The sequence below is a fragment of the Lentzea alba genome, assembly GCF_011067745.1.
GTDB classification, from domain to species: Bacteria; Actinomycetota; Actinomycetes; order Mycobacteriales; family Pseudonocardiaceae; genus Lentzea; species Lentzea alba.
The window spans coordinates 1-57,671 of sequence record NZ_JAAMPJ010000014.1 but is presented as its reverse complement, the minus strand read 5'-3'; the positions used below and the strand labels follow the sequence as shown (position 1 = coordinate 57,671).

Here is a 57,671-nt window from a genome sequence, read left to right as displayed (position 1 = left end):
TCACGGCGAAGGACGGTCGCGGCAGGGCGTTGATGACCGCCATTTGCTCCTGCCAGTAGTCCAGTGCCTGGCGCTCGGCACGAAGGCCGGCCTCGGAGATCTCCCAGTCGACCTGGTCGAGCTGTTGGAAGGGCCGTCCCCGCCCCTCCGCGGCGCCACGCGTGATCGCCGAGAGCTCCGACCTGAACGACGTGACCACGTTCTCGCAACCGGCGGCGTCCGCGATCATGCGGGCGACGCAGAACGCCACGTGCGTCACTTTTCCGTCCGCGGCCGCGAAGCCCGCGCGGAAGGGAAGGCCGTTCTGGATGTCGAGCGGCGTTTCGCCGGTCCGGTTCCGGAGAAGCTCGTCAGTCAGCGCGCGACCGGGTGGCACGTGGTATCGGACGACCTCCACCTCGCCACTGCCGACGACCTCTTGGCCGACGACGCGGTTGCCCACGACGTGAAACCGCGTGCGCAGAGACTCGTGCCGGCTCACCATCCGGGCGATCGCCGCCAGGAAGTCGTTGATCCCGGTGCCTGCCGGGACGGTCGTGCTGAAGCACAGGTCGTCGCTGAAGCCCCTGATCCCGGCCAGCCGGTGGTCCTTCCACCGCACCTGTTGGGCCCAGCCGATGGCTCCCTTGCGGTGCGAGCAATCCCGGAACGGAACCAGGCAAGGTCGTGGCACCAGTACAACGTCGTCAGCGTTCGCCGTGGTCATCAACGCCCCTCGATCGGTAGGTCCGGGTTCACGACGCCGAGCGCGTCGGCGGCGACTCTCAGCGCCGCCGGTCCGTCCAGAAGTCCTCTTCTCCCGAACGGCGACACCGCCAACGTCGAGACGCCGGCCGCGGCGAAGTCCCGCATCCTCCTGGCGATGCGCCGCTGCGGCCCGAGCAGGGAGGTCGCGTCCAGGAAGTCGAACGGCACCGCGGCCGCCGCGCCGGAAAAATCCTTTGCCAGGTACCGTTCCTGCACCTCCGCGGCCTCCTCGGCGAAGCCCATCCGGCAGGCCAGCTGGTTGTAGTAGTTGTGTTCCTGGCTGCCCATGCCGCCGAGGTACAGCGCCGCGTACCAGCGAACCGCGTCGGCGCACGTTCTGACGTCGTCACCGACGGCGATGGGCGTCATGGCGACGACGTCGAAGTCCTGGAGGGCCGCGCCTGCTCGTCGCCTTCCCGTTTCGACGTGCGTCAACAGCTCTCGCGCGAAGTCCGGGGAGAAGAACGACGCCAGCCAGCCGTCGGCGATCTCGCCGACCAGCTCCAGGCTCGCCGGTCCGATGGCCGCCAGGTAGAGGGGAATGCGTTCCTGGACCGGGCGCAGGCTCAGCATCAGCGGCTTGCCGGGGCCGCCCGGCAGCGGCAGTGTCCAATGTGCACCGTCATGGGTGAGCGGCTCACGTCGCAGCGCCTTGCGGGTGATCTCGGCGTACTCGCGGAGCCGGCCCAGCGGTTTCGCCCAGCGCACGCCGTGCCACCCCTCCGACACCTGCGGGCCGGACACGCCGAGTCCGAGACGGAAACGCCCTTGGGACAACGTGTCCAGGGTGACCGCGGTCATCGCCGTCATCGCCGGTGACCGGGCGGGAACCTGGAACACCGACGAGCCGACGCCGATCCGGGCGGTGTGGGCGGCGACCCACGCCAGCATCGTCGCCGCGTCGGACCCGTGGGACTCGGCGACCCAGCAGACGTCGTACCCGAGACGGTCGGCCTCGACCGCCAGGTCGAGGCCGTTGGACGAGTATCCGGCTCCCAGGTAGCCGATGTTCAGTCCGAGTTTCATCGAAGCGCCACCGGCAGGGTCTCCACGCCGAAGGTCAGCGAGCCGTCCCGGAAGGTGACGCCGTCCTGCGCGTCGAGGCGGATCTCCGGAAACGTGGCGAACAACGCCGGCAGCACGATCTGCATTTCCAGGCGCGCGAGCGGTGCGCCGAGGCAGTAGTGGATGCCGTGACCGAACGCGAGATGCGGTGCCGGCGCGCGGGAGGGCAGGAACTCCACCGGCTGGTACCGGTGCGGGTCACGATTCGCCACCGGGAAGGAACAGAGGACGCGGTCGCCGGAGCTGACCGCGGTCCCCGCGATGACAACGTCGCGCCGCACCGTGCGTGGCAAGGAGAAGTGGAACACGGTGAGGAACCGCAGGAGATCCTCGACGCCCTTCGCCGTGGACGCCTGGTCGCGCAACATGACCTGCCGGTCGGACGGCCGCTCCAGCAGCAGGAGGACGCTCTGCCCGATGAGGCTGGAGGTCGTCTCGTGGCCTGCCAGGAGCAACAGGTTTCCCATCGCGACGAGCTCGGCGTCGGTCAGCTCCTCACCGTGCCGGCGCACCAGGTCGCCGAGCAGCCCTGTGCCGGGCTCCCGGCGCAGCCTGCTCACCAGATCGCCCATGTAGGACTGCATTTCGGCGCGGTTGTGCGCCCGTGCCAGCGGGGCGAGCCGGGTGTCGATGGCGATGCCGCTGCGGCGGCAGAACTCGTCGCGGTCCGTGCTCGGCACGCCCAGCAGTTCGGCGATCACGATGGCCGGGACGGGCTGGGCGAACTGGGCGACGAGATCGGCGCGGTCGTCGTGGCGGAATCGACTCAACACCGACTGGGCGATCTGCTCGACGGCGGGACGCAGACCGGCGACGCGGCGGGCGCTGAACTCGGAGGTGAGGAGCCCCCGCAGCCGGGTGTGCTCTGGCGGATCGAGCCCCAGCAGCGACCCGGGCCCGGTGGGTGACGCGTCTCCCCCCGGCCCGCCGGACGGCAGCCTCAGCACGTTGCTGAAGGTGTCGGGATCGCCGAGCACCCGACGGATCTCTTCGGCGTTCGTGACCAGCCAGGTTCGACCGCCACCCGGTGTCGTCATCGGCATGGAGATCTCCGTGATGCCACCCGCCGCATCAGCGGACAGGAGCTCAGGCGCCGGGTTCAGCGGCTGAGTCACGTCGCGGCGCATCGCCAGTGGCGCGGACGTCATTCTTCTCCTCGTGAACAGGTCGGGCGATCAGAGATGGGAAGGCGCGGCGAGTCCGAAACCCCGTCCAGAACGCAGGCGGGACATGGCCTCTTCCACGAGAAAGCCGGTCAGGTCCGGGGGAAGACTCCGCGGCCGGACCTCGGCGGCGGCGCGCAACCGGTGCAGGACCGCCGCGGGCCAGCGCGCGTCCGCCGTGAACGACGCGCTGTTCGCGTTCCGCGAGCGACGCCACGTCTCGAAGCACGCGCTCGCCACCAGCACGCGGGCATAACGCTCGACGAACTCGTAGACCGCGGGGTCGGCGGCAATGCCGAGACCCGCGATGTCGAGGCCCTCACACCGCCTGGTGAGCGCAGCGAGTTCGGCGACGAAGTACTCCGCGTTCTCGACCAGTCCGCTCACGACGCCGTCGCTGCGGACCTCCGCAAGTCCCAGGGCGAGCGAGGTCGCCAGGCTCTCCTGTCCGGTCAGGCCGACGCCGAGGGCGGCGAAGTCGAACGGCGGCAGCTCGGCATCCGGCGCGAAGACGTTGTCGGGCAACGTCCGCGGCTGGGACCAGCTCCGGCGGGCCAGCAGTGGTAGCCGCGGGAACAACGAGACCTGGCAGGCGGCACGGGCGGCGTGCCCGAACCCCGCGGGCTGGATGTCCCGCAGCAGCTTCTGGAAGATCGCCGCTTCTCCGTCGCGCAGGTAGAAGTGCGCGCCGAGCACTCCGGCGAGGTCGTTCATCGCGTCGATGAGGATCTTCGGCACGAAGAACTTCACGGCCTGGGCGTAGATCGCGGCTTCTTCGGGGACGACGTGCAGCGCCCGTGCCGCCACCGCGGCGAAGCAGTCGGCCGCGAGCAGGTCCGCGCGGGCTCCCGCGATCACCGCGCGGACGTGGGGCAGGTCGATCGCGGAACCGCCGTAGAGGCGGCGGCGCGTCGTGTGCCGCAGTGCCGTGCGGATGCCGGTGTCGAGCACACCGTTGAACATGGCCACCAGGGTCGTGCGGGTCACCTGAAACGACCGCAGGGCGTTTTCCAGACCTGTTCCCGGTGTGCCCATCAGCGTCGAGGCCGGCACCCGGCAGTCGTCGAACTCGATGCCGCCGAGTTCGACTCCGCGCATTCCGGCGGTGTGGAACCGCGGCAGGTACCTCGAGCCAGCGGGGTGCAGTTCTGCCTTGTCGACGAAGAGCTGGGAGTGGCTTCTGGCTCCCGCCTTGGCACTGGTGCGTGCGAACAGCACGAACGCTTCGCTGCGTTCGAGGTTCGTCACCACTTCTTTCCGGCCGTTGAGGCGAAGTTCGCCGCCGTCGACGTCGGCGCGGCATTCGGTTTCCGCCATGTCGTTGCCGTGAGCCAACTCGTGGTACGCCACGGAGATGCGCCGGCCCGCGGCGAGCAGGTCCGCCGCGCGCCGGCGTTGTTCGGCGCTGCCGGCCGCCCAGATGTTGACACCGGCGATGAAGGAGCTCGCGCCGTAGCCGAGACCCAGGCACGGGTCGCGGCGGTAGACCGATCGCATGATCTCGACCAGGTCGTCCAGCCGGCTGAGCCGTCCACCGAGTTCGGTCGGGACGAACTCCAGGTTCAGCCCCCACCGGGTCAGTGCCTGCTCCCCGGCGGCGAACATGGACCCCGCCTCGTCGGCGGCCAGGATGTTCGTGAACCCCAACGGGTTTGTGGCGTCGAAGGGATCGCCGAGCAGCTGTTCGAGCTCGTGCTGCCGATCGGCCCGTGGTGGCGGCGTCATCGCACCTCTCCGCGAGGGAAGATCGACAGTGCCTCGTGGCCACCGTCCTGGAGCGCGAGCCGGCCGAGCACGCCGAAAACATCGCGCCGCTCGCCCGTGTCCCGCGACGGGAGCCGTTCGACGATCAACGTGAGCGCCGCGGTCAGCCACAGGCCGTCCTGCCACAGCCTCAGGTCCTTGCTCGTCGCTGCCCCTTCTGTCCACAGGCGACAGACGGCCGCCGCGGCCGTGCACAGCTCGAAGTCTCGTGCGATGTCGAAGGCTTCCTGAGGAACCTGTCGTGGTCCTCGATCGATGTCGGCCATCTCCCCCAGCACTCGTCGCAGGCTGCGCAGAGCCGCGGCCGCGAGCTTCGCGGCAGCCGCCGGCACTTCCCCCGCGGCTGCCTGTGCGGCGAGGACGTCGCAGTCCGCCGCCATCGCCGGCACCAGCCAGCAGGAGCGTGCGAGCAGCCGCAGCCGGCTCGGATCCCACGGCTGGGACGGTGTGCCGAACAGGCCCGAGCGGCCGTCCGGCGTCAGCCTCGCCCTGGTCAGGACGGGGAAGTGCTCGACTGTCAGGTTCCGGCACACCGCTGTGCTTCCGTCGAAGATGCTGACGATGCGGTGATCGCGGTCGAGCTTCTGAAAGGCCCGGTACGGCTCGTTCGCGGTCAGAAAGCCCCTGAGCCCGAGCAGTTCCCCGATCCTGGAGATCGCTTCCTGGCACATCTCCGGCACCAGTGCCTTGGCCACCGCGGAGATCAGCGACAGCTCGTCCGGGGCGTTGCCCGCGGTGCTGGCCGCGGCGAGGCTGACAGCCTCCGCCGTGTGCAGTGCCGCGATGCTTCGCCCGAGTTCCCGCTGAAGATTCGGCAGGTCCGCGAGCGTCCTGCCGTACAGCCGCCGCTCGCGCAGGAACCGCCGGCCGAGCGCCAACGCGTGGTCGAGCGCGCCCAACGACAAGCCGCAGCACATCGTGCGGGTCAGCTGCAGCGCCTTCAGCGTGGTTTCGACGCCAGAACCGAGCGGTCCGATCACGGCCTCGGCGTCGACAGCGGTCTCGTGGAACGCGATGCCGCTGATGTCCGCGCCCCGGATGCCGTGCGTCGGCAGCTTCGGCGTCGAGGTCCAGCTGTGCGGATCAGCGCGCTCCTTGTCGAACAGAATCACGCTGAAGCCCCGAGGTCCGCCCTCCGGGCGCGTCCGCGCGAGCACACTGACCAGATCTCCGCGGGTCGCGTTGTTGATCAACCACTTCTCGCCGGTGAGCGCCCAGCCCTGATCGGTCGGTGTCGCCGTGAGCTCGCCGGAAAGCAGGTCGGCGCCGTGCGCGCGTTCGGTCAGGCCCCACGAGACGATCGCGCGACGGTTGATCCGTTCGGCCAACCGGCGCCGCTGCCCGCTGTCGCCACCGAGCCAGACCGAGGCGGCCCCGAGAAACGTCTTCGGATGGCCGACGGCCAGGGTGAGGTCCCGCCGGGCGAGCAACCGCACGAGGCTCGTGAGGTCGAAGAGGTGGTCGAGCTCGCCTCCGTTGCGGCGGTCGACGTAGAGGCGATGGATCTCCAGCTCGTCGAGGAACGCCGCGGCGGCGGAGGGAAACACCTCCTTTTCGTCCAGTGACAGCAGCGTGTCCGGGCACAACGCTCCGCCCGGACGGGACGCCTCCTCGATCGCCGCCTCGATCCGCCCGAGCCGGGCGCTCGGCGTCCAGGTCATGATCCGCGCCTGTCTTCGTCGGTCAGCGCGACCTCGGGATCGACGGCGGACCACAGCGCCTTGTGCTGACCGCGCAGAAAGGCGTCGCGGATGGCCAGCCGCTGGACCTTTCCACTGGTGGTGCGCTCCACCGAGCCTCGGCGAACGAGTTGGACGGCCGCGGCGAGGACGCCGATCTCGCGGGCGACCGTCAGTTTGACGGCACCGCCGATCTGGGCGAGCTGCTCCTCCTTCAGCCCCGGCCTGACCTCGTGCACCACCGCGATCATCTCGTCGCCCGCGTGGCTGCTCACCCCGAACGCCGCGCCGAAAAGCCCGCGGAAATCGGGTATTTCCTCGCGGATGGTGTGCTCGATGTCCTGCGGGTAGATGTTGCGTCCGCGGACGATGATCAGTTCCTTGATGCGGCCGGTGACGTAGAGCTCGTCGTCGTGGTCGATCACCGCGAGGTCGCCCGTGCGCAGGTATCCGGAGCGGCCGTCGGCCGTGGTCCCGTTGAAGACCCGCTCCGTCTCCTCGGGGTTGCGCCAGTAGCCGGCACCGACGCTCGACCCGCGCAGCCACAGTTCACCGACTCGTCCCCGCGGCAGCACGGTGCCGTCCTCGGGATCGACGACCAGGGCGTCGAGGTCCCGGACGATCCCGCAGCTGACCAGGTCACGGGTGGCCGGGGTCGGGACGGGGACGTTCGCCGGGGTCATGGTCCCGGCGCCCAGAGCCGCTTCGTCGACCCGGCGGATCACCGGCGGGCGGCATCCCGTTCCTGAGACGAAGACCGTGGCCTCGGCCAGGCCGTAGCAGGGATTGAGCGCCTCCCGGCGGAAACCGGCCGGGGCGAACCGCTCGGCGAACGCGTCGAGGGTGCCGGCCTGAACCCGCTCCGAGCCGTTCGCCGCGTAACGCCATCGCGAGAGGTCCAGCCCGTCGAGTTGGTCGTCGGTGACCATGCGGGCGCAGAGGTCGTAGGCGAAGTTGGGCGCCGCGGACCAGTCGAGGTCGTGTTCGTCCACGACCTCCAGCCAGCGGACGGGGCGCCTCAGGAACGCGGTCGGACTCATGATCGTCGCGGAGCTCCCGACGTACCACGCCGGGAGGATCAGGCCCATCAGCCCCATGTCGTGGTAGTGGGGTATCCAGGCGCCGAACTTGGTGGTGGCGCTCATCCGGAAGTTGGACACGAGCATCGCCGCGTTCTCGGCGATGTTGGCCTGGGTCAGCATCACCCCCTTGGGCGTGCCGGTGGAGCCCGACGTGTACTGCAGCAGGGCCAGGGAATCCGGCCCGGTGGGGATCGGGTCGTCCACCGGCGGAGCGTCGAGTGCCGAGGTGACGACGAACGCGGTCTGTTGGAGTCCGGCCGCGTCCATGAAGGTCGACACCTCGGCCCGAGTCGCCTCGGCGGTCAGCACCGCGGCGGGCTCGGCGTCGGCGGCGATCGCCGCGACCCGCCGTTGCTGGTGCCGGTAACTGCCGGGCAACGGTGACGGCACCGCGACGACGCCCGCGTAGAGACATCCGAGGAACGCCGCGGCGAAGTCGGCACCGTCGGGGTACAGCAACAGGGCCCGGTCGCCGGGCCGGCACGCGAGCGCCAGCACGCCGGCGACCCTGCGTGCCGCCAGATCCAGTTCCTGGTAGGTGAGTTCGTGCACCGAGCCGTCCGCGGTCGCGTCGGTCACGTGCGCGATGGCAAGGCCCGTCGGCGTGGTCGCCGCGTGCTCGTGGACCACGTCGGCGAGGTGTCGGACCGAGCCGACCCGTGGGTTCATCGGTGAGGCGCCCTTCGGCTGAAGCACGGCGTGGCCGTCGGCGGATCAGTGGGCGGTGAGCTGGTCGGCGAGCGCTGACGCCAGTGCTGCCACGGACGGGTAGTCCCACATCATCGTGGCCTCGACGGCGACACCGAGGTGGTTCTCGATGTCGTCCACGATGGCCAGCGCGTAGAGCGAGTCGACGCCGTAGTCGACCAGCGGGGTGTCCGCGTCGATGGCGGACGGATCTCGTTTCAGGACCGTCGCGATGCGGTCGATGAGCCAGGTGCGGAACTCAGCCTCGTCGAATGCGGCCGACGTCATGTGCATCTCCCAAGTTGGTTCGTGTGCAGGGGGACAGACCGGTGATCAGTGACCCATTCCGAGTCCGCCGTCGACAGGGATCACGGCGCCGGTGAGGTAGGCCGCGTCCGGCCCGGCGAGGAAGGCCACCACCGCGGCGACCTCGTCCGCGTCCGCTTTCCTGCCGAGCGGCACCGTCCCGAGGATCGCGGCCTCGCGCTCTTGCGAGAGCACCGCGGCCATGTCGGTGTCGACCAGTCCGGGGGCCACCACGTTGGCGGTGATCCCCAGCGGGCCGAGCTCACGCGCGAGTGACCTGGCGAGCCCGACGAGCCCCGCCTTCGAGGCCGCGTAGTTCGCCTGCCCGGGCCACCCGTACAGCCCCACGACGGAGGAGATGAAGATCATCCGACCCTGGCGGGCCCGCATCATGCCGCGCACGGCCCGCTTCGCGACCCGGTAGGCGCCGGTCAGGTTCGTGTCCACCACGTCCGTGAACACCTCGTCCTTCAGCGCGGCGAACATCCGGTCCGACGTGATCCCGGCGTTGGCGACCAGCACCTCGACCGGTCCCTGGTCCTTTTCCACGGACGCGAAGGCGGCCTCGACGGAGGCCACGTCCCGCACGTCGCACGGCACCACGGACACACCCTCGACCGGTTCGCCCGACCGCGAGGTGACCGTGACGCTGTCGCCCCCGGCGGCGAGCCGCCGCGCGATCGCCAGGCCGATCCCTCGATTGCCTCCCGTGACCAGTGCGGAGCGCCCCACGTTTCGTTCTCCTGTCGTCAGCGTCATCAGCAGGCGGCCGGCCGGTGCGGCACGCGTGGCTCGGCGGTGATCGGCAGCGATGCCCAGCCGGAGATCGTGTGGGAGTGCAGCCGCACCCCGGGCCCGACCTGTTCCAGGTCGGTGAACCGGCTGAACAACTCTGCGAAGAACAGCTTCAGGACGTCCCGGACGACCGCGTTCCCCACGCAGTAGTGCGGTCCGAGGCCGAAGGCCAGGTGCCTGTTCGGCCGGCGCCGGACGTCGAAGGTGAACGGGTCGGGAAAGGCGTCCTCGTCCCGGTTGGCGGAAGCCAGCCAGACCACCACGGCATCGCCGGCGGTGATCCGCTGTCCCCGCAACTCCGTGTCCTGCACGGCATAGCGCAGGAAGTGCGTGTTGGGGGTGGCCCAGCGCAGTGCCTCCTCGACCCCGCTGCCCAGCAAGGCCGGGTCAGCCGACCACCTGTCCAGTGTGGACGTTCCCATGAGGTCGGCCAGGGTGGTCGTCGGCACCTGGGAGATCGTCACGTTCCCGCCGAGCAGCAGGCTGTAGCAGTTCGAGACCACCTCGCGCTGGTTCAGCCGACGACCGTCCCATTCGGTCTCGACGAGCAGGCTGACGAGATCGTCACCGAGGTGCGCTCGCCGGTGGCGCACGACGTCGTGGAAGAAGACCAGGAGCTCGCGGTGGGTGTCCCCCAGCGAGGATTCGCCCGCGCCCTGCCGTCCGAACAACGGGTCCTCCGGCGCGATCGAAGCCACGCTGAGTTCGGTGAGGCGTGCCCAGTCCCCGGCCGGCAGGTCCATGAGGGTGCCCATGACCCCCATCGCCAGTCGTCGCATGTGTGCGGCCAGGTCATAACCCCCGCCATCGGCCAGCGGCGCGAGCGCGTCAATGACGACCTCGCGGAATCGTTCGCGCATTCCGGTCACCGGTTTTGCCGCGAGCGCCTGCTGCAACGGCATTCGCAGGCTGGTGTGCCGGGGCGGATCGGTGACCACGAGTTGAATTCCACCGGCCGGATCGCCGCGGCCGAGCTGATCCAGCAGCGTTCCTCGCTGCGAGGAAAAGACCGTGGCATTCTGAAGAACTTCGGAGGCGTCCCGAAACGACGTGACCGACCAGAATTCGCGGCCGTCCGGAAGTGTGTGCCGAGTTACCGGCGAACTGCGGCGCATCTCCGCCCAGAGGGCGTGTGGTGCACCTCGGCCGTAGAGGCCGGGATCGACGAGTGACGTGACGTCAGCAGTGAACGGGCACTGCGGCGCGACAGCGTCCACATGGCTCCCCCCATGAGTTTTCGCAGTTCAGGACCATTCAAGCGGCGCTGCACTGCGCACTTGGTCCACGACGCGTCGTGTCTGAACGTAACCACACGATGTCCGACCGTAACCAGGTGCTTTGAACGCTGTCAAGATCGATCGCCCCTCATCGCTCACCTTCTCCGAATTTCTCGCGTTACCGCGAGGTGAATTCAGATCACTTGGACGACATGACGCCGCGCCACATTCCCGCGCTGACCAGGCGAAACGCTTCGACGAAGCATCCCTCGCGAATACAACGGATAACAAAGTGCCCTGTTCAACTGATCCGGTCAGACTCGCCGACTAACTGGAAAGCGCTTGCCTGGCCGATTGTCGATCGTGATACTGAGGGTGATCGTGATGTGGAGCCAATGACGCGCCCCGTCCGCGGGGTCATGAAGGGGTGCCGGTGGACACCGCCACTCGGGCAGAAACTGCCGTCGCGAACGAACACACGGCGGCGATGCGCGGCCCGGCAGATCCGCGCTTCGCACTGGGTGCGTTTCGCCTTTCCGTGTTGCGCGAGACGGCCGCCGAACGGGTCGAGTTGCTCCGGTTGTTCCGGTATGCCGGGCGCGCGCCGGTCGCGGTGCTGGTCGGCGCGCAGGTGATCGGCGTCGCCACGGTCACGCTGAGCGCGCTGTCGATCGGCTGGCTGGTCGGAGCGGTCGCGTCCGCCCACCGGTTCGCCGACGTGCTCTGGCCGCTCGCGGTCGTGCTGGGCATCGTTCTGGCCGACCGTCTGGCTCAGGTCGTGCAGGTGCTGCCGGCCGCGGTCGCGGCGCGGCGCGTGGACGGCGCCGTGCGCTCGCTGGTGCGCCGGATCGCGTTGGCACCGAAGGGAATCGGGCATCTCGACGACCCGGAGTTCCGGGACGACGTCGAGCGCGCCTGCGATCTCGGGATCGGCTGGCGCACGCGGACTCCCGGCAACGCGGCGGTCGGCCAGCTGACGCTGGTGTTCCGAGTGGTCTCCGCCCTGGCCGCGGCCGCGGTCGTCGCCGTGCACTTCCCGTTGCTGGCACTCGGTTTGCTCGTGCTCTCACTGTTGGCACGGATGCTCACTCGCCGGCAGTGGACGTGGTTGGTGGCCTTGGACGATGCCCGGATGGGCGAGCACCGCAAGGCGCAGTACTTCGCGGGCCTGCTCACCGAGGCGGGTCCGGCCAAGGAGGTTCGGCTGTTCGGGCTGGCGGACTGGCTGCTCGACCGGTTCCGGAGCGCGCACGTCGCGGCCCGCCGGCCGGGTTGGAACGCCCGTTCCTCGGTGCTGAAGCGCCAGGGTCTGACGTTCGCCATCGCGGCCGGCAGCGCCGCCGTGACGCTGGTCGTGCTCGGCGCGTCCGGCGAGAGCCCCGCGACGGTGGCGCGCTGCCTCGTCGCGGCCTTCGCGGTGATGAGCCTCGCCACCCTGGGCCAGGAGGCGTTCGACATCGAATACGGTGTGACGACCGTGCGCGCTCTTGACCGGGTCCTCTCCCGGCACGAGCCGCCGGCACCTGGTGCCGCGCGTCGTTCGGCGACCGGCCGGCCGCCGCACGTGCGGTTCGAGAACGTCAGCTTCACCTATCGGGGAACCGATCGCCCGGTGCTCGACGGGCTCACGCTGGAGATCCTGCCCGGCGAAACGCTGGCCGTCGTCGGCGTCAACGGCGCGGGCAAGACCACGCTGATGAAGCTGCTGGCAGGGCTCTACCACCCGGACTCGGGGCGCGTCCTCGTCGACGGTGTCGATCTGCGCGAGATCGACCTGCCTTGGTGGCGGACGCGGATGACCGCGCTGTTCCAGGACTTCATCCGGTACGGGACGACCGTCGCCGACAACGTCGCCTTCTCCGCGCCGGAGCACGTCGGCGACGTCACCGGTGTCGACGCCGCGATCGAGGCGGCCGGCGCCCGCCAGGTCGTCGCCGGGTTGCCGGACGGGACCGGGACCAGGCTGTGGCGCGGCGGCGAGCACGGCGTCGACCTGTCCGGCGGGCAGTGGCAGAAGCTCGCGATCGCGCGCACGTTGTTCGCGGCGGCGCACGGACGTGAGCTGCTGGTGCTCGACGAACCGACCGCTCACCTGGACGTCGAGGCCGAGCAGGAGTTCAACGAACGGGTGGCCGCCGGCGCCCGCGGGGCGTCGATCGTGCTGATCTCCCACCGGCTCTCCAACGTCCGCGGCGCGGACCGGATCGTCGTGCTCGACGGCGGCCGGATCGCCGAGTCCGGTACCCACGAACAGCTGATGGCCGCGGACGGCGGCTATGCCGCGCTGTTCCGCTTGCAGGCAGCGCGATTCGCGGAGGCGGAGGCATGATTCGCCGGGGATTGACGCACCTCGCGGTGCTGCGGCATCTGGCCGGGTTGTCGTGGCGGGTCAGTCGTGCGGGTTCGCTGGTCACCGCCGCCGTGTTCCTCGTGGTGGCGTTCGGCAGTGTGGGTGTGGCGCAGAGCCAGCGGTGGCTGATCGACGGGTTGCAGGAACACGCCCACGATCAGAGCCTCACCTGGCTGATCCTTCCGGTGGTCGTGGTCGCGTTCGCCCATGTGGCCTCGACCATCGCGACCAGGGTCGCGGCGCATCTGCGCGTGAACCTCGTGCAGAAGGTGGAGGTCGACCTGTCCGAGGAGGTCTTCGGTCACGTCGCGCGCGTCCCCACGATCAAGCATCTGGAACGTTCATCCTATTTGGACCGGGTCTACCTCGTTGCCAAGGGCAGCGGGGCGTTGGCCTCCTACGGCTGGTCGATCGCGGAGACCGGTGCCGCCGCGCTGATGGTCGGTCTGAGCGTCTGGCTGCTCGTGCTCGTGCACCCGGCACTGCTGGTGCTCGGGCTGACCACACTGCCGTTGCTCGTGCTCGCCGGCCGCGGGCAGTCGGCGCTGCGGCGGGTCAACGACGAGTGCGCGGAGGCGACCCGGCTCGAAGCGAACCTCCACGGTCTGTGTCTCGACGTGGACGCCGCCAAGGAGATCTGGATCAGCGGTTCCGGGCCCGAACTGTCCACTCGGGCCGACCGGCTGTGGGCTGAGATCACCGGCGCCCAACGCGTGCCGCTGATCCGCGGCACGCTCCTGGACGCGGCGGGCTGGCTCTGCTACCTGGTCGGCCTGGGCGGCGGGCTGGCGCTGGTCGCCGCCGAGGTGATCGCCGGACAGATCGGGATGGGCGCGCTGGTGCTCGTCGCCTCCCTGGCCGCCCAGCTGCGCATGCAGCTGTGGGCGTTGCGCGACAACTACAACAGGGCCGCGGAGGCCGGTCACGTCGTGGGCCACTACCACTGGCTCCGCGACTACGCGGCCGCGTTCGACGACAGCCCGACGCCCGCGCCCGAGCGGCTCACCGACGGCATCACCCTGGACGGAGTCGGCTTTCGCTACAGCGAGGACGGCGCATCGGTGTTGCGTTCGATCAGCGCGCACCTGCCCGCCGGTTCGGTCGTGGGCCTGGTCGGCATCAACGGCGCGGGCAAGTCGACCCTCGTCAAACTGCTGACCGGCCTGTACCAGCCCACCTCCGGGCGGATCCTGGTCGACGGCAAGCCGTTGAGCGAACTCGGTGCACGATCGTGGGCCTCGTCGTCGTGCGGTGTGTTCCAGGACTTCGCCCGCCTGCAACTGCCCGTACGCGAGTCCGTCGGCGTCGGCGACCTGGCAGCGCTCGACAACACGCACGCCATCGTCCGCGCGGTGGACTCCGCGGGCGCGTCGAAACTGGTCGGCGCACTGCCCGACGGCCTCGACACCCAGCTCGGCACGATCTTCGGCGGCGTCGACCTGTCGGGCGGGCAATGGCAGCGAATCGCTCTCGCGCGCGGAATGATGCGCACCTCACCGCTCCTGCTGGTGCTCGACGAACCGACGGCGGCACTCGACCCTCAGGCCGAACACGATCTGTTCGAGAACTTCGCGCGGCACGCCCGCGAGGCGGCCGCTCGCACCGGCGCGGTCACAGTTCTGGTGTCGCACCGGTTCTCGACGGTCAGCATGGCCGACCACGTGATCGTCATCGCGGACGGCGCGATCGTCGAGTCGGGCAGTCACACGGACCTGCTCGAGTCCGGTGGCCGTTATGCGGAGCTCTACGCGACCCAGGCCGCGGCCTACGCGGTGCCGACGGGGAAAGGCAACCCACTCACATGACCGCGGACACCGGATTCGACCTCCAAGGCGCGCGCGTGATCGTCACCGGCGGCGGTGGCGGCATCGGGGCGGCGATGGCGCGCCGGTTCGCCGCCGCCGGAGCGGTGGTCGTGGTCACCGACGTCGACGGCGCCGCGGCGGCCGAGGTGGCCTGGCAGATCGGCGGCCTCGCGATCACCGCGGACGCGGCGAGCGAAGCCGGTGTGCAGCGGACTATCGCGGCGACCATCGAGGAGTTCGGTGCCGTCGACCTGTACTGCGCCAACGCCGGCATCGCACCGGAGGGAGGCCCGGAAGCCGCCGCGGCCTCGTGGACGCGGGCCTGGGACGTCAACGTGATGGCGCACGTCCGGGCGGCCGAAGCGCTCCTGCCGTCCTGGCTGGAGCGGGGCCGCGGCCGGTTCCTCACGACGGCGTCCGCGGCGGGAATGCTGACGATGCTCGGCTCCGCCCCCTACGCCGTCACCAAACACGGCGCGCTCGCCTTCGCCGAATGGTTGTCGATCACCTACCGGCACCGCGGCATCACCGTGCAGGCGCTGTGCCCGCAAGGAGTGCGGACCAGCATGCTCGCCGAGGCCGGGCCCGGCGTGCGTTCCCTGGTGGAACCGACCGCCATCAGCCCGGAGGAGGCCGCCGACGTGGTCGTCGAAGCCCTTGCCGACGACCGGTTCCTCGTCCTGCCGCACCCGGAGATCGCCGATGCCTACCGGGCCAGAGCCGCGGACACCGGCCGCTGGATCGCCGGGATGAACGCGCTGCAACGCAAGATCGAGAAAAAGCGATAGGACGGAGACCCGCGAAACATGCTCATTCTTGGTCTGAGCGGACATTTCTCGGACGAGGACGCGGACCTGACACCGAACGTGGAGGGTGTGCTCACCCAGGGCGCCTTCCACGACGCGGCCGCCTGTCTGATCAAGGACGGCGAACTGCTGGCGGCGGTGGAAGAGGAAAGACTCAACCGGATCAAGCAGACGACGAAGTTCCCCGTCAACGCGATACGCGCGTGTCTCGACACCGCGGGAGTCTCTCCGGCCGAGATCACCGCCGTCGGACACTTCTTCGGCGAGAGCATGCTGGACGAATGGCTCGACGAGACCTACGTGAGCCGTCCCCACCTCCCGCTGCGCAGTGCTCGCGAACTCGTCCTGGCCCGCCTGTCCGAGGCCCTGGGCCGGGAGATGCCGGCCGACCGGCTGTTCTTCGTCCAGCACCACCTCGCGCACGGCATGTCCGCCTACCTCCGTTCGGGGATGCGGGAAGCGCTGGTGGTGGTCATGGACGGGCGCGGCGAGAAGCACTCGACCACCGTCTACCACGGCAAGGACGGACACCTGGAAAGGCTCGCCACCTACGGTCTCGGGAAGTCGCTCGGCGCGCTCTACCTCGCCAACACCCGGCTCCTCGGGTACGGGCTCGGCGACGAGTACAAGGTCATGGGACTCGCACCTTACGGAAACCCGGAGACCTACCGCGAGAAGTTCAGCTCCATGTACGAACTGAGGGACAACGGCGACTTCTTCCTGCGGGAGTTCGCCGTGCCCGGCTTCCGCCCTCGTCGCAAGGGGCAGGAGTTCACACAGGCGCACATGGACTTCGCCGCGGCGCTGCAGGAGACCCTGGAGAAGATCGCCCTGCACGTCCTCGGTCACTGGGCCGACCGGACCGGGCTGCGGGACCTCTGCTTCGTGGGCGGCGTGGCGCACAACAGCACGCTCAACGGACGCGTGCTCGACTCGGGGAAGTTCCGCGAGGTGTTCATCCACCCCGTCTCGCACGACGCCGGAGCCGCCGAGGGTGCCGCCCTGGCGACCGCTCTCCAACTCGGCGAATCCCCTTTCGGACAGCCGCGCCTGCGCAGTGCGAGCGTGGGTCCCGCCCTCGGCACCACGGCGGAGATCGAAAAGGAGCTCTCCTCCTGGAGTGACCTCGTCGAGTTCGAACGACCGGCGGACGTCGTCGACGCGGCCGCCCGACTGCTGGCCGAAGGCGCCGCTCTCGGGTGGGCCCAGGGCCGGTCCGAATACGGGCCACGGGCGCTCGGCAACCGCAGCATCCTCGCCGACGCGCGGCCCGGTGAGAACAAACGGCGGATCAACGCGATGATCAAGAAGCGCGAGGCCTACCGGCCGTTCGCGCCAGTCGTCACGCCGGAAGCCGCCGGCACCTATTTCGACCTGCCGGTCACCCGCGCGAACTACGACTTCATGTCGTTCGTGGTCAAGGTGCGCGAGGACCGGCGAGACGAGCTGGGGGCCGTCACCCACGTGGACGGCAGTGCGCGCCTGCAGATCGTGGCTCCGGATTCCAACCAGCGATTCCACGACCTCGTGCGCAGGTTCGGCGAGTTGACCGGCACACCGGTGCTGCTCAACACCTCGTTCAACAACAACGTCGAGCCGATCGTGCAGACCACACAGGACGCTCTCACCTGCTTCCTCACCACCGGCCTCGACTTCCTCGTCATCGACGACTTCGTGGTGCGCCGACGCGAGGGTGCCTCCCTCGCTCTCGACGGTCTGGCCCCTCGGCTGCGCCCGGCCACCCGGCTCGTCAAGCGGATCAGGCACACGTCCACCGGCAGCCGTCAGCTCTGCCACGAGCTGGTGCTGGATCACCCGAAAGGCGCGACGACGGAGATCTCCGCCGAGCTCTTCGAACTTCTCGAGGGTGCGGACGGAGAACGGTCCGTGAAATCTCTCGCCGGCTCAGCCGGCCTCGGCGACGAGGTCCGGCGCGAACTGCACGACCTGTGGCAGCAGCGATTCTTCACGCTGCGTCCGGTTTGAGTTCTGGAGGTGTTCGTTGAAGCTGGAGACACACACGCTCGTGTCCGAGGAGCACGTCGGCCGATGCAACGTCATGCTTCGCTCGCTTTCCCTGCACTGCGCGGTGCGACCGGTGCTTCACGACGACGGTTCACTGACAGCACGTTCAGTCGACCAGCTGCGTGACGAGTGGCCCGACGCGCTGATCATCTCGCGGACCGAGGCCGACCAGCGCACCGCCGAGCAACTGACCGGACATCCCAAGGTCCGCTGGTGGCGTTCCCACAACATCCGCGCAACCCAACTGGTCGACTACTTCCTGCTCGCAGAACAAGATCGGGTGCTTGCGCTCGACACGGACGTGGTCTTCCTGCGGAAACCAACGGACATCCTGGACTGGGTGTCCGCCGCCGAGGGTGCAAGCCCTCACTTCTTCTACTCTCCGGAGTTCGATCCCGACCCTTCCGGAATCCACTGGCTCCCCGAAGCGGTGCCGGACGCGCCGTTCATCCCTGCCATGTGCTGCGGTTTCGCCGCGGTTCAGGTGGACGAGTTCCTGGACCTCGACTACCTCGAGAACCTCATCGACCGCACCGATCCGGGCATCGTCGGCCGGCAGCGTTTCGTCACGCAGATGTACTACTCGCTGATGGCGGGCCGGCTCCCGGCCCAGCGGGTCGCGTCCCTGGGCGAGCGGTACCGGTCAGGTCCCGTGGAAAATCTGCCGCCCTGCGGGGACAGGGTCATCTGCCACTACTTCGGCTCCGCGGAATCGGGCAGTGGCATCGAGGGGGTGTGGCACAGCTATCCCCACCTTCAACCGATGTTGACGCTCTGAGCGACCCCGGACCGGTGCGGGGTCCAGCGCAGGTGCACGTTCCGGTCCGGAGTGTCCGCCCGCAGCAACGAAAGCCGCGGCCGAACGGCATCGGTGCGCGCGCTCGGCGGTTTCCGGCTGCCCGCCCGGTACTGCACCGGCCAGTCGGCACCGCGGTAGTTCTGTTCGGCCGCCGCGTGCAGGGTCCAGTGCGGGTCGTACAGGTGCGTGCGGCCGAGGGCGCACAGGTCGGCGCGGCCTGCCAGCAGGATGGAGTTCACGTCGTCGTAGGAGGCGATGGCGCCGACCGCGATCACGGCCGCACCGGGCACCTCGTGGCGGATCCGGTCGGCGAACGGGGTTTGGTACGAGCGACCGTACGCCGGGCGTTCGTCCGCCGTGACCTGACCGGTGGAGACGTCGATCGCGTCCGCGCCGTGAGCGGTGAAGGCACGGGCGATCTCCACGGCGTCGTGCTCGGTGTTGCCGTCGGGAACCCAGTCGGTCGCGGAGATGCGCACGATCATCGGGCGCTCGGCCGGCCACACGGCACGCACGGCGTCGAACACCTCCAACGGGAACCGCAGCCGGTTCTCCACTGAGCCGCCGTAGGAGTCGGTGCGCTGGTTCGCGATCGGCGAGAGGAAGGAGGACAGCAGGTAGCCGTGCGCGCAGTGCAGTTCGAGCAGGTCGAAGCCGGCGGTGGCGCCGCGTCGGGCGGCGGCGACGAACTCCGCCTTGATCCGGTCCATGTCGTCGCGGTCGAGGGCGCGCGGGACGGGTGAGCCGGGTCCGTACGGCAGCGCGGACGGGCCGACGGTCTCCCAGTTGCCGTCGGGCAGCGGTTCGTCCATGCCCTCCCACATCAGGCGGGTCGAGCCCTTGCGGCCGGAGTGGCCCAGCTGGAGACCGATGCGCGCGGTGCTCCGCGAGTGCACGAACGACACGATCCGCGCCCAGGAGTCGCGTTGCTCGTCGGTCCACAGACCGGTGCAGCCCGGGGTGATGCGGCCCTCGGGCGAGACGCAGACCATCTCGGTCATCACCAGGCCCGCGCCGCCCATGGCCTTGGAGCCGAGGTGCACGAGGTGGAAGTCGCCCGGCACGCCGTCGACGGCGGAGTACATGTCCATCGGCGAGACGATCACCCGGTTCTTCAGTTCCAAGCTGCCCAGCCGGAACGGCTGGAACATCGCCGGGGCCACTTCCGCAAGCCCTTGGGAGGCAGCGAAAGCGGCGTCGACGCGGTCGGCGAAGTCCGAGTCGCGGGTGCGCAGGTTGTCGTAGGTGATCCGGCGGGACCGGGTCAGCAGGTTGAAGCAGAACCGGGTCGGCTCCTGTCCCGCGTACATGCCGATGTTCTCGAACCATTCCAGCGACGCCTGGGCGGCGCGTTGAGTCGACTCCACGACCGGGCGCCGCTCGGCTTCGTAGGCCGTCAGGGCGGTCTCGACGTCGCGGTGTTCGTGCAGGCAGGCGGCCAGGGCGAGGGAGTCCTCCATCGCCAGCTTGGTGCCCGACCCGATGGAGAAGTGGGCGGTGTGCGCGGCGTCGCCGACGAGGACGAGGTTGCCGTGGTGCCAACGCTCGTTGCGCACGGTGGTGAAGCTGAGCCACTTCGAGTTGTTGGCGAACACCTGGTGCCCGGCCAGTTCCTCGGCGAACAGCTCACGGATCCGTTCGACGGCCCGGTCGTCGGAGGCACCCGGCGGGAACTCCTCGCCGGTGTCGAAACCGGCCCGCCGCCAGACGTCCTCGTGCATCTCGACGATGAACGTGGAACCGCTGTCGGAGTACGGATACCCGTGGACCTGCATGGTCCCCCACTCGGTGTCCTTGATGAAGAACTGGAACGCCTCGAACACCAGGTCCGTGCCGAGCCACATGTACTTGTTGTGCCGCCGGTCCAGGGCGGGCCGGAAGACGTCCGAAAAGGACTGTCGCACCAGCGAGTTGACGCCGTCCGCGCCGACCACCAGGTCGTAGGACGCGCACAGCAGCCCGGCGTCCGGGGCGGGCGTCGAGAAGTGCACCACCACGCCGAGATCGCGGCAGCGCTGTTGCAGCAGGCCGAGCAGCTCCTTGCGGCTCATCGCGGCGAACCCCTGCCCGCCGACGGTGTGGCTCTCGCCGCGGTGGTGGATGTCGATGTCCGTCCAGCGGGCGAACCGGCGCGCCATGGTGTCGGCGAACTCCGGATCGGCGTTCTCGATCCCGCCGAGGGTCTCGTCCGAGAACACGACGCCGAACCCGAAGGTGACGTCCGGGGCGTCGCGTTCCCAGACGGTGACGTCGTGCGCCGGGTCGAGCTGCTTCATCAACGCGGCGAAGTACAGGCCGCCGGGGCCGCCGCCGACTACCGCGATTCTTTTGGCTGCGATCTTCACGTCAGCACCTCGTCCTCGACGATCTTGCGGAGGGTGAACCGCTGCAGCTTGCCGCTGGCGTTGCGCGGCAACGAGGTGCGGAACCGCACGTCGCGCGGGTACTTGTAGGGAGCGATGGTCCGCTTGACGTGGTCCTGGATCTCCTTGGCCTTCGCGGCGTCGCCCTCCACGCCTTCGCGCAACACCACGAAGGCGCACACCACCGAGCCGCGTTCGTCGTCCGGCTTGGCGACGACGGCCGACTCCAGCACGTCGGGGTGCGTGTCGATGGCCTCCTCGACCTCCGGCCCGCCGATGTTGTACCCGGAGGAGACGATCATGTGGTCACTGCGCGCGTGGTAGTGGAAGTAGCCGTCCTCGTCGCGGTGGAAGACGTCGCCGGTGACGTTCCAGCCGTTCACCACGTAGTCCTTCTGGCGCGCGTCGTCGAGGTAGCGGCAGCCGACCGGGCCGATCACGCCCAGCCGCCCCGGCTCGCCTGGGCCGAGTTCCTCACCGTCGGGACCGAGGACGGTCGCGCGGTAGCCCGGCACCGGTTTTCCGGTGGAACCCGGCCGGATGTCGTCGCCGGCGGCGGAGATGAAGATGTGCAACAACTCCGTGGCACCGATGCCGTCGATCACCTTGAGTCCCAACCGGTCCCGCAGCCGTTGCCAGGTCTCCCGCGGGATGTGCTCGCCGGCCGACACCGCGGTCCGCAGGCCGGCGAGTTTCGCCTCGACGCCGTCGCGCAGGATCGCCTTGTACGCCGTCGGCGCGGTCGCGAGCACCGTGACACCGTGCTGCTGCACCAGGTCCGCGAGCTGTGCGGGGGTGGCGGCCTCGACGAGAAGCGCGCACGCGCCCGCCCGCAACGGGAACACGACGAGCATGCCCAGGCCGAAGGTGAACGCGAACGGTGCTGTGCAGGCGACGAGATCGTCCTCGTTCAGCCGCAACACGTGCCGGCCGAAGGTGTTGTCGATGGACAGCACGTCGCGGTGGAAGTGCACGGTGATCTTGGGTGTGCCGGTGCTCCCGGACGTGGGTGCCAGCAGTGCCACGTCGTCGGCCGCGGTGTCCACGGCGGTGAACTCCCCCGGCTTCGTCGCGGCGCGCGCCGCGAGGTCGTCGTACGTCACCACCGTCAGTCCAGGCAGGGACTGAACGTCCTCGGCGAACCGGTCGTCCACCAACGCGATCGACGGACGGGTCCGCTCCACGATCGGCACGAGCTCGCGGGTGCGCAACGCGGCCATGGTGGTCACCACGACTCCCCCGGCCTTCAGCACGCCGAGCCACGCGGCCACCGTCCACGGGTTGTTGGGCGAACGCAGCAGAACCCGTTGTCCCGGCACGAGACCGAGGTCGCCGGTCAGCACCTCGGCCACCTGGTCGGCGCGGGTCCGCAGCTCGCCGTAGGACCAGACCTCCCCGGCGGGCGTGCGCAGCGCCGGGCGGTCCGGCCCGAACCTCGCCACCGGGACGTCGATCAGTTCGGTGGCGGCGTTGAGCCGGTCCGGGTAGGCCAGCTCGGGCGTGGTGAACTCGATCGTCGGCCACAGGGCCGGTGGTGGGAGGTGGTCGCGGGCGAAGGTGTCCATGGGTGAGTCCTTCCGCGGGCGGCGGTCAGGAAGTGACGTCAAGCGGGGCGGATCATGCCCTCCTGGGCAACGGTGGCGAGGTGACGCTGGTCGCGGGTGAAGAACCGGCCGGAACCCAGGCCACGGCCCGAATCGGCGGCGACCGCCTCCTGCACGTACAGCAGCCAGTCGTCGAGCGGTCCCTGGCGGTGGAACCACATGGCGTGGTCGAGGCTCGCGGTGACCAGCCCCGGTTGAGCCCACGGCAGGTCCAGCACGCGCAGAACGGGTTCGAGGATCGTGTAGTCGCACACGTAGGCCAGCGCGGCGAGGTCGCGCTGGGCGTCGGTCAGCCCCTCGACCGGGCGCAGCGGGTCGAACGGCTTGATCCACACCGCCTGGTGCGGGACCCGTTCGCCGTCGACCGCGAGGTAGACGGGACCGGGCACGTGCCGCATGTCGAAACTGCGGCCGCCGGACCAGTAGGCCTTCGACTCCTCGGTCATCGTGCCGCCACTGCGCTCGGCGAGGTAGTCCGCCGAGCTGGGCAGCGCTTCCGGAGCGGGCAGCTCCGCGACGAACTCGGCCGCGAAGCTGCCACCGGGCTCGCCGGCGGCGAAGTTCGCCAGGCAGACGTAGAGCGGCTTGCCGTTCTGGTAGCCGCGGACCTGCCGGGTGCTGTAGCCCCGGCCGTCGCGCAACAGCTCCACCTCGTACCGCACCTGTGCGCCGATGTCGGCCGGACGCAGGAAGTAGCTGTGCATGGAGTGCATCGTCTTGCCGTCGGTCACCGAACGCATGGCCGCGGCGGCCGCGGCGGCGACCAGGTCCCCGCCGTAGGCCTTGGGCCACGGGCAGGGCTGGGTGACGGCGGTGAAGGCCAGGTCGAAGTGCTCCGGCTCGGCCTTCTCCAGAGTGATGGCCTCGGTGAAGATCGCGGACGTCCCCAGCGGTTCGCTCATCGGGTCAGCCAGTCGCGGAGGTCCTCGTCCGGGACGTCGTCCAGGTTGACGACGATGTTCTCCGGCGTCCGGGTCGTCATCCACGTGAGCGACTTGTTGCGGTCGAGGTTGCACTCGATGTGCGGCATGAACGGCGGCACGAACACCCAGTCGCCCTCCTCCATGTCGACGTAGTCCTCGAACTTCTCGCCGAAGTAGATCCGCGCGCGGCCGGACAGCACGTATCCCCCGGTCTCGGCCTCACCGTGGTGGTGGGTGACCGAGCGGTAGCCGGGTTCGTTGGTGACCTTGCCGAACCACAGCTTCGTGGCCGGGGTGTGCTGGATGCTCACGCCGGAGATCCGGATCGCGCCACCGGAGTTCGCGGTGTCGGGGTTCTCGCTGCCACCGCGCGTCACCACCGGGGCGACCAGGCCGCTGGGCAGCCGGTACATCGAGTTGTCGCCTTCGAGCTGGTACCTGCTCAGGTCGGGCTCCATATCTCGTATTCTTCACGACCGTCAGCTAGTGTCAATACGCATGAGGCCCGTAGCAGTGAACCCTGCCAGCCTTGCGGCCCCGAGCGGCTACTCGCACGGAACGCTCGCCGGCACCACGCTGTACCTGGGTGGGCAGACCGCCCTCGACGCCGACATGAAGATCGTGCCCGGCGGCATCGTCGAGCAGTTCCGCCAGGCGTTCGGCAACGTCCTGACCACGCTGCGCGCAGCGGGCGGCGAGCCTGAAGACCTGGTCAGCATCACGATCTACCTCACCGACATCCCGGACTACCAGGCGCACGGCAAGGAGATCGGCAAGGTGTGGCGCGAGCTCGCCGGGCCCGTCTACCCGGCCATGGCGGGCATCGGCTGCACCGCGCTGTGGCAGCCGGAGGCGCTGATCGAGATCCTCGGGGTCGCCGTGATCCCGGAGCACCGCCTGATCAAGCAATAGCGTTTTCATGATCAGCGAAATGGAGACGCAATAGTGAAGCTCGCTTCTGTGACCGTCGACGGGGTGCGGCGTGCGGGTCTGGTGGACGGGCAGTCGATCACGCTGCTGTCCACCACGGTCGACGACATCGTGCGGGGCGGTCCTTTGGGCGTTCGTGGTGAGGTCCTGCCGCTGGCCGAGGCCCGCCTGGAGGCGCCGGTGCACCGCTTCAACCGCGACGTCCTGTGCACCGGCTGGAACTACCTCGACCACTTCGAGGAGCTGAAGGGCAAGCGCGGCGGAGGGGAACCGTCCTCCCTGCCCGAGCACCCGACGTTCTTCACCAAGGGCCCGGACACGGTCATCGGCCCGTACGACGACATCGCCTACGACCCGGACATCTCCGCGAGCTGGGACTACGAGGCCGAGATCGCGATGGTCATCGGCCGCGACGGCCGGTCCATCCCGGAGGAGAAGGCCCTGGACCACGTCTTCGGCTTCCTCGTGGCCAACGACGTCTCCCAGCGCGATCTCCAGCGCGCGCACGGCGGGCAGTGGCTCAAGGGCAAGAGCCTCGACGCCACCATGCCGCTCGGCCCGTGGCTGACCACGACCGACGAGGTCGACCTCACCGGCATGCGGGTGCAGTGCGAGGTCAACGGCGTGCTGCTGCAGAACGCCTCCAGCGCGCAGATGGCGTTCTCCTTCGCCCGGATCATCGCCGAGCTCAGCCACGGCATGACCCTGCGCGCCGGCGACGTGATCCTCACCGGTACGCCGAGCGGCGTCGGGAACGCCCGTGAGCCGCAGCTCTTCCTGCGCGACGGCGATCTCGTGGTGACTCGTGTCAGCGGTCTGGGCGAGCTGCGCAACACTGTCACCCTCACGGATCTCCACCAAGAGGGATGAGACACCGGGAAGGAGAACGCCCTGAACGTCGCGGTGAAAAGTGACGCCGACGTGGCTCTCGCCGGGCGCGACCGGCTCGGCCCGCTGATCGTCACGATCTTCGGCCTGTACGCGCGTGGCGAGGACAACTGGTTGTCCGTGGCGTCCGTCGTGCAGCTCATGGCGGAGCTCGGCGTGGAGGGCCAGGCGGTGCGCTCGTCGATCTCCCGGTTGAAACGCCGTGGCGTGGTCCGCAGCGACCGCCGCGACGGCGCCGCCGGTTACGCCCTCGCCGAGCCGACCCTGGAGATGCTCGCCGAGGGCGACGCGCGGATCTTCGAACGCCGGCGCGCCACCGCCGAGGACGGGTGGCTCGTGGTCGTGTTCTCCGTGCCCGAGTCCGAACGCGACAAGCGCCACGCCCTGCGCACCAGCCTGACCCAGCTGGGTTTCGGCACCGCCGCGCCCGGCGTGTGGGTGGCACCCGGCAACCTGGCCACCGAGACCCGGCGCACCCTGGCCCGCCGCGGGCTGTCCGAGTACGTCGACATCTTCACCGGCCACCACTTCGCGTTCGGGGACCTGCGGTCGAAGGTGCGCGCGTGGTGGGACCTGGACGAGCTGGCCGACCTGTACGCCGACTTCCTGCGCCGCCACCGTCCCGAGCTCGACGTCGGCGTCACGACGCCGGACCAGGCGTTCCGGCTGTACGTGCCGATGCTGACCCAGTGGCGGCGGCTGCCCTACAGCGACCCCGGACTCCCCCTGTCACTGCTTCCGCCCGGGTGGAACGGCGTGACGGCGGAAGCGTTGTTCGAGGAGCTGAACACCACGCTCAGCGCGCCGGCGCGGGAACACGCGCTGGCCGTGATCCACCGCGGCTAGCGTCAGAAACCACAGCCCTCCGGCGACCACGTCTGGTCGTTCGCGTTGCTGCCGTCCGCCCGCACGACCCGCACCTCGACGCACAGCGTGCCCGACGCGCTCAGCTCGATCGACGCCACGTCGACGGTGCCGGTCTTCAGCTCGTCGTTGGTGCGCCACACGAACTTGTCACCGGACCGCGCCCCCTCGTAGGTCCACGTGAACCGGAGCGTCTGCGGGTTCACGCGGGTCGCGGTGACGAAGGGCTTGTCGGAGGTTCCGCTCTGCGTGGTCGACACGTTCGGCGGTTGCGCGCCGACCTGGGCGGGCAGCGAACCGTTGTCGCGCATGAGAAGCGCGCTGGTGACGACCACACCGGCGGCGACGCCCGCCGCACCGGCGTACAGCGGCCAGCGAGGCTTCCGGCGCGCGGGCGGGTCCGCCGGGACGACGACGGCCTCCAGCCCGGTGGTGGGAGCCGACTCGTCGTGGATCTCCCGCAGCCGCCGCGCGAACTCGCCGGCCGACGCCGGACGCGCGGCCGGATCAGCCGCCATCGCCTGGCGCAGCAGGCCTTCCAGCGGCTGCGGCACCCGGCCGGACGGCCTGCCGAGCAGGATCCGCTGTTCGATCGCCGTGCGGGTGTTGTCGCCGCGGGGCACCACGAACGGCGAGTGGCCGGCCAGGAGGTGCCACACCGTCGCGCCGAGCGAGAAGACGTCCGCGCGGACTCCGTGGCTGCCGCTGCTGATCACCTCGGGAGCCGTCCACGGCAGCCGGTCGCGGCCGATGGTGCCGAAGTCGGTGAGGTAGACCTGTCCGCGGTCGCCGAGCAGGACGTTGGCCGGCTTCACGTCGCGGTGGATCACGCCGGCCTGGTGCGCGGCGTGCAACGCGTCCGCGACGTCGGCGCCGATCTCCACCACTCGCCCGAACGGCAACGGTGCCGCAGCGGCCAGATCGCCGTTCGGGAAGTACCTCATCACCAGGTACGGCAGTCCGGCGCGGGTTCGTCCGGCGCGGTGCACCGGCACGATGCCGGGATGCCTGAGCTCCGCCACGGTGCGGATCTCGTTCACGCGCGGTGAGTCGACGAGCAGCTTCACCGCGGCGTCGCCGTCCGCGCCGCGGTAGAGATGAACGTTCTTGCCCAACGGTCTGACGTACCGGAAGCCGGGGACCTCCGGTAACTCCTCTGTCATTCGCCACCTCGTCGTCGGCGACGCGGTCGGGTGGCCCCGCCCACCCGACCGCATCGGACACTCTGCCCGGGGTTGAATTAATCCACCGATCGGGTGACTGTCAACCGTCAAACCACCAGTTGAGACGCGGCGAGGCACGCCGCTGCATCAGCCCGTCACCCCGGTGACCAGGGACTACGAGGCGAGTGGGACGTCACCTCCGACGCCCCACTGAGCAGTGAACTGACTGCGGACGTACCAGTTGCCTTCCCACGGACGCCACACGGCGAGGTCGGTCACGCCGTCGCCGTTGAAGTCGCCGGGAACCGGGATGTCCCCGCCGACACCCCACTGGGTCGTGCTGATCCCACGCACGTACCAGTTGCCCTCCGACGGACGCCACACCGCAAGATCCGCGACGGCGTCGCCGTTGTAGTCGCCCACAACAGGAACGTCACCGCCCACGCCCCACTGAGTCGTGCTGATCCCACGCACGTACCAGTTGCCTTCGGACGGACGCCACACCGCGAGATCCGTGATGCCGTCACCGTTGTAGTCGGCGGCAACGGGAACGTCCCCGCCGACACCCCACTGGGTCGTGCTGATGCCACGCACGTACCAGTTGCCCTCCGACGGACGCCACACGGCGAAGTCCGTTACACCGTCACCGTTGTAGTCACCGGGAACCGGGATGTCGCCACCGACGCCCCACTGGACCGTGCCGATGCCACGCACGTACCAGTTGCCCTCCGACGGACGCCACACCGCGAAGTCCGTCACGCCATCACCGTTGTAGTCGCCCGGAACCGGGATGTCCGCACCGATGCCCCACTGAGTGGTGCTGATCCCGCGCACGTACCAGTTGCCCTCCCACGGCCGCCAGACCGTCAGATCCGTTGTGCCGTCCCCGTTGTAGTCGCCTTCCGGACCCCACAAGGTGAACAGCGAGTACAGCAGCCGGTTCGGCGAACCCGCGCCGGGACCGCCGACCACGCCGGCCGTCGCGTTGCGGACGATCGCGTCGTGCACTCGGTCGGCGGGGGCCGCCGGGTGCCGTTGCAGGTACAGCGCCGCCACACCGGCCACGTGCGGCGTGGCCATCGAGGTGCCGCTGATCGAGTTGGTCGCCGTGTCACTGGTGTTCCAGGACGACGTGATGCCGACACCAGGTGCGAACAGGTCGGTGCAGCCACCGAAGTTCGAGAAGGACGCCCTGGCGTCGTTGGTGCCCGTGGCGTTCACGGTCAAAGCTTGCGCGACCCTGGCAGGCGAGGTCTGACAGGCGTCGGCGTTGGAGTTGCCCGACGCCACCGCGTAGGTGATGCCGGACGCGATCGAGTTGCGGATCGCCGTGTCCAGCGGGTCGAACGCGCCACCGCCCAGGCTCATGTTCGCCACCGCCGGCCTGACCGCGTTGGCGGTCACCCAGTCCACTCCGCTGATCACCCCGGCGAAGCTGCCGCTGCCGCCGCAGTTGAGCACCTTGACAGCGACCAGCCGCACCGCCTTGGCCACGCCGTACTCCGCGCCACCGATCGTGCCCGCCACGTGCGTGCCGTGGCCGTTGCAGTCGGTGTTGTTGCCGTCTCCCGTGGTGTTGGTGCCCCAGCTCGCGCGTCCGCCGAACGTCGAGTGGGACACGCGGATGCCCGTGTCGATCACGTAGGCGCGTACGCCTCCCGCAGTCGGGCCGTAGTGGTAGCGCTGGTCCAGCGGCAGGTTCCGCTGGTCGATCCGGTCCAGGCCCCACGACGGCGGGTTCACCTGAACGCTGTCCGCCTTGACCTCCGCGTCCTGGTACACCGCCGCGACACGAGGATCACGGGCCAACGCCTTGGCGTCCGCCGCGTTGGCGTTGACCGCGAAACCCTGCAGCGCGTGCTGCCAGCTCGCGGTCACCTTTCCGTTGTACTGCTTGGCGAGCGAACCCGCGCTCGTCGCCGCCACACCGTTGCGGAGCACGACCACGTACTGGTCCGCGATCGCCTTTCCCACCGGTGCGGCGATGACGACCCCTGGTGCCGCCGACGCTGTGGCCACGCACGTCGACAACCCGGTCGCGGCCACCACGATCCCTACAAGCGCACGCCGTATGGCGCGTCTGCCCGAGGTTTTCACCAACGCCCCTCTCATCCGAGACAAGCCTTGTGCAGGCGCACGGACCGCGATCGGCCGATCGCGCAACGGAACCGTGACGCCCGTGAGAGACGTCGTCGCAGCAGAGGTTTCGTAACCGGAAAATGTGGGTAAGGGTCCAAATGACTCCGTCGAGACCACCCGGCTACGCGAGGTGCCCGTCGCGTCCCGGCGCAAACAGCAGCCGCCGTTCTGGTCCTTTCGCGGCGCGGTCTGTGCTTTTGGGCCGCGAGGGGGAGGATTTGAGGCGTGGGCGACGACTGGGTGTTCGGCTTCGGGTCCAACTCGTGGGAGGACCTCGTCGGAAAGCTGTTCGGCGGACTGGGCAGGCCGCCGTCCGCGACGCGGCGCACGGACCACTTCGGCCGCGATCTCACCGCGGCCGCGCGGGACGGGCTGCTCGATCCGGTGGTCGGCCGCGAGGACGTGATCGACGAGGTGCTCGAGGTGTTGTCCCGGCGCACCAAGAACAACCCCGTGCTGATCGGGGATCCGGGCGTGGGCAAGACCGCCGTCGCCGAGGGCATCGCGGCCCGGATCGCGAGCGGCGAGGTCCCGGCCACGCTGCGGGACCGGCGGCTGATCTCACTGGACCTCGCGGGCATGGTCGCCGGAGCGAAGTACCGGGGCGAGTTCGAGGAACGGCTGCAGAGCGTCATCGAGGAGGTGGCCGCGACCGACCGGATGGTGGTCCTGTTCATCGACGAGCTGCACACCGTGGTGGGCGCGGGCAGCGCGGAAGGCGCGCCGCTCGACGCCGCGAACATGCTCAAACCCGTGCTCACCACCGGGAGACTGCAGGTCATCGGAGCCACCACGGCCGACGACTACCGGCGGCACATCGCGAAGGACGCCGCGCTGGAGCGGCGGTTCCAGCCGATCCTGGTCGCCGAGCCGTCGGTCGACGAGACGATCGCGATCCTGCGCGGCCTGCGCGCCCGGTACGAGATGCACCACGGGGTGCGGATCTCGGACGAGGCGATCGTGTCCGCCGTGGAGCTGTCGGCCCGCTACGTCACCGATCGGTTCCTGCCGGACAAGGCGGTCGACCTCGTGGACCGCGCGGGCGCGCGCGTCCGGATGCGGGAGAAGTCCCCGATGCCACCGGACCCGGTGCGGCTCGAACAGCGGGTGCGCCGGCTGGAGCAGGACAGGTCCACCGCGCAGGGCGAGGACGCGCTGCGCCTCGACGACGAGCTCGACCGGGCCGTGGCCGATCTGGAGGCCGCTCGCGCCGCGCTGGCCGACGCACCCGAGGTCGGGGCGAACGACGTCGCCGAGGTCGTCTCCCGCAGCACGGGCATCCCGGTCGCCCGGCTCACCGAGGCCGAGCGGCATCGCCTGCTGCACCTGGAGGACCACCTGCACCAGCGGATCATCGGGCAGGACGAGGCGGTGGAGGCGGTCGCCGACGCGGTCCGCCAGGGCCGGGCCGGCCTCAAGCACCCGCGCCGGCCGGTCGGCTCCTTCCTGTTCCTCGGCCCGACCGGGGTGGGCAAGACCGAGGTCGCGCGGGCGTTGGCCGAGGCGCTCTTCGGGGCGCCGGACCGGCTGATCCGGTTCGACATGAGCGAGTTCTCGCAGCAGCACGCGGTCACGCGGCTGATCGGCGCGCCACCGGGGTATGCGGGCTACGACGACGCCGGTCAGCTCACCGGCGCGGTCCGGCGCGCACCGCACTCGGTGCTGCTGCTGGACGAGATCGAGAAGGCGCACACCGACGTCTTCAACACGCTGCTGCAGGTGCTCGACGCGGGCAGGCTCACCGACGCCCAGGGGCGCACCGCCGACTTCGCCAACACCGTGATCATCATGACCAGCAACATCGGCGCCGACCAACTGCTCGCCGCGGCCACCTCGGGTGTCCCGGTGGAGCAGCTGCGGGAGCCGTTGACGGCCGCGGTCCGCCGGTACTTCCGCCCGGAGTTCCTCAACCGGCTCGACGAGATCATCCTGTTCCGCGGCCTGGACTCCGGGCAGCTGCGGCAGATCACCGGGCTGCTGCTCGAACGCACCCGCCAACGGCTGCGCGAGCAGGACATCACGCTGGAGGTGGACGAACGCGCCGTCGACTGGCTCGCGTCGCGCGGCTACGTCCCCGAGTACGGCGCCCGGCCGTTGCGCCGCACCATCGCCAAGGAACTCGACCGGCGGCTGTCCCGGGCACTGCTCGCGGGCGAGTTGCGCGCCGGGCAGCACGCCGTCGTCACGGTCACCGACGAGGGACTGTCCCTGACCGTCACCGATCCCCGTTGACCCTCTCACGGTGAGAGGGTCCAGGCTGTGCAGGTGATCATCGAGAACGTCGCGTTCCCCTCCGGTCAGCACTGCGAGACCACCGCGCTCGGCGCTCTGCTGCGCCACGAGGGCCTCGAGTTGTCCGAGCCGATGCTGTTCGGTCTCGGCGAAGGCCTGGGCTTCGTCTACTGGGACGCCAAGAACATGGACTTCCCGTTCCTCGGCGGGCGCGTCAAACCGGCCGCGCTCACCCGGACCGCCTGCGACCGGCTGGGTCTCACCCTGCACGTCCAGGAGACCGCCTCACCTCGCAAGGCCTGGCAGAACGTCGCCGACGCCCTCGCCGCGGGACGCCCGGTCGGTCTGCAGCTGGACTCCTACCACCTGGACTACTTCACGACGAAAGTCCACTTCGGCGGCCACTTCGTCGCGATGTACGGCTACGACGACACCCACGCCCACCTGATCGACACCGCTCAGCAGGGCGGTGCCGTCACGACCACGCTGACGAGCCTGGCGCGGGCCCGCGGCGAACGCGGGCCGATGACCGCCCGCAACCTCTCGTACACCATCACCTCCACCGGCCGGCCCGATCTGGGCGCCGCTGTCCGAAAAGCGATCTCCAGCAACGCGCAGGCGTTCCTCAACCCGCCCATCGCGAACCTCGGCCACCGCGGCATCGCCAAGGCGGCCCAGCAGGTGACGCGGTGGCTCGACCGCTCGGGCGACCCGTCCCGCGATCTTCCCCTCGCCGCGATGCTGATGGAACGCGGCGGCACCGGCGGCGCGCTGTTCCGCGTGATGTACCGCGACTTCCTCGCCGAAGCCACCACGATCGTCGATGACGACGACCTCCGCCTCGGTCACCAGCTGTACGCCGAGATCGCGCCACTGTGGACAGAGGTTTCGCGGCACATCGCGGCCGCCGGGGAGACCGGCGACCCGGACCACCTCGCCCGCGCTTCGGCGATCCTCACCGACCTCGCGGCCAAGGAACACCGCGCCATGCAGGTCCTCGCCGGCTGAACTTCACTGCTGGCGCCACCAGTGCACTTCCAGCGCGACACCGACGTGCACCAGGTTGTGCCCCAACGGCCGTGGCAGCAACTTCGACGCACGCGCCAGCCGTCGCAGCAACGTGTTGCGGTGTGTGTAAAGCCGCGCCGCCGCCATCGTCGCGTTGCAGTTCGCGGCGATGAACGCCCGCACGGCTTCGATCACATCGGGATCTGCTGTCGCCAGTGGACCGAGGGTGCGCTTCACGAACCGGTCGGCACGTTCGGCGTCCGTCGTCAGCAGCGCGACCAGTTCGACCTCCTCGTGGGTCGCGACCTGCCGCGGTGACGCCAGCCTGGCGAGCATCCGCTGGACCGTCAGCGCGTCGAGGTGACTGCGCCGGAACCCGTCCGCGCCATGGCCACCTGCCCCCAACGCCACGCGCACCGCCGGGAACCGCGCGACGCCGGTGCGGAGCACGACGTCGTCCGGTGTGCCGTGCACCCACACCCACCGGGTCGCGGCGCTGGCGAGCACGGTGAGAGGGCGCGGATCCGAGGCCGCCGCCGCGAGCACGTCCGCCACGCGGTCGAGATCCCCCAGCACGTCGTCACTCCACACGATCGCCGCCGTGTGTTCCCCGGACAGCCGGTAGCCGAGGCGTTGTTCCGCGCGGGACGTGGTGATCGGCGCGCCGTCGAGCAGCAGCGTCACCGTCTCCAGGCGTTCGGCGTGCGTGCCGCGGGTGAGCTGTTCACGTTCGCGGGTCATCTGCACCGAGATCGCCGCCACGGTGTCGTCGACGAACGCGGCGATCGACCGGCAGGACACGTCGATCAGCTCGCGCAGCTCGGCCGGGTCGGACGTCAGCGAGAACGCGATCTGCATCCACAACCGCAGCGCGACGCCCTGACCGGAGCGGTAGGCGTCGAGCGCCGACTCGTCGAGCCCGCGGCGGATCAGGTCGCGCGCGAACGCCAGTGGCGCCTCGCCCAGGTCGGCGGGCACGCGCTCGCCCGGCGCCCGGACGTTCGCCGACGCCCAGCCGAGCAGGTTCGACCGGTTCGTGCGCTTCAACGCGGCCGCGAGCACGGGATCCTCGGCGACCTGCCGGCGGTTCGGACCGGACAGCGTGGCCTCGTCCAGCTCGGCCAGCCATTCGGCGGGTGGATCCAGTGCGATCTCCGCGCCGCGCCGGATGAGCTCACGCACACGTGGCGACGGACGCTCCCACGACATGGTGCACATTGCACCACAGCACCGGCGAACAGGTGCACTCCGTGCTTTCGTGACCGGCGTCACCCCGGCCACCATGAAGACATGGCTGACCTGGACGTCCTCATCGTCGGCGCCGGGATCTCCGGCCTCGGCGCCGCGTACTACCTGCAGCGCGAGCACCCGCGGAAGAAGTACGCGATCCTCGAGGCGCGCGGGGCGCTCGGCGGCACCTGGGACCTGTTCCGCTACCCCGGCATCCGGTCGGACTCGGACCTGCACACGTTCGGCTACGAGTTCCGGCCGTGGCGCGACGAGCACTCGATCGCCGGGGCGGACAAGATCCTCGGCTACCTGCGCGAGACGGCGGAGGAACACGGCATCGACCGGGCGATCCGCTTCCACACCAAGGTGATCGCCGCCGAGTGGTCGTCGTCGGACGCGCACTGGACCGTGGAGGTCGAGAAGGACGGCGAGCGCGAGACGCTGACGTGCTCGTGGTTGTTCAGCGCGGGCGGCTACTACCGCTACGACCAGGGGTTCACGCCGCAGTTCGAAGGCAGGGAACGCTTCCGCGGGCAGATCGTGCATCCGCAGCACTGGCCGGAGGACCTCGACTACGCGGGCAAGCGGGTGCTCGTGATCGGCAGCGGCGCGACCGCGGTGACGATCGTGCCCGCCATGGCACCGGCCGCGGGCCACGTGACCATGCTGCAACGCACCCCGACGTACGTCCTGCCGGTGCCCTCGAAGGACCCGATCCGCAACGCGCTGCGCAAGGTGCTGAGCGAGGAGCGCGCGTTCGCGATCACGCGGCGCAAGAACATCCTGCAGCAGCAACTGACCTGGCGGTTCGCCCAGCGGTTCCCTCACGCGGCGCGCCGGCTGATCCGGTGGTTCAACGCCAAGCTGCTGCCCGCCGGCTATCCGGTCGACGAGCACTTCAACCCGCCGTACAACCCTTGGGACCAAAGGCTGTGCGTGGTCCCGGACGGTGACCTGTTCACCGCGATCCGCCGCGGGCAGGCGTCCGTGGTGACGGACCGGATCGCGACCTTCACCGAGACCGGGGTGCTGCTGGAGTCCGGCCGCACGCTGGAAGCCGACATCATCGTCACCGCGACCGGGCTCAACGTGCAGGCGTTCGGCGGGATGACCCTGACCGTGGACGGCTCGCCGGTGAACCTGCCGGACACGTTGGCGTACAAGGGGATGATGCTGTCCGGAGTGCCGAACTTCGCCTACGCCATCGGGTACACGAACTCGTCGTGGACGCTCAAGGTCGGCCTGCTGTGCGAGCACTTCTGCCGGCTGCTCGCACACATGGACGCGCACGGCTACGACACCGCCCGGCCCGTGGTCGCCGACCCCGACGCGCCGACCCGTCCGTTCCTGGACTTCGGCGCGGGCTACATCCGGCGCTCCCTGGCCGACCTGCCGCGCCAGGGTGGACGAGCCCCGTGGCTCACCTCAATGAGCTACTTCAACGACGTGAAGCTTCTACGCCGCCTACCCGTAGAAGACGACGAACTGCACTTCTCCCACAGCCGCACCCACCTCGTCCCCCAGCCATCCACCCACCCCAACCGCTAGCTCCGTCCGTCAGCCGTACGTCGACGCAGCATCCGTTCACCCACACAAACCCCACCAGCCCCATTTTTCGGCACGCGGGGCCCTTTCGTACTACTGGACAGTACGAAAGGGCCCCGCGTGCCCGGCAGCAGGCGGGGGTGGTTGCGGAGCGTTAGTACAGATTTGAGGCGATGGCAAGGGGTGGCATTCGGCGGATCGGTCGTTCAGGATGCCGCGGGTGCAGAGTGCGGCTGGGTTCGGTGACAGCGGTGAGATCTCCGGTGTCGCGTGGACGCCGCGACGATCGACGGCCGCCGGTGCTGAGCCGGACGACGTCCTGACCGCGGCGAAGCAGGGGGACGAGGACGCTTTTCGGGCCCTCTACCGGGACCTCCAGCCGAGGCTGCTGCGGTACCTGCGGGTGCTGGTCGGCGCCGACGCCGAGGACGTGGCGTCCGACACGTGGCTGCAGATCGCGCGGGACCTCGGCAAGTTCCGCGGGGACGTCGACGGGTTCCGCGGCTGGGCGACCACGATCGCCCGCAACCGCGCGCTGGACCACCTGCGCCACCAGCAGCGGCGGCCGGTCGTGCACGGGACCGTCGAGGACGCCGCCGAACCCGCCGGGCCGGACGACACCGCGCAGGCCGCGGTGGACGCCGTGGCCACCGACGCCGCGCTGGCCCTGATCGCCGGGCTGCCGCGGGACCAGGCCGAAGCCGTGCTGCTGCGGGTCGTCGTCGGCCTGGACGCGAAGTCCGCCGCCAAGGTGCTCGGCAAGCGTGCCGGTGCCGTCCGCACGGCGGCGCACCGCGGTCTGCGCACCCTCGCCGCACACCTCGACGCAACTCCCCCACCAGGGCGAACACCGCTGGAGTGACAAAAAATCGAGCCCTGACGCTGAAGGACATGAGATGAGCGACCACCGATCCCGCCGCATCGGCCGGCGCACCGCGGAGCGACTGCTGCGCGGCACGCCCGGCCAGGAGCGAGCCACCGGGCACGACCGCCTGAGCGACCTGCTCACGGCGGCGTCCGCCCCGGCCCGCGACCGCGAGCTCGCCGGTGAGCAGGCCGCCATGGCGGCGTTCCGCGACGCTCGTCTCGCCACCGCCCCTCAGCGACGGAGACCCTGGATGCTCAAAATCGCACTGGCGAACCTGCTGACGGTGAAGATCGCCGCGGTCAGCGCGGCGGCCGCCGGCGGCATCGCACTCGCCGCCGCGGCGGGCACGTTGCCCGGTCAGCACCGCGAGGAACCCGCCCCCACCGCCGACACGAACGTCGTCGCCACGACGTCCGCCACGACGACGGGCAAGCCGGACCAGAAGCCGGACCACAGCGCCTCCCCCTCGCCGTCGCTCAAGGGCCTCTGCCAGGCCTACACCGCGGGCGCGGGATCCGAACACGGCAAGGCGCACGACAACCCGGCGTTCAGCGCGTTGATCACGGCCGCGGGCGGCGCCGACCGCGTGCCCGCCTTCTGCGCCGACCTGCTCGGCGACAAGCCCGGCAAGTCCGACAACACGCCGGGCAAGCCCGCCACGCCGCCCGGCAAGCCCGACGACGCACCCGGCAAGCCCACCCGCTCGGAACGCTGACGCGCCAGGGAACTTCCGGCGATCCGAGCTCTCCCACCCCTCACCGGATCGCCCACTCCAGGACGGGCGGCGGTTTGCCCCCAACGCCGCCGCTCGTCCATCCCTTCCGCACCGCCACGACGTGAAGGAGCGCCTTGACCGACGACTGTCCACACGCTGTCTCAGCCGGCAGCTACCTGCTCGAGATCCTCACGCCCGAAGAGACCGCCGACTTCCGGCACCACAGCCGCCACTGCCTGCCTTGCCAGCGGGAGATCGTGGCCCTGATGCCCGGTGCCCTCTTCCTGCAGGAGCTCAGGGCCGACATCCTCGCGGCGAACCAGCGCCTGTGCACGGATCGGCCCGTGCTGACCACCGTCGCCGCGCGGGAGCCGCGCTGGATCGCCGGCTGCGGCACCGTCTGATCAGGACTTGACCGCGCCGGAAGTCGCGTCCGGGGTGACACTGGTCGTCCGCCGTGCTGGGGGGATTCCTTCCAGTGAAAGGCAGACCGCCATGCGAGCAGTTCGTTTCCACGAGTTCGGCGACCCGCACGTCCTCACGGTCGAGGACGCGCCCGATCCGCACGCCGGCCCAGGACAGATCCGGATCAGAGTCCAGGCCGCCAGCGTGAACCCGGTCGATCTGAAGATCCGGGCCGGCTATCTGGAACAGTTCATGCCGACGACGTTCCCCGCGATCACCGGCACGGACGCGACCGGTGTCGTCGACGAGGTCGGCGAGGGCGTCACCGGCGTCGACCCCGGCGACCGCGTGTTCGGCCTCGGTCAGGGCACCGCCGCCGAGTACGCCGTCCTCACCGCGTGGGCGCCCGTGCCCAGCGCCTGGAGCGTGGAACAGGCCGCCGCGGCGGGCCTGGTCTCCGCGACGGCCATGGCGAGTTGGGACACCGTGGGTGACGTCTCCGGCAAGACCGTGCTCGTCGAGGGCGCCGCCGGTGGCGTCGGTTCCGCCGCCGTGCAGATCGCCGTCGCCCGCGGCGCCACGGTGATCGGCACCGCGAGCGAGGTGAACCACGACTTCCTCCGCGACCTCGGTGCCACCCCGATCACCTACGGCGACGGCCTGGCCGAGCGGGTGGCCGCCGTCGCACCGGACGGGGTCGACGCCGCTCTGGACACCGCCGGCTCCGGCTCGCTGGCCGACATCGTGGCCATCGTCGGTGACGCCTCGCACGTCGCGACGATCGCCGACTTCGGTGCCGAGGCCCTCGGCGTCCCCCTCGTCGCGGGCAACGTCAACGCCGCCGCGAACCTCGCCGACGCGTCCCGGCTCGGGGAGAACGGCTCCTACACCCCGCACGTGCAGGCCACCTATCCGCTGGAGAAGATGACCGACGCGCACGCGCACGTCCAGGGCGGCCACACCAGGGGCAAGGTCGTGATCGCCCTCTGACACCTCAGGTGTCCGCTCAGCGGAGGAAGGCGCGGCGATCGCCACCATTTTCGCAGCGGTCTTGCCATCATTGGCTCGGTGCTGGGCTGCGACCTCCGGCGTCGAGAGGGTGGGGACCATGGCGGCGACCGAACGGCAGAAGCAGGCGTTGCACGAGCTGACGGCGCGAGGAACGCTGACGGCTGAACAAGAAAGCGCGGTGATCGCGGCCCTCGACGACACCGGTCCACCTCAACGGATCGGGGACCGCCTCGCCGAGGTCGCCGCCTATCTCGGCGGAGGGTTGCTGCTCGGCGGCGCCGCACTGGTGCTCGGGGTGTCGTGGCAGGACATGGCCAGGCTCGCCAGGATCGGGGTGCTCGGCGCCGCCACCGCGGCGCTCCTGGTCGCCGCTTTCGTGGTGGCGGGCGGAATGTCCGCCGTGCGGTCGGTCTCATCCCGGCGGCGGCGGGTGGTCAGCACGTTGTTCTCGCTCGCCGCGGTGACTGCGGCGTTCACCGCCGGCACGTCCGTGAGCGAACACGAGTTCGTGGTGGGTGCGACGGCAGGTCTGGTCGTGGCGGTCGGCGCCTACGTCCTGGTGACCACGGCGCTCGGCTACCTGACTCTGGCGGCAGCGGCGATCGCCACGGTCGTCGCGTGGGTTGGCGAGTCGATGCCCAGCAGCGCGCTCCCCGGCGGTGTCGCGTTGTTCGCGCTCGGCGTGATCGGCATGTTCCTGTCCCTTGTGGACGTTCTGCGACCCACCCAGCTCGCGCTCGCCGTCGGTGCCGCGACAGCTCTGTTCGGTGCGCAGCAACTGCTCAGCGGAGACGCACCGGTTGCTTACGCGCTCACCGCCGGCCTCGCTTTCCTTTGCTTCGTCACCTATTTCCGGGTGCACTCAACGGTTCTGCTGGTCGCGGGTGTGGTCGCGACGACGATCGTCGTGCCGGAGATCGTGTGGGACCTGACCGACGGCGCCGTCGGAGGTGGCCTGCTGCTCCTCGTGGCCGGTGCGGTGTTGCTCGCCACCAGTCTCGGCAGCACCTGGTTGCGCCGCACTCGGTGATATTTGGCCACTTGGGCCGCCACCCCGCACAGCAAGAGACTGCTGGCATGAACGAATTGCGAAGATCAGCAGCGACCGCCCTTCTCCTGACGGCCGGATTGGCCCTCTGGCCCACCGCGATCGCGTCCGCGCAGCCACCTCCGACGTGCAACGGCCTGGCCGCGACGCAGGTCGGGACGAACGGCAACGACGTGCTGTTCGGCACGAACGGGCCGGACGTGTTCGTGACGCTCGGCGGCGACGACGTCGTGTTCGGGCTCAACGGAAACGACACGGCCTGCCTGGGAGCCGGCGCCGACGAGTTCTTCGGCGGCAACGGAAACGACTGGGCCGCAGGCGAAGCAGGCGCTGACACGCTCAACGGCGAGGCGGGCAACGACACCCTTCTCGGCGGTGAGGGCCCAGACCGTCTCGACGGCGGCAACGGCAACGACACCCTCAACGGCGGTGCGGCCGCCGACATCGTTGAAGCCGGCGCGGGCAACGACACCGTGAACGCAGGAGCGGGTGCCGACTCCGTCAGCGGTGGCGACGGCGCCGACACGCTCAACGGTCAGAACGGTGCCGACCGCATGAACGGCGGCAACGGCAACGACCGCCTCAACGGTGGCGCGGGCGTCGACGACCTCGACGGTGGCGCCGGCAACGACGTCGTCAACGGCGACGCGGGCAACGACACCCTCACCGACCCGGCCGGCCTGGACGTCGGCGACGGCGGCGCGGGCCCCGCAGACCGCTGCGACTCGCGCTTCGAGTCGTTGTCCAACTGCGAGATCATCTTCTGACGGTCACTCGCCCACGGCGAGCCACTCCAGCTCGGCGGCGAGCACGCCGAGCTGGAACCGCGACTGCACGCCGAGCAACGACTGCAGGCGCGCGATCCGCCGGTTCAGGGTGCGCAGGCTGACGTCCAGCTCGCGGGCGATCGCCCGGTCGGTCGCGCCGGTGCGCATGAGCCGCAGCAGGTGCTGGGTCTCCACCGTGGGCTCCTTGCCCACGGCCACGGCGTGATCAGTTCTGGGGCGCGGCAGCGTGACCGCAGTCAGCCGCCCCACGGGGTGTGCGACCACCCCCGGTTTTACGCGGGTCACAGCCATACGACGACGGTAGGCGTGACTATTGACGACTGTCAATCAAAAGTCCGCACTTCGTTGTCGGAACACACGTGTCTTAGGGATAAACATCGCCATTACTCGGCGCTGACCAGCACCTCACCCGCGGAAGCACCGGCGGCGACCTCTCCCAGCCGCGCGTCCAGCACCTCCGGCGACAACACGTGCCGCACCACCATCGCCGCCGCGCCCAGTGCCCCGGCGGTCTCCCCGGCGCCCGACGCGACGATCCGCAGGTTCTCGGTGGCCAGCGGCAACGAGCGGCGGTAGATCGACTCGCGGACGCCCGCCAGCAGCATCTCCCCCGCCTCCGCCAGCAGTCCGCCGATGACCACGAGCGACGGGTTGAACATGCTCACGCACCCGGCGAGCACCTCGCCGATGTCCCTGCCCGCCTGCCGCACGACCCGACCGGCTTCGAGGTTGCCGGCCCGGACGAGGTTCACCACGTCGGCCGTCGACGAGGCGGGATGTCCCAGCTCCCGCAGCTTCGCCGCCAGCGCGGGGCCGGCCGCGACGGCTTCCAGGCAGTCGATGTTGCCGCACCGGCACAGCGCCCCGCCGCCCTCGGGCACCCTGATGTGCCCCAGGTCCCCCGCCGCGCCCGCCGCGCCGCGGTGCAGCACGCCGTTGCTGATCAGCCCGGCGCCGATGCCGGTCGCCGCCTTCACCACGATCATGTGCAGCACGTCCGGGTACGCGGCGGTGTGCTCGCCCAGTGCCTCCAGGTTGACCTCGTTGTCGACCAGCACCGGCACGTCGAACTCCGCCGCGATCGCCGCCGGCACGTCGAACCCGTCCCAGCCCGGCATGATCGGCGGGTTGTTCGGACGGCCGGTGGAGTGCTCGACCGGGCCGGGCAGGCCGATGCCCACTCCGGCGATCTCCGCGGCGTCCACGGTCTTCAGCAACGAACGCCACGTCGTGACCAGGAGCGGCAGGATCACCGCCGGTCCGTCCGCCACGTCGAGGTCCACCTGTTCGACGGCGAGCAACCGGCACCCCAGGTCGGAGACGGCCACGGTGGCGTGGGTGGCGCCCACCTCGGCCGCCAGCACGTGCTGGGCGCCGGGGTGGAACCCGAACCGGCCCGCCGGGCGTCCGCCGGTGGACTCGCCGGTGCCGCTGCCGGTCACCAGCCCGGCGGCCACCAGCAGGTCGAGCCTGGCCCGCACCGTGGACCGGGCGAGACCGGTCGCGGCCACGATCTCCGCTCGGGTGCGCGGGCTGCCGTCCATCAGCATGCGCAGCACTGCGGCCGGCGAACCCGCCTCTACACCCAAGGTGCTCTCCATCGAACAATTGTCACATCGGAGCCGGGAGGCGGGCGGGATCAGCCCCCGGAGCTGAACGCGGCGTCGAACGAGGCCGACGGCGGGTCGAAGGCGTTGCGGCGGATGAACTCCAGCGCCTCGGGCGCGCCGACGAGCCGGTCCATCCCCGCGTCCTCCCACTCGACGCTGATCGGCCCGGTGTAGCCGATCGTGTTGAGCATCCGGAACGACTGCTCCCACGGCACGTCACCGCGTCCGGTGGAGACGAAGTCCCAGCCGCGCCGCGGGTCCGCCCACGCCAGGTGCGAGCCGAGCCGGCCGTTGCGGCCGTTGCCGACCTGGCGCCGGGCGTCCTTGCAGTCCACGTGGTAGATCCGGTCGCGGAAGTCCCACAGGAACCCGACCGGGTCGAGGTCCTGCCAGACGAAGTGCGACGGGTCCCAGTTCAGGCCGAACGCCGGCCGGTGCCCGATCGCCTCCAGCGCGCGGACGGTGGTCCAGTAGTCGTAGGCGATCTCGGACGGGTGAACCTCGTGCGCGAACCGGACGCCGACCTCGTCGAACACGTCCAGGATCGGGTTCCAGCGGTCGGCGAAGTCCTGGTACCCGGCGTCGATCATCGAGGCGGGCGCCGGCGGGAACATGGCCACGGTCTTCCAGATCGACGAACCGGTGAACCCCACGACGGTGTCGACGCCGAGCCTCGCCGCGGCCCGCGCGGTCGCCTTCATCTCCTCCGCCGCCCGCTGCCGCACGCCCTCGGGGTCGCCGTCACCCCAGTTGCGGGCGGAGAGAATCCCCTGGTGCCGCTCGTCGATCGGGTCGTCGCAGACGGCCTGCCCGGTGAGGTGGTTGGAGATCGCCCACACCTTCAGGTCGTGCTTCGCGAGGATCGCGAGCCGGTCCGCGACGTAGTCGTCGTCCTCCGCGGCCCGCCACGGGTCGAGGTGGTCGCCCCAGCAGGCGATCTCCAGGCCGTCGTAGCCCCAGCCGGAGGCCAGCCGGGCGACCTCCTCGAACGGTAGATCGGCCCACTGGCCGGTGAACAACGTGATCGGGCGTGCCATCTCGGTTCCCTCCTCAGATCTGCTGCCCTAGGGGCCTGTATCGAAGTCTGGGTTCGATGAGAGTCGCGCCTGAGGTGGTTCATGGCGGTGCGGCCGAATGGCCCGCATACCGGTGTTGTATGTGGGTCGTTCGGCCGTGCCGCCGGGGGCCGCCTCAGGCCCGGCTATCGCGGATCCAGACTTCGATACAGGCCCTAAACCTGTTGCCACGTGCGGGACGCCGCGCTGTCCTCGACGGCGGCGAGAACGCGCTGCACCTGCAGACCGTCGGCGAACGACGGCGCGGGGTCGGTACCTTCGGCCACGGCTCGCACGAAGTCGACGGCCTGGTGGGTGAACGCGTGCTCGTAGCCCAGGCCGTGCCCGGCGGGCCACCAGGCGCCGACGTACGGGTGCGCCGGCTCGGTGACCACGATCCGGCGGAACCCGGCGACGGCGGAGTCCTCGGTGCCGTCGAAGAACTGCAGCACGTTCATGTCCTCGAAGTCGAACGCCAGGCTGCCCGCCGAGCCGTTGACCTCGATGCGCAGCGCGTTCTTGCGGCCGTTGGCGAAGCGCGTGGCCTCGAACGAACCGAGCACGCCACCGGTGAAGCGGGCCAGGAACAACGCGGCGTCGTCCACCGTGACGGGACCGGTCCGTCCGGTCGCGGCGGTACCGGACAGGCCGGAGTGCGCGGAGGCCAGCGGACGCTCCGGCACGAACGTCACCAGCGTCCCCATCACCTCGCTGATCGTGTCGCCGAGGATGAACTGGGTGGCGTCGACGATGTGCGCGCCGATGTCGCCGAGCGCGCCCGAGCCCGCCTTCTCCTTGTCCAGCCGCCACGACAGCGGCGCGGCGGGGTCCACGATCCAGTCCTGCAGGTACTGGGCGCGCACGTGGTGGATCCGTCCCAGTCTGCCCCGGGCGACCAGGTCCCGGGCCAGGCCCAGGGCAGGCACTCGCCGATAGCTGAACCCCACCATCGCGCGCACCCCGCGCCGGGCGGCGCGGTCGGCGGCCTCCGCCATGGCGACCGCTTCGGCGACGCTGTTGGCCATCGGCTTCTCGCACAGCACGTGCTTGCCCGCGTCCAGGGCGGCGACCGCGATCTCGGCGTGCGTGTCACCCGGTGTGCAGATGTCCACCACGTGCACGTCGTCGCGGTCCAGCACGGACTTCCAGTCGGTCACGGACTCGGCCCAGCCCAGGCGCTCCGCGGCGGCCCTGGTCCGGTCGGGGTCACGGCCGCACAGCACGGCCATCACCGGCCGCGCCGGCAGGTCGAAGAAGCGCGGCGCGACCCGCCACGCCTGGGAGTGCGCGGCTCCCATGAAGGCGTGACCGACCATCGCGATGCCCAGATCCGGCGTCGTCCCAGGAGTGGTCTTAGAAGTCGACACTGCGCGCTGTCCTCTCTTTTCAGGACTCGAAGGCGGTGGGCAGGTAGCGGTCGACGTTGTCCTTGGTGACGACCGGCGCGTACAGCTGGACCTCACGGGGGACCTCCACCTCGACCAGGTCGCCGAGGCTCTTGCCCTGCACGGCGAGCCGGGCGAGCCGGATGCCGTCCGCGCCCTGGGTGGACGGGTAGATGACGGTCGCCTTGTGCGGGCCGTTGTCCGCCTTGATCTCCCGCATCACGTTGGCCGATCCCGCACCGCCGACCATGAAGAACTCGCTGCGGCCGGAGTTCTTGATCGCGGCGGTGACGCCGACGCCCTGGTCGTCGTCGTGGTTCCAGATGGCGTCGATCTTGGGGGCGGCCTGCAACAGGTTCGCGGCAGCCCTCTCACCGCTCTCGACGGTGAACTCGGCGGCCACGCGGTTGCTGACCTTCAGGCCGCAGCCCTGCAGTGCCTGCGCGAAACCCCTGCTGCGGTCCTGGGTCAGCGGCAGCGAGTCGATGCCGGCGATCTCCGCGACCACGGAGCCGGGCTTGTCCTTGAGCCGCTCGCACACGTAGGTGCCGGCGGACACGCCCATGCCGTGGTTGTCGCCCAGCACGGTCGACCGCGCGGCGAACGGGCTGTCGAACTGGCGGTCCACGTTGATCACGGTGATGCCGGCCTTCATGGCCTTCAGCGCGACCGGGGTAAGGGCGGCGCCGTCGAACGGCAGCAGCACGATCGCGTCCACCTTGTCGTTGATGAACGTCTCCACCTGGCTGATCTGGAGGTTGACGTCGTTGGTGCCCTCGACGACGCGCAGCTCCACGTCGGAGTACTTGCCCGCCTCCGCCTTGGCGGCGTTGGTGATCGCGGCCATCCAGCCGTGGTCGGCGGCCGGTGCGGAGAACCCGATCACGACCTTCTTGCCCGGCTCGTCGTTGGCGACCTTCACCCCGCCGCCCTGGTTGCCGCCGCCCTGGTTCTGCGGCGTGTTGCCCGTGCACGCGGTGAGCGCGAGCGTTAAGGCGGCGAGTACGGCGATTCTCTTGAGTGGCATGGATTCTCCTCGGGTGGCAGCGGTCGTGAATGCGGCGTCAGGCGCCGCTGCGTCTGGCCAGCCGCTGCTGGAGGAGGACGGCGACCACGATGATCGCTCCCTTCGCGACGGCCTGGGCGGAGATGGAGAGGTTGTTGAGGGTGAAGACGTTCGACAGCGTGGTGAAGATCAGGACGCCGAAGACGGTGCCCGCGATCGTGCCCCGGCCGCCGGACAGCAGCGTGCCGCCGATCACGACCGCGGCGATCGCGTCGAGCTCGTACAGGCCGCCGTGGGTCGCGCTGCCGGTCGTGGTGCGGGCGATGAGCATGACCGCGGCCAGCCCGCAGCACAGGCCGAGCAGCGTGTAGAGCCAGACGGTGTGCCGCCGCACGTCGATGCCGGCCAGCCGCGCCGCCTCGGGGTTCCCGCCGACGGCGAACGTCCGGCGCCCGAACGTGGTGCGGTTGAGCAGCACCCACCCGGCCGCGGCGACCACCGCGAAGATCACCACGAGCACCGGTACCCCCAGCACCGATGCGTCGAAGAACGCGGCGAAGCCCGGCACGTTCACGATCTGCGTCTTGCGGTTCGAGATGATCTCGGCCAGACCGCGCGCGGCAGCCAGGCTCGCCAGGGTCGCGATGAACGCCACGACCCGGCCGTAGGCGATGAGCGCGCCGTTGACCAGTCCGCACACCCCGCCCACCACGAGCGCGGTGAACACGATGACGATCCAGTGCGAGTTGTTCGCGATCCCTTGGGTGGCAAGGGTTGTCGCCCACACCGAGGACAGCGCGACGATCGCCCCCACGGACAGGTCGATCCCGCCGCCGGTGATCACGAACGTCATGCCGACGCTCACGACACCGATCACCGCGGCAAGTCGCAGGATGGTGAGCAGGTTGTCGACGTCGGCGAACCGGTCGCCCGCGGTGACCACACCGCCGATGCACAACAGGATCAGTGCGACGACGAGACCGGTGTTGCGCCCGGCCGCGGAGCCGAGCAGGCCGGAGATGCCGGACTGCCGCACGACCGGGGGTCTTCCCTGTTGCTGCGCCGCCACGGCGGCGGTGTCCTCGCTCATGCGGCGTGTCCTTCCATGACCAGGTCGAGAACCCTGGACTCGTCGATCTCGTCGGCCGGACCGTCGTGGACCACCCGGCCCTCGCGCACCACCAGGACCCGGTCGGCCAGGCCCAGGACCTCCTCGACGTCGCTCGACACGACGACCACGGCGACGCCGGAGTCCGCCAGTTCGCGGATGAGCTCGTAGATCTCGCTGCGCGCGCCCACGTCCACGCCGCGGGTGGGTTCGTCCAGCAGCAGCACCCGGCATTCCCGCAACAGCCACCGCGCGAGCACGACCTTCTGCTGGTTGCCTCCGGACAGGCCGCGCACCACCCGGTCGACGCCGGCCGGCCGGACGTCCAGCGCCTCGGTGAGCTTCGTCGAGCGGGCACGTTCGGCGCGGTCGTCGAGAAACCCGAACCGGGCGAACGCCGACATCGACGAGACGGTGATGTTGCGGTAGACGGCCTGGTCCAGCAGCAGTCCCTGGCTCTTGCGTTCCTCGGGGCACAACCCCATCCCCGCGCGCACGGCCGCGCCGACGCTTCCCCGCCGCAGCTTCCTGCCGTCGACCTCGACGGTGCCCTCGGCCGCTTTCCTTGCGCCGTAGACGGTTTCCAGGATCTCCGAGCGGCCCGACCCGACGAGACCCGCGAGCCCGACCACCTCACCGGCGTGGACGGTGAGATCCACGCCGGCAAAGCGGTCACCGTCAGCCAGGCCGCGCACCACCAGCACCTCGGGAGCGGCCGGGTCGACCGGTTTCCGGTGCGGGAACACGTTGTCCAGCACCCGACCGGTCATCAACCCGATCAGTTCCGAGGTCTTCGTCTCGCGTGCGGGCAGGCCCGTCGCGACGGTGCGGCCGTCCTTGAGGACGGTCACGCGGTCGCCGATCTCGCGGATCTCGGCCAGCCGGTGCGAGATGTAGATCACCGCCACCCCTTGGGCGGTGAGCTCCCTGATGATCCCGAACAGGACCCGCACCTCGTCCGGGTCCAGCACGGCCGACGGCTCGTCCATGATCAGCAGCTGTCCGTCCAGCGACAGCGCCCGCGCCATGCTGACGACCTGCTGATGTGCCACGGACAACCGGCCGACGTCGCGGTCGGGCGAGATGTCCGGGTGTCCCAGCCGATCGAGCAGTGCGCGGGTCCTGCGGCGAGCCTCCGCCCGTCGGCTGAAGCCCGCCGTGGACAGTTCGTGGCCGAGGAACACGTTGTCGGCCACCGACAATCCCGCCACGAGGTCCAGCTCCTGGTAGATGGCGGCGACCCCGCTGCGCATCGCGGCGGTCGGGTTGCCGAACGACACCACCTCGCCCCGCCAGCGGATCTCGCCCTCGTCCGGGCGGTGCGCGCCGGACAGCACCTTGATCAGCGTCGACTTGCCCGCGCCGTTCTGCCCGAGCAGGCAGTGCACCTCGCCCGCGCGCACCTCGAAGTCCACTCCCTGCAGAGCCGTCACACCGGGAAAGCGCTTCACCACTCCCCGGACCGACAGCAGTGCAGCAGCCGGCGCCGTCATCGCCATTGAGTCCTCCGAGGCCCCGGCAACCGTTGTGCCATCAGGGAATTCGACTTGAGGACAATCAAACTAACGAGCCGTTTTTCACCCGGTCAAGATTGTTGACGTGGCACATATCGGCCATCTTTTTCCTTGACCACCAGCGGGTGCGTCGACGTCCCTGCCTCTCCGTGGTCGGTCCATCACCCACGGTCGAGCTGCTTGACACCTCCAGGAGACGACTCCAGACTCGCCATTTTCTGGGAGCGCTCCCAGAATTTCCACCGAGACCAGAGGAGTTCTCCCGTGCGTTCCCGCCGCCGCCAGATCACCGCACTGGTCTGCGCCGTCGCCTCCACGCTCGCCGTGACCGCCTGCGGTGCAGGCAAAGCCGCCGACGGCAGGACCGAGCTGACCATCGCCACGTTCAACGAGTTCGGCTATGACGAGTTGTTCAAGGAATACGAGGCCGCCCATCCGGACGTCAAAATCACTCAACGCAAGACGGGCCAGGGCGCCCCGCACCACCAGAACCTCTTCACCAAGCTGGGTGCCGGATCCGGACTCGCCGACGTCGAGGCGGTCGAGGAGGGCTACCTGAGCCAGGTGATGGCCAAGGCCGGCCAGTTCAACGACCTCAAGGAGATCGGCCCGAAGGACGTCACGCCCGACCGCTGGCTGCCGTGGAAGGCCGAGGCCGCGACCACCAAGGACCGCAGGCTGATCGGGTTCGGCACGGACATCGGGCCGCTCGCCATGTGCTACCGCAAGGACCTGTTCGCGAGTGCCGGCCTGCCGTCCGACCCGGAGGAGGTGAAGCGGCTCTTCGCCACCTGGGACAGCTACTTCGCGGCAGGTGACCAGTTCGTCGCGAAGGTGTCCGGCGTCGCGTGGTTCGACGGCGCGGCGCAGATCTTCAACGCCATGCACAACCAGCACGACGTCGGCTACTTCGACAGATCCGACAAGCTGGTCGTCGAGTCCAACCCCGCCATCAGGAGCGACTGGACCGCCGTGACGAACGCCGTGGCGAAAGGGCAGTCGGCGAAGCTGGTCGCGTTCAGCAACGAGTGGAACACCGGTTTCAAGCTCGGCAGGTTCGCCACGAAGACGTGCCCGTCGTGGATGCTCGGCGTCATCGAGACCCAGGCCGGGCCGGAGAACGCGGGCAAGTGGGCCGTCACCGACGCGTTCCCCAACGGCGGCGGGAACTGGGGCGGCTCGTACCTGACCGTGCCGAAGCAGAGCCGCAACGCCGCCAAGGCCGCAGAGCTCGCGGCCTGGCTCACGGCGCCGGAGCAGCAGATCAAGGCGTTCCAGGCCAGGGGCACGTTCCCCAGCCAGGTCGACGCCCTCGAGAACCGGGCGCTGCTGGAACAGGTCAACACCTACTTCGGCGACGTCAAGGCGGGTGCGCTGTTCGCCGCGCAGGCGCAGAAGGTCAAGGCCGCGCAGTACAAGGGCCCCGCCGACGGACAGCTCCAGGAGAACGTGTTCGCCCCGGCGCTGCAGTCCGTCGAGCAGGGCAAGAACCCCGACGAGGCCTGGCGCACCGCGGTGCAGGAGGCGCAGAAGGCCGCCAAGTGACCTGACGTTCGAATCGAATCGATTCTCGAACGCGGACCGGGACCGGTTCTTCTTGACCACCGGTAACCCAGTCAGGATTCTGGGAGCGCTCCCAGAATCCGTCGACGAGGACGTGATGCGCATGGCAAGCCGCAGACTTTTCGTGGTGACCGCGCTCGTCGCGGCCTGTCTTCCCGCGGTGTCGAGCACCGCGACCGGCGCACCCGACGCCACCGTCGTGGTCAACGCCAACGCGGGGCTGGCGACCGTGCCGGACACCGCGATCGGCGTCAACCACGCGATCTGGGACAGCCAGCTCGGCACGAACGCGGTGAACGACCTGCTCGGCGATGCCGGAGTGCGGATGATGCGCTATCCCGGCGGTTCGTACGGCGACATCTACCACTGGAAGGACCACACGGCGCCCGGCGGTTACGTGGCACCGAACACCGACTTCGACACGTTCATGGCCGGTGTGCGGAGGGCTCAGGCACAACCGATCATCATCGCGAACTACGGCACCGGCACGCCGCAGGAAGCAGCCGACTGGGTGCGCTACGCCAACGTCACCAAGGGCTACGGCGTGAAGTACTGGGAGATCGGCAACGAGCTCTACGGCAACGGGCACTACGGCGCCAACTGGGAAGCCGACAACCACCCGGACAAGAGTCCCGCCGGGTACGCCAGGGAGACCGTCGCCTTCGCCCAGGCCATGAAAGCCGTCGACCCCACGATCAAGGTCGGCGCGGTGCTCACCGCCCCCGCGAACTGGCCGGACGCGATCGTCGGCACGGGAGACGCCGCGAGCTGGAACCAGACGGTGCTGTCGATCGCGGGCCCGCACGTGGACTTCGTGATCGTGCACTGGTATCCCGGCGGCTCGACGACCGAGCAGTCCCTGGCGAGCACGGACCAGGTCCCCGACATGATGTACCTCCTGCGTCAGCAGATCACCAAGTACGCCGGACCGAACCCCGACCGCCTCGGCGTCGCGATGACCGAGCTGAACGCCACGTACGGCCGCAACACCCAGCCGGGCGCGCTCTTCGCCGCGGAGGCCTACACCTCGTTGCTGGAGAACGGCGTCTTCAACGTCGACTGGTGGAACGTCCACAACGGACCGGACAAGGCGTCCACCATCGGCGGTCAGCCCGACTTCAACGACTTCGGGCTGCTCTCCAGCGCCACCTGCCTGCCGGACGGCGCCTGCGAACCGCCGCTGAACACACCGTTCGCGCCGTACCACGCGCTCAAGATGCTGAGCCTCTTCGCCCGCCCCGGCGACCAGCTCGTCCGCGCGGGCTCCGCCGAACCGTCGATCAGGGCGCACGCGGCACGGCGGCCGAACGGTGACCTCGCGGTGATGCTGCTCAACTCCGACGAGAACAACTCGCGCACGGTCAGCATCGACTACGCCGGCTACACGCCTTCCGCTGCCACGCCGACGGTGCACACGTTCACCAACGGCGCGACCGAAGTCGTGACGTCGTCCGACGGAAGCGCGACCAGCCGGACGCTGCCGCCGTTCTCGCTCACCACGCTCGTCCTGCGCCCCTCCGGTCAGGCTCAGCTGCCCACCGCACCCGGACAGCCCACCGGCTCGACCACCGACCGGACCGCGACGATCACCTGGCCGTCCGTGCCGGGGGTCGTGAAGTACGAGGTGCACCGTCAGCTCGGCACGATCAGCGAGCAGTGGGGCGAGACGTCCGGTACCTCGTTCACCGCCGGAAACCTCAATCCCGGCACCAGGTACACGGTCAACGTGCTGGCTCGCAACGCCGCAGGTGCCGTGTCCTGGTCGTCTCCCCCGCTCACCGTCACCACCGGCAGTCCGGCCGAGAGCTCCTGCACGGTGCGAATGTCCAACGTGACCGACTGGAGCAGCGGGTTCGTCGGCGCCGTCGACATCACCAGCACGCAGGCGATGTCCAACTGGACGCTGAACTTCGACTGGCCCACCACCCGTCAGCAGGTGGGGTCCGGCTGGAACGCGACGTGGACCCAGACCGCCAGCGCGGTCACCGTCGTCGGTTCGACCCGCATCGAACCGAACGGGACCGTCAACACCGGCTTCGTCGGCAACTACACCGGGCCGAACATCACACCGACGGCCTTCAGGTTGAACGGAACGCTTTGCCACACCACGTCATGAGCCTCGGAGGAGAGCGGATGAAGCGGCGGCACAAGGCTTTCGGCGCGCTGGTCGCGGCTGTGGTGGCGGTGAGCGGCATGGTCACCGTCGGCACGGCCCAGGTTCCCGCGGTCGCGGCGGCGGGCGGTACGGGCACCGGGTACCTGCACACCAGCGGGAACAAGATCCTGGACAGCACGAACGCGACGGTCCGGCTGACCGGCATCAACTGGTTCGGGATGGAGACCGACAACAAGACCTTCCACGGCCTGTGGGCGAATGTCACGTGGCGCCAGCAGCTCGATCACATGGCGCAGCTGGGCTACAACACCCTGCGCGTCCCGTTCTCCAACGACGCGCTGAAGCCCGACGCCAGGGCCACCGGCATCAACGACAACACCAATCCCGACCTGGTCGGGCTGTCCCCGTTGCAGATCCTGGACAAGGTGATCGGGTACGCGGGGCAGAAGGGGATGCGCGTCATCCTCGACCGGCACCGGCCGACCAGCGCGGGCCAGTCCGCGCTCTGGTACACGGCGGGCGTGCCGGAGACCACCTGGATCAACGACTGGAAGGCCCTCGCCCAGCGCTACGCGGGCAACACCACGGTGATCGGTGCCGACCTGCACAACGAACCGCACGCCGAAGGCACCAACCCGGCGGCGACCGGTTCGTGCTGGGGTTGCGGCGACACCGCCCGCGACTGGCGGCTGGCCGCCGAGCGCGCGGGCAACGCGATCCTGTCCGTGCAGCCGAACTGGCTGATCTTCGTCGAGGGCGTGAGCTGCCCGAGCGGCGGCCTGTCGAACGTGTGGGACGGCGATCCGTCCAACGACGAGGACTGCGGCTGGTGGGGCGGGAACCTGTCGAAGGCCGGTCAGTTCCCGGTGCGCCTGTCCGTGCCGGGCCGCCTCGTGTACTCCCCGCACGAATACGCGACGTCGGTCTACAACCAGCCGTGGTTCAGCGCGCCGAACTATCCGGCGAACATGCCGGGAATCTGGGACAAGTACTGGGGTTACCTGTACAAGCAGAACATCGCGCCGCTGATGATGGGCGAGTTCGGCACCACGCTCGCGAATCCGGTGGACAAGGTGTGGCTGGAAAATCTCATGGCCTACACCGGGACCGGCGTCAACGGGATCTCGTTCACCTATTGGTCGTGGAATCCCAATTCCGGCGACACCGGCGGCATCGTCGGCGACGACTGGACCACGGTCAACCAGGCCAAGCAGAGCATTCTGCAGCCCTACCTGATTCCACCGGTCGGAGGCGGTCCCGGCCCCACCACGACCACCACCGGTGGCGGCTCTGGCGGTTGCAAAACGGCGTGGAAGCTCGACAACTCCTGGCAGGGCGGCTTCCAGGGCTCGCTGACCGTCACCAACACCGGGACGAACGCCGCCACCCCGTGGATGGTCACGTTCACCCTGCCCGGCGCCACCATCTCCAACGGCTGGAACGGCACCTTCACCCAGTCCGGCACCACGGTCACCGTGACGGCGCCCTCCCACAGCCCGACCCTGGCACCGGGAGCGTCCGTATCCCTCGGCTTCACCGCCAACGGCCCAACAACCGCACCCTCAACCGTCACCCTGAACCAATCAGCCTGCTCGTGACCGCACGCGGGGGCCCTCTCGTACTGACACACAGTACGAAAGCTCCCCGCGTGCACCCCACAACAAGCCAAACGACGGCCGCCACAACCCTCACCAACCGCGCTCAACAGCGAGTCAGACGGCCGCCGCCGCAGCCCTCACCAGCCGCGCTCAGCGGTGCACGCGGGGAGCTTTCGTACTGACACACAGTACGAAGGGGCCCCGCGTGCGGATGGTGCCAGGTCAGACGGTGGCGGAGGTGCGGGCGGCCAGGCCTTCGAGGACGACGGTCAACTGGTCGGTGACCTCGGGGTCGTCGACCGGGTGGAGGTCGGCGAAGCGGACCACGGAGCCGGGGATCGACAGCGTCAGGTCCTCGGCGACCTCGGCGCCGGCGATCTTGACGGCCTTGCGGGCCTCGTCCTGGGCCCACACGCCGCCGTACTGGCCGAACGCGGTGCCGACGACGGCGACCGGCTTGCCGGACAGGGCGCCCGCGCCGTAGGGGCGCGACAGCCAGTCGATGGCGTTCTTCAGCACGGCCGGGATGGTGCCGTTGTACTCGGGCGAGACCAGCAGCAAGGCGTCGGCCTCGGCAGCGGCTTCGCGCAGCTTCACGGCCGAGGCGGGAACGCTGCCCTCGGCGTCGATGTCCTCGTTGTAGAACGGCACCGTGTCCAGGCCGTCGAACAGGCCGACCTCGACGTGCTCCGGCGCGATCTGCACGGCGGCTTCGGCGAGCCTGCGGTTGTGCGATCCGGCGCGGAGGCTGCCGACGAGGGTGAGGATGCGAACGGCCATGACGTACTCCCAGGAGCGGACTTCGGTGGACAGTCCTCCGCACAAACGGGACGCGGCCCGTTTATCTTCCGGATAGGCTGCGGAGGTGATCGACAACACACGGCTGCCCCTCCTCAGCACGGAAACTCCCCTGCGCGCGGACGCCGTGCGCAACCGGGCCCGCCTGCTGGAAGCCGCGGCGCGCCTGTCGGCCGAACACGGCGCGGCGGCGATCACGATGGAGTCGGTGGCCGCCGCAGCAGGGGTCGGCAAGGGCACCGTGTCGCGGCGCTTCGGCGACCGCAACGGACTGCTCCAGGCCCTCCTCGACCACGCGGAACAGGGTTTTCAGGCGTCGTTCCTCAGCGGTCCGCCACCACTGGGCCCCGGCGCCGACCCCGCCGCGCGGCTCAGAGCGTTCGGACCGGCCCTGTTGCACCACCAACGCGCGAACCGCGACCTCTACCTGGCCGCCGAACCCGCACCCGACCGGCGGTTCCTCGTTCCGGCCGGGCGGCTGCGCCACACCCACGTCGCCGTCCTGGTCCGCGCGATCCTCCCGGACGCCGACGCCGACCTGCTCGCCCACACCCTGCTGTCGTCGGTCGACGTCGTGCTGGTCGACCACCTGCTCCGCGGCCACGGCATGTCGCTGGACCGCGTGGAAGCCGGCTGGCACGACCTGGTCGACCGACTCCTGCCCTGACCCGGCGAAAAGCCCGGCGCAAAGTTTAGAAACAATTGTTTCGAAACCCTTTCGGGAGATTCTTCCGTCGAATGCGTCGAAGCGTTCTTGTGAGCGCAAACACGCCGGTGTCACACTCCGGAAATCGGGCATTTCGGCTAGTTTCGAAAGTGTGGAAACAATGAAACTGACATCGAGGTCAGTGGCACTGGTGCCACTCGTGGCGACGGCTGCGGCGGTGGTGGTCGGAGCCACCCTGATCGCGCCGGCCCCCGCGAACGCGGCGACCACCCTCGGCGCGGCCGCCCAGCAGTCCGGCCGCTACTTCGGCACCGCGGTGGCCGCGAACAAGCTGAGCGACTCGACGTACACCGGGATCCTCAACCGCGAGTTCGACATGGTCACGGCCGAGAACGAGATGAAGATCGACGCGACCGAGCCGAACCAGAACCAGTTCAGCTACGGCAACGCCGACCGGATCGTCAACCACGCCCGCAACCAGGGCAAGAGGGTGCGCGGGCACACCCTGGCGTGGCACTCGCAGCAGCCCGGCTGGATGCAGAACATGTCCGGTACCGCGCTGCGCAACGCGATGCTGAACCACGTCACCCAGGTCGCGACCTACTACCGCGGCAAGATCTACGCCTGGGACGTGGTGAACGAGGCGTTCGCCGACGGCAGCAGCGGCGCACGGCGCGACTCCAACCTCCAGCGCACCGGCAACGACTGGATCGAGGCCGCGTTCCGCGCCGCCCGTGCGGCCGACCCCGGCGCGAAGCTCTGCTACAACGACTACAACACCGACGACTGGACCCACGCCAAGACCCAGGCCGTCTACCGGATGGTGCAGGACTTCAAGTCCCGCGGCGTCCCCATCGACTGCGTCGGCCTCCAGTCCCACTTCAACCCCCAGAGCCCGGTTCCCTCCAACTACCAGACGACCCTGCAGAACTTCGCCAACCTCGGCGTCGACGTGCAGATCACCGAACTGGACATCGAGGGCTCCGGCAGCGCTCAGGCGTCCAACTACGACCGCGTGACCCGAGCATGCCTCGCCGTGTCCCGCTGCACCGGCATCACCGTGTGGGGCATCCGCGACACCGACTCCTGGCGTGCTTCCGGCACGCCATTGCTGTTCGACGGCAACGGCAACAAGAAGGCCGCGTACAACTCCGTGCTCGACGCGCTCAACGCGGGCGGACCCGGCCCCACGACAACGACGACTACCACCACGACCACAACCACGACGACCACCAACAACCCCGGTCCGGGCGGCTGCACCGCGTCGGTGTCGCTGAACCAGTGGGGTGAGGGGTTCGTCGCCACTATCAAGGTCACCGCCGGATCCTCCGCTCTGCGCGGCTGGACCGTCACCACCACGCTGTCCAACGGCACCGTCACGAACTCGTGGAGTGCCAACCGCAGTGGTAACAGCGGAACCATCAACTGGTCCAATGTGGACTACAACGGCTCCGTGGCCGCGGGCCAGTCGACCGAGTTCGGCTTCCAGGGCACCGGCAGCGGATCGGGCCTCAACCCGTCCTGCACCGCCAGCTGATCACCGGCCTCGTGCGGGCCCGTCGTTCGCGGCGGGCCCGCACCGGACAGCCATTCGTACCAGCCAGGTCGCCCTCAAGCAGCCGTCGCAGCGCAGCTCGAACCACGCCACGATAGGACGTTCGAGACTGCGGCTTCTTCGGCGTCTTTGGGAGGCGAGGTCGTGAAGAAGATCGTCCTGGCTCTGGTACTCGGTCTGGCCGCAGCGGGGTTGAGCGCACCCGCGGACGCCGAGCCGCAGGTGGACAGCGTGCGGGTGTGGAACGAGCTCGCGTTGACCGCGGTGCGCGCCACCCGCGCCACCGACGCCGACGCGGCCCGCACCTACGCGATGCTCAACGTGGCCATCTACGACGCGGTCAACGGGCTCGCCCACCCGGCCCGCGCCCACGCGCTGGTACCCGGCCCAGGCCCGCGTGGCGCTGACTCCCGCGCCGCGGCCGTGGCGGCGGCACACGTCGTCCTGGTCCGGCTGGACCCCGCTCGTGTTGTCGAGTACGACGCACAACTGCAGGCCGACCTGGCCGGCCTGCGTCCCGGCCACCAGCGCGACGCCGGGGTGCGCTGGGGACGTGAGGTCGGGGTGCGCGTGGTGACCTCCCGCACCGACGACGGCTCGACTCCGGTGCAAACCCAGCCCGCCGGCGCCGGCCCCGGAGTGTTCCGCGCCGAGTGGTCCGGTGTGCAGTACCGCGACGTTCGGCCGTTCGCCGTCACCGACCCCGCCGCGCACGTACCGGGCCCGCCACCCGCCCTGGACAGCCTCGACTACGCCGCCGCCTTCGCCGAGGTCGCGCTCCTCGGCGACGCCGCGATCACCGCCCCCGACAAGCTCGCCACCTTCGAGTTCTGGTCCGTGCCGACCGGCACCGGCCAACCCGCCGGCGAGTGGGTCAAGATCGCACTGACGGTGTCCCAGGATCTGCCGTTGCCCGCCTCCGCCCGCCTCATGGCGTTGCTGACGATGACCCTGGCCGACACCACGGTTCCCACCGTCGCGACGAAGTTCACCTACCGGCATTGGCGCCCGGCCACGGCGATCCGCGAGGCGGACACCGACGGAAACCCGTGGACGCAACCGAATCCGAGCTGGGCGCCGCGAGCCGGCAGCGTCGGCGGTACACCGGAGTACCCGTCCGGGCACAGTTCCTACAGCGGCGCGGCGGCGGCTGTACTGGCCGGGTTCTTCTGCGCGGACACCATTCGCTTCACGCACACCACGGACACCGCGCCGGGCGGCCAGGCGCGCACCTACCCGAGCTTCTCCGCCGCTGCCGCCGAGGCCGGCAAGTCACGGGTGTTCGGCGGGCAGCACTTCGAGTTCAGCAACCAGGCGGGTCTTGCCGTCGGACGCGGTGTCGCGACCGAGGTGCTCGCCACACGACTGTTGAAACGCACGGGCCCCTCGCACCACGGCGACTGTCCACTGTAGAATTACGCGACGACCACTAGAGTCGCTCATGGCCATTCACTGCCTCTGAGAGCCTGTTGGTAGATGGTCATGCCGTGGTTGAGCTGGGTTGTCTGGGCTGGCCCCAGCGTGCTGGTGGTGGGTCGCCGGAGAGTTCTCGGGTTAGGGCGTGTCCTGCGGATCTTTCTCATGATCGTGTGCAGATGATGATGTGTGGTCGGACGTGGTGAGCTGACGGACAAGGCCTGGGCTGCGATCGCGCCGTTGCTGCCCGCGCAGAACGGGCAGCG

The 57,671-nt window shown here is 69.7% G+C and carries 47 protein-coding genes (1 of these 47 running past the window's edge); 23 read left to right on the top strand and 24 right to left on the bottom strand.

Going from position 1 to position 57,671, the window contains the following annotated elements:
- The 9 genes in view from G7043_RS38415 to G7043_RS50160 are tightly spaced (at most 45 nt apart) and all read right to left on the bottom strand, a layout consistent with a single transcriptional unit that may run on beyond the window.
- Positions 1-706 carry the 5' portion of a hypothetical protein gene (locus G7043_RS38415; RefSeq protein ID WP_166053625.1) on the bottom strand. Its footprint begins 653 nt before the window's first position, so 706 of the gene's 1,359 nt are visible here — the first part of the coding sequence; the start codon lies at positions 704-706; its stop codon lies beyond the left edge, outside the window.
- On the bottom strand, positions 706-1,773 hold the full coding sequence (locus G7043_RS38410) for an LLM class F420-dependent oxidoreductase (RefSeq protein WP_166053624.1): 1,068 nt from the start codon (positions 1,771-1,773) through the stop codon (positions 706-708). Before G7043_RS38410 ends, G7043_RS38415 begins: the two co-directional genes overlap by 1 nt.
- A complete protein-coding gene (locus G7043_RS38405) occupies positions 1,770-2,960 on the bottom strand; it encodes a cytochrome P450 (protein WP_166053623.1) in 1,191 nt (396 codons plus the stop codon). Before G7043_RS38405 ends, G7043_RS38410 begins: the two co-directional genes overlap by 4 nt.
- 27 nt (positions 2,961-2,987) lie before the next feature.
- Positions 2,988-4,700 (bottom strand): acyl-CoA dehydrogenase, encoded by a 1,713-nt coding sequence (locus G7043_RS38400; RefSeq protein WP_166053622.1) that lies wholly within the window; start codon positions 4,698-4,700, stop codon positions 2,988-2,990.
- Positions 4,697-6,400 (bottom strand): acyl-CoA dehydrogenase family protein, encoded by a 1,704-nt coding sequence (locus tag G7043_RS38395; RefSeq protein WP_166053621.1) that lies wholly within the window; start codon positions 6,398-6,400, stop codon positions 4,697-4,699. The genes G7043_RS38400 and G7043_RS38395 overlap by 4 nt, the downstream gene beginning before the upstream one ends.
- A complete protein-coding gene (locus tag G7043_RS38390) occupies positions 6,397-8,169 on the bottom strand; it encodes a fatty acyl-AMP ligase (RefSeq protein ID WP_166053620.1) in 1,773 nt (590 codons plus the stop codon). Before G7043_RS38390 ends, G7043_RS38395 begins: the two co-directional genes overlap by 4 nt.
- A gap of 45 nt (positions 8,170-8,214) precedes the next feature.
- Positions 8,215-8,475: an acyl carrier protein gene (locus tag G7043_RS38385; RefSeq protein WP_166053619.1), complete on the bottom strand. Its 261-nt coding sequence runs from the start codon at positions 8,473-8,475 to the stop codon at positions 8,215-8,217.
- 45 nt (positions 8,476-8,520) lie between these two features.
- Positions 8,521-9,225 carry a 3-oxoacyl-ACP reductase FabG gene (gene fabG, locus G7043_RS38380; protein WP_313888281.1) on the bottom strand — a complete coding sequence of 235 codons (705 nt, stop codon included), beginning with the start codon at positions 9,223-9,225 and terminating at the stop codon, positions 8,521-8,523.
- Between the two features lie 26 nt (positions 9,226-9,251).
- Complete coding sequence (locus G7043_RS50160; protein WP_313888280.1) at positions 9,252-10,226, bottom strand: cytochrome P450; 975 nt, start codon at positions 10,224-10,226, stop codon at positions 9,252-9,254.
- A gap of 712 nt (positions 10,227-10,938) precedes the next feature.
- On the opposite strand from G7043_RS50160, the gene G7043_RS50155 reads away from it, so the two are divergent.
- The 5 genes from G7043_RS50155 to G7043_RS38350 are packed head-to-tail and all read left to right on the top strand — an operon-like array spanning position 10,939 to position 18,269.
- Positions 10,939-12,834, top strand: a complete 1,896-nt coding sequence (locus G7043_RS50155; RefSeq protein WP_166053617.1) for an ABC transporter ATP-binding protein — start codon at positions 10,939-10,941, stop codon at positions 12,832-12,834.
- Positions 12,831-14,660: an ABC transporter ATP-binding protein gene (locus G7043_RS38365; protein WP_166053616.1), complete on the top strand. Its 1,830-nt coding sequence runs from the start codon at positions 12,831-12,833 to the stop codon at positions 14,658-14,660. Before G7043_RS50155 ends, G7043_RS38365 begins: the two co-directional genes overlap by 4 nt.
- Entirely contained in the window at positions 14,657-15,448 is a 792-nt protein-coding gene (locus G7043_RS38360) for an SDR family oxidoreductase (protein WP_166053615.1), read from the top strand. The genes G7043_RS38365 and G7043_RS38360 overlap by 4 nt, the downstream gene beginning before the upstream one ends.
- Positions 15,449-15,466: 18 nt before the next feature.
- A complete protein-coding gene (locus tag G7043_RS38355) occupies positions 15,467-17,452 on the top strand; it encodes a carbamoyltransferase family protein (RefSeq protein ID WP_166053614.1) in 1,986 nt (661 codons plus the stop codon).
- A 16-nt stretch (positions 17,453-17,468) separates the two neighbouring features.
- Positions 17,469-18,269: a hypothetical protein gene (locus G7043_RS38350; protein ID WP_166053613.1), complete on the top strand. Its 801-nt coding sequence runs from the start codon at positions 17,469-17,471 to the stop codon at positions 18,267-18,269.
- On the opposite strand, the gene G7043_RS38345 is transcribed toward G7043_RS38350, so the two are convergent.
- Genes G7043_RS38345 through G7043_RS38330 form a run of 4 tightly spaced genes read right to left on the bottom strand, consistent with a single transcriptional unit; the run spans position 18,248 to position 23,638 of the window.
- Entirely contained in the window at positions 18,248-20,629 is a 2,382-nt protein-coding gene (locus G7043_RS38345; protein ID WP_166053889.1) for a bifunctional salicylyl-CoA 5-hydroxylase/oxidoreductase, read from the bottom strand. The two genes, G7043_RS38350 and G7043_RS38345, sit on opposite strands and share 22 nt — an antisense overlap.
- 2 nt (positions 20,630-20,631) lie before the next feature.
- Complete coding sequence (locus tag G7043_RS38340; RefSeq protein ID WP_166053612.1) at positions 20,632-22,218, bottom strand: AMP-binding protein; 1,587 nt, start codon at positions 22,216-22,218, stop codon at positions 20,632-20,634.
- 38 nt (positions 22,219-22,256) lie between these two features.
- Complete coding sequence (locus G7043_RS38335) at positions 22,257-23,159, bottom strand: acyl-CoA thioesterase (RefSeq protein WP_166053611.1); 903 nt, start codon at positions 23,157-23,159, stop codon at positions 22,257-22,259.
- Complete coding sequence (locus G7043_RS38330) at positions 23,156-23,638, bottom strand: cupin domain-containing protein (RefSeq protein WP_166053610.1); 483 nt, start codon at positions 23,636-23,638, stop codon at positions 23,156-23,158. The genes G7043_RS38335 and G7043_RS38330 overlap by 4 nt, the downstream gene beginning before the upstream one ends.
- A gap of 40 nt (positions 23,639-23,678) precedes the next feature.
- Here G7043_RS38330 and G7043_RS38325 point away from each other — a divergent pair, with 40 nt between their 5' ends.
- From G7043_RS38325 to G7043_RS38315, 3 genes are read left to right on the top strand one after another with little or no spacing between them, the layout of a single operon-like run.
- Positions 23,679-24,092: a RidA family protein gene (locus G7043_RS38325; protein WP_166053609.1), complete on the top strand. Its 414-nt coding sequence runs from the start codon at positions 23,679-23,681 to the stop codon at positions 24,090-24,092.
- Between the two features lie 33 nt (positions 24,093-24,125).
- The gene (locus tag G7043_RS38320) at positions 24,126-24,980 is read left to right on the top strand and encodes a fumarylacetoacetate hydrolase family protein (RefSeq protein WP_166053608.1); all 855 of its coding nucleotides are present in this window, start codon (positions 24,126-24,128) and stop codon (positions 24,978-24,980) included.
- Positions 24,981-25,031: 51 nt separating this feature from the next.
- Complete coding sequence (locus tag G7043_RS38315) at positions 25,032-25,844, top strand: PaaX family transcriptional regulator (protein ID WP_313888279.1); 813 nt, start codon at positions 25,032-25,034, stop codon at positions 25,842-25,844.
- A gap of 2 nt (positions 25,845-25,846) precedes the next feature.
- Here G7043_RS38315 and G7043_RS38310 read toward each other — a convergent pair whose 3' ends face one another.
- Both G7043_RS38310 and G7043_RS38305 read right to left on the bottom strand, forming a co-directional pair.
- Entirely contained in the window at positions 25,847-27,025 is a 1,179-nt protein-coding gene (locus G7043_RS38310; RefSeq protein ID WP_166053607.1) for a serine/threonine-protein kinase, read from the bottom strand.
- 174 nt (positions 27,026-27,199) lie between these two features.
- Positions 27,200-29,071 carry a S8 family serine peptidase gene (locus G7043_RS38305; RefSeq protein ID WP_166053606.1) on the bottom strand — a complete coding sequence of 624 codons (1,872 nt, stop codon included), beginning with the start codon at positions 29,069-29,071 and terminating at the stop codon, positions 27,200-27,202.
- Between the two features lie 318 nt (positions 29,072-29,389).
- Between G7043_RS38305 and G7043_RS38300 the strand changes: the two genes are divergently transcribed.
- Together G7043_RS38300 and G7043_RS50150 are read left to right on the top strand one after the other, a co-directional pair.
- The gene (locus G7043_RS38300) at positions 29,390-31,396 is read left to right on the top strand and encodes an ATP-dependent Clp protease ATP-binding subunit (protein WP_166053605.1); all 2,007 of its coding nucleotides are present in this window, start codon (positions 29,390-29,392) and stop codon (positions 31,394-31,396) included.
- A 33-nt stretch (positions 31,397-31,429) separates the two neighbouring features.
- Entirely contained in the window at positions 31,430-32,404 is a 975-nt protein-coding gene (locus G7043_RS50150; RefSeq protein WP_166053604.1) for a BtrH N-terminal domain-containing protein, read from the top strand.
- Positions 32,405-32,407: 3 nt separating this feature from the next.
- Here G7043_RS50150 and G7043_RS38290 read toward each other — a convergent pair whose 3' ends face one another.
- On the bottom strand, positions 32,408-33,613 hold the full coding sequence (locus G7043_RS38290) for a PucR family transcriptional regulator (RefSeq protein WP_166053603.1): 1,206 nt from the start codon (positions 33,611-33,613) through the stop codon (positions 32,408-32,410).
- An 81-nt stretch (positions 33,614-33,694) separates the two neighbouring features.
- Here G7043_RS38290 and G7043_RS38285 point away from each other — a divergent pair, with 81 nt between their 5' ends.
- The 7 genes from G7043_RS38285 to G7043_RS38255 all read left to right on the top strand — a co-directional run bounded on the left by G7043_RS38285 (position 33,695) and on the right by G7043_RS38255 (position 39,993).
- Positions 33,695-35,182, top strand: coding sequence for a flavin-containing monooxygenase (locus tag G7043_RS38285; RefSeq protein WP_166053602.1), 1,488 nt, complete (start codon positions 33,695-33,697; stop codon positions 35,180-35,182).
- 217 nt (positions 35,183-35,399) lie between these two features.
- Complete coding sequence (locus G7043_RS38280) at positions 35,400-36,041, top strand: RNA polymerase sigma factor (RefSeq protein ID WP_313888278.1); 642 nt, start codon at positions 35,400-35,402, stop codon at positions 36,039-36,041.
- 34 nt (positions 36,042-36,075) lie between these two features.
- Positions 36,076-36,762 carry a hypothetical protein gene (locus tag G7043_RS38275; protein ID WP_166053600.1) on the top strand — a complete coding sequence of 229 codons (687 nt, stop codon included), beginning with the start codon at positions 36,076-36,078 and terminating at the stop codon, positions 36,760-36,762.
- A gap of 134 nt (positions 36,763-36,896) precedes the next feature.
- Positions 36,897-37,166, top strand: coding sequence for a hypothetical protein (locus tag G7043_RS38270; RefSeq protein WP_166053598.1), 270 nt, complete (start codon positions 36,897-36,899; stop codon positions 37,164-37,166).
- Between the two features lie 91 nt (positions 37,167-37,257).
- Positions 37,258-38,157 (top strand): NADP-dependent oxidoreductase, encoded by a 900-nt coding sequence (locus G7043_RS38265; RefSeq protein ID WP_166053597.1) that lies wholly within the window; start codon positions 37,258-37,260, stop codon positions 38,155-38,157.
- Positions 38,158-38,275: 118 nt separating this feature from the next.
- Positions 38,276-39,208 (top strand): hypothetical protein, encoded by a 933-nt coding sequence (locus G7043_RS38260; RefSeq protein WP_166053596.1) that lies wholly within the window; start codon positions 38,276-38,278, stop codon positions 39,206-39,208.
- 47 nt (positions 39,209-39,255) lie between these two features.
- Positions 39,256-39,993 carry a calcium-binding protein gene (locus G7043_RS38255; RefSeq protein WP_166053595.1) on the top strand — a complete coding sequence of 246 codons (738 nt, stop codon included), beginning with the start codon at positions 39,256-39,258 and terminating at the stop codon, positions 39,991-39,993.
- Positions 39,994-39,996: 3 nt separating this feature from the next.
- Here G7043_RS38255 and G7043_RS38250 read toward each other — a convergent pair whose 3' ends face one another.
- The 7 genes from G7043_RS38250 to G7043_RS38220 form a co-directional block, all read right to left on the bottom strand.
- Positions 39,997-40,305 (bottom strand): LuxR C-terminal-related transcriptional regulator, encoded by a 309-nt coding sequence (locus G7043_RS38250; protein WP_166053594.1) that lies wholly within the window; start codon positions 40,303-40,305, stop codon positions 39,997-39,999.
- Positions 40,306-40,397: 92 nt separating this feature from the next.
- The gene (locus G7043_RS38245; RefSeq protein WP_166053593.1) at positions 40,398-41,615 is read right to left on the bottom strand and encodes an ROK family transcriptional regulator; all 1,218 of its coding nucleotides are present in this window, start codon (positions 41,613-41,615) and stop codon (positions 40,398-40,400) included.
- Between the two features lie 38 nt (positions 41,616-41,653).
- Complete coding sequence (locus G7043_RS38240; RefSeq protein ID WP_166053592.1) at positions 41,654-42,661, bottom strand: sugar phosphate isomerase/epimerase family protein; 1,008 nt, start codon at positions 42,659-42,661, stop codon at positions 41,654-41,656.
- Between the two features lie 194 nt (positions 42,662-42,855).
- Entirely contained in the window at positions 42,856-43,995 is a 1,140-nt protein-coding gene (locus G7043_RS38235) for a Gfo/Idh/MocA family protein (RefSeq protein ID WP_166053887.1), read from the bottom strand.
- 70 nt (positions 43,996-44,065) lie between these two features.
- Positions 44,066-45,091: a substrate-binding domain-containing protein gene (locus G7043_RS38230; RefSeq protein WP_166053591.1), complete on the bottom strand. Its 1,026-nt coding sequence runs from the start codon at positions 45,089-45,091 to the stop codon at positions 44,066-44,068.
- 37 nt (positions 45,092-45,128) lie between these two features.
- On the bottom strand, positions 45,129-46,160 hold the full coding sequence (locus tag G7043_RS38225) for an ABC transporter permease (protein ID WP_166053590.1): 1,032 nt from the start codon (positions 46,158-46,160) through the stop codon (positions 45,129-45,131).
- On the bottom strand, positions 46,157-47,677 hold the full coding sequence (locus tag G7043_RS38220; RefSeq protein ID WP_166053589.1) for a sugar ABC transporter ATP-binding protein: 1,521 nt from the start codon (positions 47,675-47,677) through the stop codon (positions 46,157-46,159). The genes G7043_RS38225 and G7043_RS38220 overlap by 4 nt, the downstream gene beginning before the upstream one ends.
- Before the next feature lie 279 nt (positions 47,678-47,956).
- On the opposite strand from G7043_RS38220, the gene G7043_RS38215 reads away from it, so the two are divergent.
- The 3 genes from G7043_RS38215 (at position 47,957) to G7043_RS38205 (ending at position 52,969) form a co-directional block, all read left to right on the top strand.
- Positions 47,957-49,237, top strand: a complete 1,281-nt coding sequence (locus tag G7043_RS38215; protein WP_166053588.1) for an ABC transporter substrate-binding protein — start codon at positions 47,957-47,959, stop codon at positions 49,235-49,237.
- Positions 49,238-49,352: 115 nt separating this feature from the next.
- The gene (locus tag G7043_RS38210; protein WP_207312302.1) at positions 49,353-51,371 is read left to right on the top strand and encodes a cellulose binding domain-containing protein; all 2,019 of its coding nucleotides are present in this window, start codon (positions 49,353-49,355) and stop codon (positions 51,369-51,371) included.
- A 17-nt stretch (positions 51,372-51,388) separates the two neighbouring features.
- Positions 51,389-52,969 (top strand): cellulase family glycosylhydrolase, encoded by a 1,581-nt coding sequence (locus G7043_RS38205; RefSeq protein ID WP_166053587.1) that lies wholly within the window; start codon positions 51,389-51,391, stop codon positions 52,967-52,969.
- 222 nt (positions 52,970-53,191) lie between these two features.
- Here the strand turns inward: G7043_RS38205 and G7043_RS38200 are convergent, their stop codons facing one another.
- Positions 53,192-53,749 carry an NAD(P)H-dependent oxidoreductase gene (locus G7043_RS38200; RefSeq protein ID WP_166053586.1) on the bottom strand — a complete coding sequence of 186 codons (558 nt, stop codon included), beginning with the start codon at positions 53,747-53,749 and terminating at the stop codon, positions 53,192-53,194.
- Positions 53,750-53,834: 85 nt separating this feature from the next.
- Between G7043_RS38200 and G7043_RS38195 the strand changes: the two genes are divergently transcribed.
- The 3 genes from G7043_RS38195 (at position 53,835) to G7043_RS50145 (ending at position 57,402) form a co-directional block, all read left to right on the top strand.
- Complete coding sequence (locus G7043_RS38195; RefSeq protein ID WP_313888277.1) at positions 53,835-54,434, top strand: TetR/AcrR family transcriptional regulator; 600 nt, start codon at positions 53,835-53,837, stop codon at positions 54,432-54,434.
- Between the two features lie 160 nt (positions 54,435-54,594).
- A complete protein-coding gene (locus tag G7043_RS38190) occupies positions 54,595-55,971 on the top strand; it encodes an endo-1,4-beta-xylanase (RefSeq protein ID WP_166053585.1) in 1,377 nt (458 codons plus the stop codon).
- Between the two features lie 162 nt (positions 55,972-56,133).
- Positions 56,134-57,402, top strand: coding sequence for a vanadium-dependent haloperoxidase (locus G7043_RS50145; protein WP_166053584.1), 1,269 nt, complete (start codon positions 56,134-56,136; stop codon positions 57,400-57,402).
- Positions 57,403-57,671: the final 269 nt, after the last annotated feature.

What these genes read in the sequence shown, in the direction of transcription:
- G7043_RS38340 (WP_166053612.1), bottom strand. Translation starts at nt 22,218, where the DNA reads ATGGACACCTTCGCCCGCGACCACCTCCCACCACCGGCCCTGTGGCCG.
- G7043_RS38250 (WP_166053594.1), bottom strand. Translation starts at nt 40,305, where the DNA reads ATGGCTGTGACCCGCGTAAAACCGGGGGTGGTCGCACACCCCGTGGGG.
- G7043_RS38220 (WP_166053589.1), bottom strand. Translation starts at nt 47,677, where the DNA reads ATGGCGATGACGGCGCCGGCTGCTGCACTGCTGTCGGTCCGGGGAGTG.
- G7043_RS38190 (WP_166053585.1), top strand. Translation starts at nt 54,595, where the DNA reads ATGAAACTGACATCGAGGTCAGTGGCACTGGTGCCACTCGTGGCGACG.
- G7043_RS38390 (WP_166053620.1), bottom strand. Translation starts at nt 8,169, where the DNA reads ATGAACCCACGGGTCGGCTCGGTCCGACACCTCGCCGACGTGGTCCAC.
- G7043_RS38230 (WP_166053591.1), bottom strand. Translation starts at nt 45,091, where the DNA reads ATGCCACTCAAGAGAATCGCCGTACTCGCCGCCTTAACGCTCGCGCTC.
- G7043_RS38310 (WP_166053607.1), bottom strand. Translation starts at nt 27,025, where the DNA reads ATGACAGAGGAGTTACCGGAGGTCCCCGGCTTCCGGTACGTCAGACCG.
- G7043_RS38290 (WP_166053603.1), bottom strand. Translation starts at nt 33,613, where the DNA reads ATGTCGTGGGAGCGTCCGTCGCCACGTGTGCGTGAGCTCATCCGGCGC.
- G7043_RS38355 (WP_166053614.1), top strand. Translation starts at nt 15,467, where the DNA reads ATGCTCATTCTTGGTCTGAGCGGACATTTCTCGGACGAGGACGCGGAC.
- G7043_RS38360 (WP_166053615.1), top strand. Translation starts at nt 14,657, where the DNA reads ATGACCGCGGACACCGGATTCGACCTCCAAGGCGCGCGCGTGATCGTC.
- G7043_RS38205 (WP_166053587.1), top strand. Translation starts at nt 51,389, where the DNA reads ATGAAGCGGCGGCACAAGGCTTTCGGCGCGCTGGTCGCGGCTGTGGTG.
- G7043_RS38395 (WP_166053621.1), bottom strand. Translation starts at nt 6,400, where the DNA reads ATGACCTGGACGCCGAGCGCCCGGCTCGGGCGGATCGAGGCGGCGATC.
- G7043_RS38330 (WP_166053610.1), bottom strand. Translation starts at nt 23,638, where the DNA reads ATGGAGCCCGACCTGAGCAGGTACCAGCTCGAAGGCGACAACTCGATG.
- G7043_RS38225 (WP_166053590.1), bottom strand. Translation starts at nt 46,160, where the DNA reads ATGAGCGAGGACACCGCCGCCGTGGCGGCGCAGCAACAGGGAAGACCC.
- G7043_RS38260 (WP_166053596.1), top strand. Translation starts at nt 38,276, where the DNA reads ATGGCGGCGACCGAACGGCAGAAGCAGGCGTTGCACGAGCTGACGGCG.
- G7043_RS38285 (WP_166053602.1), top strand. Translation starts at nt 33,695, where the DNA reads ATGGCTGACCTGGACGTCCTCATCGTCGGCGCCGGGATCTCCGGCCTC.
- G7043_RS38385 (WP_166053619.1), bottom strand. Translation starts at nt 8,475, where the DNA reads ATGACGTCGGCCGCATTCGACGAGGCTGAGTTCCGCACCTGGCTCATC.
- G7043_RS38235 (WP_166053887.1), bottom strand. Translation starts at nt 43,995, where the DNA reads ATGGTCGGTCACGCCTTCATGGGAGCCGCGCACTCCCAGGCGTGGCGG.
- G7043_RS38200 (WP_166053586.1), bottom strand. Translation starts at nt 53,749, where the DNA reads ATGGCCGTTCGCATCCTCACCCTCGTCGGCAGCCTCCGCGCCGGATCG.
- G7043_RS38255 (WP_166053595.1), top strand. Translation starts at nt 39,256, where the DNA reads ATGAACGAATTGCGAAGATCAGCAGCGACCGCCCTTCTCCTGACGGCC.
- G7043_RS38400 (WP_166053622.1), bottom strand. Translation starts at nt 4,700, where the DNA reads ATGACGCCGCCACCACGGGCCGATCGGCAGCACGAGCTCGAACAGCTG.
- G7043_RS38325 (WP_166053609.1), top strand. Translation starts at nt 23,679, where the DNA reads ATGAGGCCCGTAGCAGTGAACCCTGCCAGCCTTGCGGCCCCGAGCGGC.
- G7043_RS38410 (WP_166053624.1), bottom strand. Translation starts at nt 1,773, where the DNA reads ATGAAACTCGGACTGAACATCGGCTACCTGGGAGCCGGATACTCGTCC.
- G7043_RS38240 (WP_166053592.1), bottom strand. Translation starts at nt 42,661, where the DNA reads ATGGCACGCCCGATCACGTTGTTCACCGGCCAGTGGGCCGATCTACCG.
- G7043_RS38265 (WP_166053597.1), top strand. Translation starts at nt 37,258, where the DNA reads ATGCGAGCAGTTCGTTTCCACGAGTTCGGCGACCCGCACGTCCTCACG.
- G7043_RS38405 (WP_166053623.1), bottom strand. Translation starts at nt 2,960, where the DNA reads ATGACGTCCGCGCCACTGGCGATGCGCCGCGACGTGACTCAGCCGCTG.
- G7043_RS38210 (WP_207312302.1), top strand. Translation starts at nt 49,353, where the DNA reads ATGCGCATGGCAAGCCGCAGACTTTTCGTGGTGACCGCGCTCGTCGCG.
- G7043_RS38365 (WP_166053616.1), top strand. Translation starts at nt 12,831, where the DNA reads ATGATTCGCCGGGGATTGACGCACCTCGCGGTGCTGCGGCATCTGGCC.
- G7043_RS38245 (WP_166053593.1), bottom strand. Translation starts at nt 41,615, where the DNA reads ATGGAGAGCACCTTGGGTGTAGAGGCGGGTTCGCCGGCCGCAGTGCTG.
- G7043_RS38275 (WP_166053600.1), top strand. Translation starts at nt 36,076, where the DNA reads ATGAGCGACCACCGATCCCGCCGCATCGGCCGGCGCACCGCGGAGCGA.
- G7043_RS38335 (WP_166053611.1), bottom strand. Translation starts at nt 23,159, where the DNA reads ATGAGCGAACCGCTGGGGACGTCCGCGATCTTCACCGAGGCCATCACT.